The sequence below is a fragment of the Micromonospora sp. NPDC048868 genome, from assembly GCF_043198195.1.
Classification (GTDB): Bacteria; Actinomycetota; Actinomycetes; order Mycobacteriales; family Micromonosporaceae; genus Micromonospora; species Micromonospora reichwaldensis.
In genome coordinates this window covers 1-55749 of record NZ_JBICUN010000028.1, presented here as the reverse complement: position 1 = coordinate 55749, position 55749 = coordinate 1, and the positions used below count along the sequence as shown (strand labels likewise).

The 55749-nt window shown below is 71.9% G+C and carries 50 protein-coding genes and 3 tRNA genes (1 of these 53 only partly in view); 24 read left to right on the top strand and 29 right to left on the bottom strand.

The window, feature by feature from the left end:
* On the bottom strand, positions 1-152 hold the 5' end (the start) of the coding sequence (locus tag ACGFNF_RS28915; RefSeq protein WP_357578452.1) for an alpha/beta fold hydrolase. 799 nt of this gene lie to the left of the window's left edge; the window shows 152 of its 951 coding nt (coding positions 1-152); the start codon lies at positions 150-152; its stop codon lies off the left edge, out of view.
* A gap of 231 nt (positions 153-383) precedes the next feature.
* Positions 384-1151, bottom strand: a complete 768-nt coding sequence (locus ACGFNF_RS28910) for an RNA pseudouridine synthase (protein WP_357578451.1) — start codon at positions 1149-1151, stop codon at positions 384-386.
* Between the two features lie 558 nt (positions 1152-1709).
* On the opposite strand from ACGFNF_RS28910, the gene ACGFNF_RS28905 reads away from it, so the two are divergent.
* Complete coding sequence (locus ACGFNF_RS28905; RefSeq protein ID WP_393171988.1) at positions 1710-2360, top strand: DUF2306 domain-containing protein; 651 nt, start codon at positions 1710-1712, stop codon at positions 2358-2360.
* Here ACGFNF_RS28905 and ACGFNF_RS28900 read toward each other — a convergent pair.
* Positions 2332-2829 (bottom strand): pyridoxamine 5'-phosphate oxidase family protein, encoded by a 498-nt coding sequence (locus ACGFNF_RS28900; RefSeq protein ID WP_393171986.1) that lies wholly within the window; start codon positions 2827-2829, stop codon positions 2332-2334. The genes ACGFNF_RS28905 and ACGFNF_RS28900 overlap by 29 nt on opposite strands.
* 198 nt (positions 2830-3027) lie before the next feature.
* On the opposite strand from ACGFNF_RS28900, the gene ACGFNF_RS28895 reads away from it, so the two are divergent.
* Positions 3028-4896: an ABC transporter ATP-binding protein gene (locus ACGFNF_RS28895; RefSeq protein ID WP_393171984.1), complete on the top strand. Its 1869-nt coding sequence runs from the start codon at positions 3028-3030 to the stop codon at positions 4894-4896.
* 397 nt (positions 4897-5293) lie between these two features.
* Here the strand turns inward: ACGFNF_RS28895 and ACGFNF_RS28890 are convergent, their stop codons facing one another.
* From ACGFNF_RS28890 to ACGFNF_RS28875, 4 genes are all read right to left on the bottom strand, one after another.
* Positions 5294-6526 carry a trypsin-like serine peptidase gene (locus ACGFNF_RS28890; protein ID WP_393171982.1) on the bottom strand — a complete coding sequence of 411 codons (1233 nt, stop codon included), beginning with the start codon at positions 6524-6526 and terminating at the stop codon, positions 5294-5296.
* Positions 6527-6766: 240 nt separating this feature from the next.
* Positions 6767-8446: a cellulose-binding protein gene (locus ACGFNF_RS28885; protein WP_393171980.1), complete on the bottom strand. Its 1680-nt coding sequence runs from the start codon at positions 8444-8446 to the stop codon at positions 6767-6769.
* A 120-nt stretch (positions 8447-8566) separates the two neighbouring features.
* A complete protein-coding gene (locus ACGFNF_RS28880) occupies positions 8567-9157 on the bottom strand; it encodes an HAD-IA family hydrolase (RefSeq protein WP_393171978.1) in 591 nt (196 codons plus the stop codon).
* Positions 9158-9468: 311 nt separating this feature from the next.
* On the bottom strand, positions 9469-10044 hold the full coding sequence (locus tag ACGFNF_RS28875; protein WP_393171976.1) for an NADPH-dependent F420 reductase: 576 nt from the start codon (positions 10042-10044) through the stop codon (positions 9469-9471).
* Positions 10045-10224: 180 nt separating this feature from the next.
* Here ACGFNF_RS28875 and ACGFNF_RS28870 point away from each other — a divergent pair, with 180 nt between their 5' ends.
* Positions 10225-10572 (top strand): hypothetical protein, encoded by a 348-nt coding sequence (locus ACGFNF_RS28870; protein ID WP_393171974.1) that lies wholly within the window; start codon positions 10225-10227, stop codon positions 10570-10572.
* A gap of 126 nt (positions 10573-10698) precedes the next feature.
* Here the strand turns inward: ACGFNF_RS28870 and ACGFNF_RS28865 are convergent, their stop codons facing one another.
* Positions 10699-10872, bottom strand: a complete 174-nt coding sequence (locus ACGFNF_RS28865) for a hypothetical protein (protein WP_357578443.1) — start codon at positions 10870-10872, stop codon at positions 10699-10701.
* A gap of 352 nt (positions 10873-11224) precedes the next feature.
* Here ACGFNF_RS28865 and ACGFNF_RS28860 point away from each other — a divergent pair, with 352 nt between their 5' ends.
* Both ACGFNF_RS28860 and ACGFNF_RS28855 read left to right on the top strand, forming a co-directional pair.
* Entirely contained in the window at positions 11225-12379 is a 1155-nt protein-coding gene (locus ACGFNF_RS28860; RefSeq protein WP_393172013.1) for an MFS transporter, read from the top strand.
* A 288-nt stretch (positions 12380-12667) separates the two neighbouring features.
* Positions 12668-13918 carry a S8 family serine peptidase gene (locus ACGFNF_RS28855; protein ID WP_393172011.1) on the top strand — a complete coding sequence of 417 codons (1251 nt, stop codon included), beginning with the start codon at positions 12668-12670 and terminating at the stop codon, positions 13916-13918.
* Between the two features lie 148 nt (positions 13919-14066).
* Here ACGFNF_RS28855 and ACGFNF_RS28850 read toward each other — a convergent pair.
* The 3 genes from ACGFNF_RS28850 to ACGFNF_RS28840 all read right to left on the bottom strand — a co-directional run bounded on the left by ACGFNF_RS28850 (position 14067) and on the right by ACGFNF_RS28840 (position 15363).
* A tRNA-Arg gene (locus ACGFNF_RS28850) sits at positions 14067-14139 on the bottom strand.
* A 36-nt stretch (positions 14140-14175) separates the two neighbouring features.
* Positions 14176-14266, bottom strand: a tRNA-Ser gene (locus ACGFNF_RS28845).
* A 635-nt stretch (positions 14267-14901) separates the two neighbouring features.
* Positions 14902-15363 carry a hypothetical protein gene (locus ACGFNF_RS28840; RefSeq protein WP_393171972.1) on the bottom strand — a complete coding sequence of 154 codons (462 nt, stop codon included), beginning with the start codon at positions 15361-15363 and terminating at the stop codon, positions 14902-14904.
* 10 nt (positions 15364-15373) lie between these two features.
* On the opposite strand from ACGFNF_RS28840, the gene ACGFNF_RS28835 reads away from it, so the two are divergent.
* Positions 15374-16192, top strand: a complete 819-nt coding sequence (locus tag ACGFNF_RS28835; protein WP_393171970.1) for a hypothetical protein — start codon at positions 15374-15376, stop codon at positions 16190-16192.
* 195 nt (positions 16193-16387) lie between these two features.
* Here the strand turns inward: ACGFNF_RS28835 and ACGFNF_RS28830 are convergent, their stop codons facing one another.
* A complete protein-coding gene (locus ACGFNF_RS28830) occupies positions 16388-17158 on the bottom strand; it encodes a CPBP family intramembrane glutamic endopeptidase (RefSeq protein WP_393171968.1) in 771 nt (256 codons plus the stop codon).
* A 190-nt stretch (positions 17159-17348) separates the two neighbouring features.
* Between ACGFNF_RS28830 and ACGFNF_RS28825 the strand changes: the two genes are divergently transcribed.
* Positions 17349-18467, top strand: a complete 1119-nt coding sequence (locus ACGFNF_RS28825; protein WP_393171966.1) for a globin domain-containing protein — start codon at positions 17349-17351, stop codon at positions 18465-18467.
* Positions 18468-18631: 164 nt separating this feature from the next.
* On the opposite strand, the gene ACGFNF_RS28820 is transcribed toward ACGFNF_RS28825, so the two are convergent.
* Entirely contained in the window at positions 18632-20149 is a 1518-nt protein-coding gene (locus tag ACGFNF_RS28820) for a peptide deformylase (RefSeq protein ID WP_393172009.1), read from the bottom strand.
* A gap of 292 nt (positions 20150-20441) precedes the next feature.
* On the opposite strand from ACGFNF_RS28820, the gene ACGFNF_RS28815 reads away from it, so the two are divergent.
* Positions 20442-21224, top strand: a complete 783-nt coding sequence (locus ACGFNF_RS28815; protein WP_393172007.1) for an IucA/IucC family C-terminal-domain containing protein — start codon at positions 20442-20444, stop codon at positions 21222-21224.
* Between the two features lie 25 nt (positions 21225-21249).
* Here the strand turns inward: ACGFNF_RS28815 and ACGFNF_RS28810 are convergent, their stop codons facing one another.
* On the bottom strand, positions 21250-23070 hold the full coding sequence (locus ACGFNF_RS28810; RefSeq protein WP_393171964.1) for a hypothetical protein: 1821 nt from the start codon (positions 23068-23070) through the stop codon (positions 21250-21252).
* A 212-nt stretch (positions 23071-23282) separates the two neighbouring features.
* Between ACGFNF_RS28810 and ACGFNF_RS28805 the strand changes: the two genes are divergently transcribed.
* On the top strand, positions 23283-23993 hold the full coding sequence (locus ACGFNF_RS28805) for a class I SAM-dependent methyltransferase (protein ID WP_393171962.1): 711 nt from the start codon (positions 23283-23285) through the stop codon (positions 23991-23993).
* A gap of 18 nt (positions 23994-24011) precedes the next feature.
* Here the strand turns inward: ACGFNF_RS28805 and ACGFNF_RS28800 are convergent, their stop codons facing one another.
* From ACGFNF_RS28800 to ACGFNF_RS28790, 3 genes are all read right to left on the bottom strand, one after another.
* Positions 24012-24545, bottom strand: coding sequence for a YbhB/YbcL family Raf kinase inhibitor-like protein (locus tag ACGFNF_RS28800; RefSeq protein WP_327029958.1), 534 nt, complete (start codon positions 24543-24545; stop codon positions 24012-24014).
* Between the two features lie 90 nt (positions 24546-24635).
* Positions 24636-25874: an ATP-grasp domain-containing protein gene (locus tag ACGFNF_RS28795; protein ID WP_393171960.1), complete on the bottom strand. Its 1239-nt coding sequence runs from the start codon at positions 25872-25874 to the stop codon at positions 24636-24638.
* A gap of 42 nt (positions 25875-25916) precedes the next feature.
* Positions 25917-27314, bottom strand: a complete 1398-nt coding sequence (locus ACGFNF_RS28790; RefSeq protein WP_393171958.1) for an FAD-binding oxidoreductase — start codon at positions 27312-27314, stop codon at positions 25917-25919.
* Positions 27315-27655: 341 nt separating this feature from the next.
* Here ACGFNF_RS28790 and ACGFNF_RS28785 point away from each other — a divergent pair, with 341 nt between their 5' ends.
* From ACGFNF_RS28785 to ACGFNF_RS28755, 7 genes are all read left to right on the top strand, one after another.
* Complete coding sequence (locus tag ACGFNF_RS28785) at positions 27656-29086, top strand: FAD-dependent oxidoreductase (RefSeq protein ID WP_357578433.1); 1431 nt, start codon at positions 27656-27658, stop codon at positions 29084-29086.
* A 230-nt stretch (positions 29087-29316) separates the two neighbouring features.
* Positions 29317-30117, top strand: a complete 801-nt coding sequence (locus ACGFNF_RS28780) for a DUF6202 family protein (RefSeq protein WP_393171956.1) — start codon at positions 29317-29319, stop codon at positions 30115-30117.
* A gap of 101 nt (positions 30118-30218) precedes the next feature.
* Positions 30219-31346: a DUF6421 family protein gene (locus ACGFNF_RS28775; RefSeq protein ID WP_393171954.1), complete on the top strand. Its 1128-nt coding sequence runs from the start codon at positions 30219-30221 to the stop codon at positions 31344-31346.
* A 65-nt stretch (positions 31347-31411) separates the two neighbouring features.
* Positions 31412-32257 (top strand): aspartyl/asparaginyl beta-hydroxylase domain-containing protein, encoded by an 846-nt coding sequence (locus ACGFNF_RS28770; protein WP_357578430.1) that lies wholly within the window; start codon positions 31412-31414, stop codon positions 32255-32257.
* 8 nt (positions 32258-32265) lie between these two features.
* Complete coding sequence (locus ACGFNF_RS28765) at positions 32266-33531, top strand: hypothetical protein (protein WP_393171952.1); 1266 nt, start codon at positions 32266-32268, stop codon at positions 33529-33531.
* A 78-nt stretch (positions 33532-33609) separates the two neighbouring features.
* Entirely contained in the window at positions 33610-34971 is a 1362-nt protein-coding gene (locus ACGFNF_RS28760; protein ID WP_393171950.1) for a hypothetical protein, read from the top strand.
* Between the two features lie 26 nt (positions 34972-34997).
* The gene (locus tag ACGFNF_RS28755) at positions 34998-36305 is read left to right on the top strand and encodes an MFS transporter (protein WP_393172005.1); all 1308 of its coding nucleotides are present in this window, start codon (positions 34998-35000) and stop codon (positions 36303-36305) included.
* On the opposite strand, the gene ACGFNF_RS28750 is transcribed toward ACGFNF_RS28755, so the two are convergent.
* On the bottom strand, positions 36295-37122 hold the full coding sequence (locus ACGFNF_RS28750; RefSeq protein WP_357578427.1) for a PhzF family phenazine biosynthesis protein: 828 nt from the start codon (positions 37120-37122) through the stop codon (positions 36295-36297). The genes ACGFNF_RS28755 and ACGFNF_RS28750 overlap by 11 nt on opposite strands.
* 17 nt (positions 37123-37139) lie before the next feature.
* Positions 37140-38609, bottom strand: a complete 1470-nt coding sequence (locus ACGFNF_RS28745) for a hypothetical protein (protein ID WP_393171948.1) — start codon at positions 38607-38609, stop codon at positions 37140-37142.
* Between the two features lie 239 nt (positions 38610-38848).
* On the opposite strand from ACGFNF_RS28745, the gene ACGFNF_RS28740 reads away from it, so the two are divergent.
* Positions 38849-39652: a cyclase family protein gene (locus ACGFNF_RS28740; RefSeq protein WP_393171946.1), complete on the top strand. Its 804-nt coding sequence runs from the start codon at positions 38849-38851 to the stop codon at positions 39650-39652.
* Positions 39653-39707: 55 nt separating this feature from the next.
* Positions 39708-40226 carry a hypothetical protein gene (locus tag ACGFNF_RS28735; RefSeq protein WP_393171944.1) on the top strand — a complete coding sequence of 173 codons (519 nt, stop codon included), beginning with the start codon at positions 39708-39710 and terminating at the stop codon, positions 40224-40226.
* A 257-nt stretch (positions 40227-40483) separates the two neighbouring features.
* Here ACGFNF_RS28735 and ACGFNF_RS28730 read toward each other — a convergent pair whose 3' ends face one another.
* The 3 genes from ACGFNF_RS28730 to ACGFNF_RS28720 form a co-directional block, all read right to left on the bottom strand.
* Positions 40484-41014 (bottom strand): DUF6036 family nucleotidyltransferase, encoded by a 531-nt coding sequence (locus tag ACGFNF_RS28730; protein ID WP_393171942.1) that lies wholly within the window; start codon positions 41012-41014, stop codon positions 40484-40486.
* Positions 41011-41403, bottom strand: coding sequence for a hypothetical protein (locus ACGFNF_RS28725; RefSeq protein WP_393171940.1), 393 nt, complete (start codon positions 41401-41403; stop codon positions 41011-41013). Before ACGFNF_RS28725 ends, ACGFNF_RS28730 begins: the two co-directional genes overlap by 4 nt.
* Positions 41404-41684: 281 nt before the next feature.
* Positions 41685-41771, bottom strand: a tRNA-Ser gene (locus tag ACGFNF_RS28720).
* Positions 41772-41854: 83 nt separating this feature from the next.
* On the opposite strand from ACGFNF_RS28720, the gene ACGFNF_RS28715 reads away from it, so the two are divergent.
* Both ACGFNF_RS28715 and ACGFNF_RS28710 read left to right on the top strand, forming a co-directional pair.
* Positions 41855-42406 (top strand): AAA family ATPase, encoded by a 552-nt coding sequence (locus tag ACGFNF_RS28715; protein WP_393171938.1) that lies wholly within the window; start codon positions 41855-41857, stop codon positions 42404-42406.
* 9 nt (positions 42407-42415) lie between these two features.
* Positions 42416-43393: an NAD(P)H-quinone oxidoreductase gene (locus ACGFNF_RS28710; RefSeq protein ID WP_393171936.1), complete on the top strand. Its 978-nt coding sequence runs from the start codon at positions 42416-42418 to the stop codon at positions 43391-43393.
* A gap of 21 nt (positions 43394-43414) precedes the next feature.
* Here the strand turns inward: ACGFNF_RS28710 and soxR are convergent, their stop codons facing one another.
* On the bottom strand, positions 43415-43879 hold the full coding sequence (gene soxR, locus ACGFNF_RS28705) for a redox-sensitive transcriptional activator SoxR (protein ID WP_393171934.1): 465 nt from the start codon (positions 43877-43879) through the stop codon (positions 43415-43417).
* Positions 43880-43925: 46 nt separating this feature from the next.
* Between soxR and ACGFNF_RS28700 the strand changes: the two genes are divergently transcribed.
* Positions 43926-44693, top strand: a complete 768-nt coding sequence (locus tag ACGFNF_RS28700) for a transketolase (RefSeq protein ID WP_393171932.1) — start codon at positions 43926-43928, stop codon at positions 44691-44693.
* 2 nt (positions 44694-44695) lie between these two features.
* Positions 44696-45598 (top strand): transketolase family protein, encoded by a 903-nt coding sequence (locus ACGFNF_RS28695; RefSeq protein WP_393171930.1) that lies wholly within the window; start codon positions 44696-44698, stop codon positions 45596-45598.
* Between the two features lie 83 nt (positions 45599-45681).
* Here the strand turns inward: ACGFNF_RS28695 and ACGFNF_RS28690 are convergent, their stop codons facing one another.
* On the bottom strand, positions 45682-46389 hold the full coding sequence (locus tag ACGFNF_RS28690; protein ID WP_311410093.1) for a glycosyltransferase family 2 protein: 708 nt from the start codon (positions 46387-46389) through the stop codon (positions 45682-45684).
* Positions 46390-46510: 121 nt separating this feature from the next.
* Between ACGFNF_RS28690 and ACGFNF_RS28685 the strand changes: the two genes are divergently transcribed.
* Both ACGFNF_RS28685 and ACGFNF_RS28680 read left to right on the top strand, forming a co-directional pair.
* A complete protein-coding gene (locus ACGFNF_RS28685; RefSeq protein ID WP_393171928.1) occupies positions 46511-48730 on the top strand; it encodes a hypothetical protein in 2220 nt (739 codons plus the stop codon).
* Positions 48731-48887: 157 nt separating this feature from the next.
* Positions 48888-50486, top strand: a complete 1599-nt coding sequence (locus tag ACGFNF_RS28680) for a ricin-type beta-trefoil lectin domain protein (protein ID WP_393171926.1) — start codon at positions 48888-48890, stop codon at positions 50484-50486.
* 94 nt (positions 50487-50580) lie between these two features.
* On the opposite strand, the gene ACGFNF_RS28675 is transcribed toward ACGFNF_RS28680, so the two are convergent.
* The 5 genes from ACGFNF_RS28675 to ACGFNF_RS28655 all read right to left on the bottom strand — a co-directional run bounded on the left by ACGFNF_RS28675 (position 50581) and on the right by ACGFNF_RS28655 (position 54866).
* Positions 50581-51171 (bottom strand): hypothetical protein, encoded by a 591-nt coding sequence (locus ACGFNF_RS28675; RefSeq protein WP_393171924.1) that lies wholly within the window; start codon positions 51169-51171, stop codon positions 50581-50583.
* Between the two features lie 55 nt (positions 51172-51226).
* Positions 51227-52642, bottom strand: coding sequence for a HAMP domain-containing sensor histidine kinase (locus ACGFNF_RS28670; protein ID WP_357578415.1), 1416 nt, complete (start codon positions 52640-52642; stop codon positions 51227-51229).
* Positions 52635-53327: a response regulator gene (locus tag ACGFNF_RS28665; RefSeq protein WP_393171922.1), complete on the bottom strand. Its 693-nt coding sequence runs from the start codon at positions 53325-53327 to the stop codon at positions 52635-52637. Before ACGFNF_RS28665 ends, ACGFNF_RS28670 begins: the two co-directional genes overlap by 8 nt.
* A gap of 68 nt (positions 53328-53395) precedes the next feature.
* A complete protein-coding gene (locus tag ACGFNF_RS28660; RefSeq protein ID WP_393171920.1) occupies positions 53396-53908 on the bottom strand; it encodes a hypothetical protein in 513 nt (170 codons plus the stop codon).
* 364 nt (positions 53909-54272) lie between these two features.
* Entirely contained in the window at positions 54273-54866 is a 594-nt protein-coding gene (locus ACGFNF_RS28655) for a hypothetical protein (protein ID WP_393171918.1), read from the bottom strand.
* Positions 54867-55749 lie beyond the last annotated feature (883 nt).

Sequence of the window (55749 nt, the reverse complement as noted above, 5' to 3'; positions counted from 1 at the left end):
ATGCCGCGAGGCTTCGGGCCACGGCGGCTGCCGGGCGTGCCGTGGAGCAGGAAGACGGGGAAGCCGTCGGGCGCGCCGGTCACCTCGTACGCCACGCGTCTGCTGTCCTCGCGTTCGGCGAAGTCGGCCCCTGGCTCGCCGTCTCGGGTCACTCCGTCCTGCCCTTCGGTGCCGCAACCAGCCAATACTCGCAACCCGGCATCGAGTAGAGACGATGTCGGACGGCTCCACTCAACAATCGAGCCTAATGGTCGGGCCCGCTGCGCCGCTATGCCGAGCGGGAACAAGGGGCCGGATCTGTCGGAAACGACACCTACGGTCTGCCGCCGCTGGAACTTCCGGCGGCCGCTTCCACCGGGCACGCGGTGGCGGGGGTCGGACGGTCAGGCGGTCAGCGCGTCGAGGGCGTCGTCGAGCCGGGGCTTCCGGCCGTCGGCGAAGACGTCGAGGAACTCCTCGCCGGGCGCGGCCCAGAACCGGGTGCGCGGCTCGTCGCGCCAGTCGCAGGTGATCTCGCAGCCCCACGAGTGCAGGTACGTCCGTTGGTCCGCCAGCCCGCGGTGGAACAGCGGGTCGCCGACGATCGGGAAGCCGAGCCACGCCAGGTGGACGCGGATCTGGTGACGCCGGCCGGTGACCGGCTTGAGCACCAGCAGCGTACGGTCGCCGCTGACCAACGCGGTGGCGAAGTCGGTACGGGACTCGTAGGAGGGCTTGGACCGGTCGACGGCCGACTCCGGCAGCGCGAAGCGGCGGCGGTCGGCGTCGTAGCGGATGGCGTCGCGCTCGCCCGCGATCCGGATGGTGCCCTTGCGGCCCGGCCGCAGCGGCAGGTCGATGGTGCCGGTCTCGGGCAGCCGCGCCCCCTCGACCCAGGCCAGATAGCGCTTGTCGGCGCCCCGGTTGGCGAACTGCCGGGTCAGCGAGGCGTGCGCCGACGGCGTCCTGGCGAGCAGCAGCAGCCCCGAGGTGACCTTGTCGATGCGGTGCACCCAGTGCACCGGCTCCCCGGCGGCGGCGGCCAGGTCGGTCAGGGACTCGGCGTGCCGCTCGCCCATCACGGAGATGCCCGGCGGCTTGTCGAGCACGAGCAGGTGGTCGTCCTCGTGGATGGGATCGCGCCGAAGTTCCGACCAACTGAAGGTGGTCATCATCGCCTCGGCTCTCGACTGTGCTGAGCTGCTCGGTGTCGCCGACGGCCGGCCCCGGGACATCGGTGACGCGCGGAGCGGGGTCGAGCCGGGCCAGGTGGGCCGGCACGGCGAAGGATACCAACCCGGCGACCGCCCGCCCCGACGTCGAGCGACGTCGCCCCCGGGGGCGTCGCGCCCGCGCCCCGGGACCGTCGCGCCGGCACCTCGGCCCGTGCGGACGACCGACCACGAGCCGCGTGCCGGCGCACCGTGGGATCACCACATCCGGGTCGACCACACCATCTCCGTACGTCGCCGCACGGAGCGGGCCAATGGCGAGGCCAGCATTCTGAAAGAAATATGACGGGTTGTCGGACTCTACCGTGAAAACGGCACATGGGGGGTCGAGGCAGACCTGCGCGGAGAGCGCGGTCCGGACCTGGGAGGAATCCAACCGTGACCCAGTACGTGGAGGAGGCCGGCAGCCCGACGCAGCAGGCCGAACAGTCCCGACCGCCGGCGCGCAGGGCAGGTGCCCGGCGATCGTCCGTGTCATGGTGGAGACGACCGTGGATCGTGCCACTGGTCGCGCTGAACGGGGCCTTCCTGCTGTTCGTCCTGCCGCCGTACCTCGGTCTCGACCCGAGCCAGTCACGGGTGGTGCTGAACGACGGCTTCGCGTCGCACTACGCCGTCCTGGTGGTGCACATCCTCTTCGGCACCATCGCGCTTGTGACGTTGTCCCTCCAGGCCTGGCCGTGGCTGCGCCTGCGGTACCCGAGGGTGCACCGGCTCAGCGGGCGGCTGTACGTCTTCGCCGGCGCCATCCCGTCCGCGCTGCTCGCGCTCGTCCTCATGCCGTTCGCCGCGGCGCCGAACGGGCTGCTCGGCAGCGCGCTGGCCTCCGTGGGATGGATCGCCACGACCGTGCTCGGGTTCCGCGCGGCCCGTCAGCGCCGCTACGCCGAGCACCGGAAGTGGATGGTCTACAGCTTCGCCTTCGCCCTGCAGACCATGTGGGGACGGGTGATCTTCCTGTTCAGCGCGCTGACCGGGCTGTCCATGAACCCGATCGTCGCCGCCGAGGCGGGCGGGTGGCTCAGCGTGCTGGTGAACCTCGCCATCGCCTACTGGTGGCTGCGCCGCACCCCCCGCCCGGCCCGCCTCGGCGCTCAGCTGACACCCCCGGCCGGCGCGCTCAGTCGAACCGCCACCGGGTCGCGCTGAAGCCGGAACCCTTGTCCATGCCGATGACCTTGGCCGGGGTCACCTCGTAGACGAGGTACGGCGACGGACCGATCCCGTCGCCGTCGATCCCACCGTCGACCGGGGTCACCTCCCAGCCGTACTTCTCCCCGTACGCCTCGGCGACGCGCTTGAGCGTCGCCGAGTCGCTGACCCGGGATGCCGTGCCCTCGATCGAGAGGTCCAGCTCCGAACCGGCGACGGTGAGGACGCAGTGCGGGTTGGTGGCCAGGTTGTCGACCTTGTGGGCGGCCTCGCTGGAGCAGAAGTACATGTTCTGGTCGAGCCACATGGCCAGCAGCGGCACGGCGTGCGGCCGGCCGTCCGGCCGGACCGTGCACAGGAAGAACTCTCCCGCCTCCGTCAGCCGCTCACGCGCCTGCGACCAGGGCATCGGCTTGGAGTCTTCGCTGGCAAAGGACGGTTCCGCGACCGGCTCACGGTTCACCATGGGTTCCCCTTCGAACGACGACATCGTGACTGAAGCAGCACGGAGAGTATCTCAGTGTGGCGGCGTCCGCGAGCGGACGGATACCGCCGCCACGGAGTGTCGGAGGGACGCGCCCCTCCGACCGCCCCCGCGCTCCCGCATTCCACCGGGGACGAATTCGCTTGACCTCAACCGCGCTGCAGGTCCTAGGTTCGCGGCATGAGCATGGAAGTCACCGCGTGGATGTCCCTGCACCACGCGATGCATCAGCGTGACCAGCGGCCCTTCTCGAAGGCGACCCTGAGGCGGATCGGCGGCTTCGCCCGCCCGCACCGCCGCCTGCTCGCGTGGTTCCTGGCGGGCAGCGTCGTGGCCGCGGTGCTGACCGTCGCCGCACCGGTGCTGGCCGGGCGGGTGGTCGACGCGATCGTCTCCGGCACCGACACGGCGACGGTGGTGCGGCTGGCCGTGGCGATCGCCCTGATCGCGCTCGCCGAGGCCGGGCTGGGGCTGCTCACCCGCTACCAGTCGGCACGGATCGGCGAGGGCCTGATCCTCGACCTGCGGACCGCCGTCTTCGACCACGTGCAGCGGATGCCCGTCGCGTTCTTCACCCGGACCCGCACCGGCGCCCTGGTCTCGCGCCTCAACAACGACGTGATCGGGGCGCAGCAGGCGTTCAGCGACACGCTCTCGGGCGTGGTCGGCAACGCCGTGACGCTGCTGCTGACGCTCGCGGTGATGCTGACCTTCTCCTGGCAGATCACCCTGCTGGCGCTGGTGCTGCTGCCGATCTTCGTGCTGCCCGCGCGGCGGATGGGCCGGAAGCTCGCCCGGCTCGAACGGGAGGCGGCCGACCTGAACGCGGCGATGAGCACCCGGATGACCGAGAAGTTCTCGGCGCCCGGCGCCACCCTGGTGAAGCTCTACGGGCGGCCGGCGGAGGAGTCCGCCGAGTTCGCCGCCCGCGCGCGGCGCGTGCGCGACATCGGCGTGCGTACCGCCATGTTGCAGACCGTCTTCATCACGGCCCTCACGGTGGTCGGTTCCCTCGCGCTGGCCCTGGTGTACGGCCTGGGCGGCGTGTACGCCATCGGCGGGCAGCTCGACGCCGGCGCGGTCGTCGCGCTCGCCCTGCTGCTGTCGCGCCTGTACGCGCCACTGACCTCGCTCGCCAGCGCGCGGGTGGAGATCATGAGCGCGCTGGTCAGCTTCGAGCGGGTCTTCGAGATCCTGGACCTCAAGCCGATGATCGAGGACAAGCCGGACGCCCGGCCGTTGCCCGACGGGCCGGTGGCGGTGGAGTTCGACGACGTCCGCTTCGGGTACCCGTCGGCGGAGAAGGTCTCCCTGGCCTCGCTGGAGGACGTGGCGAAGCTCGACACCCGCGGCGGCGAGGAGGTGCTGCACGGGATCTCGTTCCGCGCCGAGCCCGGACAGATGGTCGCCCTGGTCGGCTCGTCGGGCGCGGGCAAGTCCACAATCGCGCAACTGCTGCCGCGCCTGTACGACGTGGAGGACGGCGCCGTCCGGCTCGCCGGGCGCGACGTCCGCGACCTGACCGGCGACTCGGTCCGGGACGCCCTCGGGGTGGTCACCCAGGACGGTCACCTGCTGCACGACACGATCCGCGCCAACCTGCTCTACGCCCGACCGGACGCCAACGAGGACGACCTGTGGGACGTGCTGCGTCGCGCGCGGCTGGCCGACCTGATCCGCTCGTTGCCGGACGGCCTGGAGACGGTCGTGGGCGAGCGGGGGTACCGCCTCTCCGGCGGCGAACGTCAACGGCTCACCATCGCCCGGCTGCTGCTCTCCCGCCCGCGCGTGGTGATCCTCGACGAGGCCACCGCACACCTCGACTCGACGTCCGAGGCAGCGGTGCAGGCGGCGCTGGGTGAGGCGTTGACCGGGCGGACCAGCGTGGTCATCGCGCACCGGCTCTCCACGATCCGCTCCGCCGACCAGATCCTGGTGCTCGAACAGGGCCGGATCGTGGAACGCGGCCGGCACCCCGACCTGCTGGCCCGGGGCGGCCGGTACGCCGAGCTGTACCGCACCCAGTTCGATCAACCGGTGCCGGCCTGACGTGTCCACCCTGGTCGCACGACCCCCTGGTCGCGCGACCGGCACGCGCCCGGGTCTGGGTGTGCCGTCACCGGGCGGGGGGTGAGGCCGCCGCACCTTCCGCGTCGGGCCGCTCAGCGCCGGTCGCGCGACCGGCGGGTCGCCAGGATCCCGCCGACGATCGCCGCCACCGCCGGCAGGAGGCAGCAGATCGTCAGGACGAACACGTGCCACGGCTTGACAGCTCCCATGACCGCCAGGATAGGTAGCGCGCACCAGTGTCGTCACCAGCGGTCACGCACCCTGGCGCCCCTGGGTCCGGGCACGAGCGCGGCGCGTGCCGGGGCGATGAGCGAGCGAGCGGACGGGCCGCCGGGGTGCGTGTCGCGCCCCGACGGCCCGTCGTCGTCAGTCGTCGTCAGCCGTTGTTGTCGATCAGGCTGGCGATCTGGTTGTAGATCAGGTGCGCCTTCGCGCCCTGGTTCGACGGGCAGCCGCCGAGGTGGTGCAGGGCGATCACCCGGTGGCTGGAGTTCAGCACCGGCGAGCCCGAGTTGCCGCCGGAGGTGTCGCAGCTGTAGCTGATGTTCGAGGCGTTGTAGTTCGCGTTCTTCACGGTGCAGTTCGCACCGTTCTGGGTGTCCTCGAAGATCGACAGTCGCTTCGGGCTGCCGTCACCGTGCCCCGGGATGTACATCCGCGTGCCGGTGGTGGTGGCGGTCGTCGCCAGGTACAGCGTGCCGAAGCTCTGGATGCTGGTGAAGTTGTTCACCGAGTACAGGGCGTAGTCCAGCTCGCTGGAGCCGCCGCTGCTCACCTTGTAGAGGGTCGCCCCGCTCACCTTGGTGCCGGCGCCGGGGTTCGAGCCGCCGCAGGTGGCGCACTGGTAGTTGAACTGCATCTCGCTGCCGGTGACGGCGGCCTGCGTGGAGAAGCAGTGCTTGTTGGTCAGCATGCGGTTGGTGTTGCCGACCCGCCAGGTGGTGCACATCCCGCCGCCGCTGATCAGCAGCCGCGCCACGGCCCTGCCGCGGGCGTACTCGGTGGGGTGGCTGTTCTGGTAGCAGACCACGTCGCGGCGGGCGTCGGTGCTGCAGACGGACTGCGTGGAGAAGTTGTGCTGCGCGATCTCCGCGCGGTCGTAGCCGCGCCAGAACCGGTCGATGGTCGCGACGTTGCCACGGGAGGCGCGGCTGCTGTGCATCGTCACCACCGCGGTGTCGCCCTCCACCGACATCGCCCAGAAGCCCGGCTGTCCGTCGGTGGTGTAGTCCGCGCCGGTCGCCCGGTTCAGGTAGCGGTCGTACCGGTAGCTCTCCCGGCCGTCGGGGCTCGCCACGGTGACGTAGTCGCCGTGGGCCAGTCGCAGCGCGCTGAAGTGCACCTTGACGTACGACGCGCCGGGGTGCCGGATGACCTGCGTCCGGGCGTCGCCGGCGGAGGAGAGCGTGCCGGTGACGGTACGGAGTTCACCGACCGTGGTGACGCCCTCCGCCGAGAACTGCTCCGATTCGGGTGCCCGTTCGGATTGCGGCGCGAGAGGTTGCACCGAGTACGCCTCGGCGGCGGGTGCCGACAGCAGACTCAGCCCGAGTGTGCAGGCGCCCAGCGCGACCGCCGCCGTTCGTAGGCGGCGCATGGCATGTTTCATCGTCGCTCCTCCCGAGGAACCAGCACCCAGACGTGCTTGCAGCCTTCATACACGAACCGATGGAGGCATGTAAACATATCGATGTCTACCTACCGGCACGGTGGCGTCGGTCGCGCCGGCGGGTTCCTGGCGGGGACCACCCGCACGACACACTCCTCCGGTCGAGCCCGGCCACGGCCGGGCCGCACCGGACGGAACGCCGGCGCCACCGCTGCGGTGACGCCGGCGTCGTACCGTTCGTCAGGGCGTGACGACCCTGCCGCCGAAGGTCACCACGAGGCGACCGTCGGACGCGAAGGACCAGCCCAGGGCGCCGGAGTACTGGGCGCACCGGGATCCGTTGGTGCCGGACCAGAACTGGTTCGAGCTGTCGGAGTTGCCGACGATCTTGTCGTTCGAGCCACCGTCGCACGAGGTGTTGTTCCGGAACACCGAGGAGCCGCCGTCGAAGGTGAAGTTGCGCTCGGCGTTGCCGATGCTGGCGTTGTTCGACACCTGCATGCTGCCCAGATTGCGGTTGTAGGTGAAGCCGTGCTTGCCGTTGTCGTAGGCGATGTTGCCCCGGACGATGTGGTTCACCCCGATGTCCTCGCCGCCGAGCTTGTAGCCGTTGCGGTCGCCGGCCCCGGCCTGGCCGCCATTGCTGAGGGTGCCGTTGTCGTAGGCGAGGGAGGACTCGATGGTCACCGCGCCGATGGCCCCGGTGTCGCTCTTCGTGTAGAGGTCGTAGCCGTCGTCGATGTTGTTGTGGGCCACGGTGTAGCGGAAGACGTTGCCGGGTCCGACGGTGAGCTTCGGCGCGAAACCGTCGGCGTCCTCACCGTCGGAGTCGACGTTGTCGTGCGACACGGTGCTGACCACGAGGTTGTTGGACGGCCACTGGTCGCGGGGCGCGTTGGCCACCAGCCGCGAGAGCTGGAGCCCCGAGTCCCGGTTGTGGCGGGTCACCGTACGCTCGATGATGTTGTTGTTTCCGGCGAGCAGGATGCCGTTGTCCCCGGCCCGCTCGACGACGATGCCGCGGATGTGCCAGTACGACCCGCCCACCGCGAGGCCACGGTTCGCCGGGTCCTCGCTCTGGGCCGAGAAGTTCAGGATCGGGGTCTCGCCCGGGTAGGCGAAGATGTTCTTGCGCGCGCTCGACGTGCCGTTGTTGCCCTGGCCGATGGTGATGGTCTGCGAGTAGCGGTAGGTGCCGCCGCGCAGGTAGATCGTGCCGCCGGCAGCGATCCGGGTGATCGCGGAGGTGAGCGTCGTCGGGTTCGCCTGCGTGCCGGACGCGCTGTCGGTGCCGGTCGGCGCCACGTACAGCGTGCCGCTCGACGGCGGGGGCGTGGTCGGCGGGGGCGTGGTCGGCGGCGGGGTGGTGGGCGGCGGCGTGGTCGGCGGCGGAGTCGTCGGCGGCGGGGTGGTCCCGCCCGAGGCGTACGTCTCGAACTCGGCGACCCTCGGCGTACCGGTCGAGCCGGTGATCTCGAAGTTGATCTTGCGCAGCGACGTGGCGGCGAAGTTGATGACCCCGGCCCCGTTGCCACTGGCCAGGGTGGCGCCGGTGTCGTTGTTGACGACCCGCCAGGAGCCGATGACCCCGACGGCGCCGGCCGCCTCCCGGATGTTGATCGAGGCCACCGTGGTGGCGGTGTCCCACTTGATCGAGATGCGGCCGGTCGAGCCGGTCGGCGACCAGTAGGTGCTCATGTTGCCGTCGAGCACATTGCCGTAGCTGGTGCCGCTGGCCTTGCTGGAGCCGTCGGAGCCGGCTCCGAGGCTGAGGTTTGTCGCGTTGACGCCGACCGATGCGGGACTGGGGCCGCCAGCCGCCCCCGACGCCCGGGTCATCGGCAGCGCCGCGGCGAGCGCGGCTGCGGCAGCCACGGCGGTGCCGCCGGCAAGAAGCTTGTGTCGCACTGTGGTTCGCACTGTTGGACTCCTCAGGAGTGAGCACGGTGCGGGGCACTACCTGCACAGCCCGACACCGCATGCGGCTTCGTGTCCGTACCCTCAGCCCGATCAGGGATCGAAACATCGATGAAACACAGGCTAGGAAAGCGCTTGCCCGCGAGGCAAGTGCGGAGACGTGCAGGTTTGTTGCATACGGCAACGCCTGCGCCGGCCGGGCAGTGGCCCGCGCTCGCCGATGGGACCTGGCCGAGCCCCACCTGCTGAAGGGTCACCTACCCGCCATCGCCGCCACCGGCCGAGGCGACGCGGCAGCCGGCGCCCACAGTCGGTTCGAACCGCACGCCAGCCCAGCATCGTCCGGCCTGCTAGAGCCTGGCGTCGGACCTCGGCCACCCTGTTTGCACCCGGCTGATCGCCCTGGGCCGTCCCGGCAGGCTCGGTGAACTGGTGGGTGTGCATGCCGAGGCGTTCGGCGGCGTGGATGTTCACGGTGGTGTCGTCGATGAAGAGCACGCTGCCGGGTGGCACACCGAGCCTGTCGCAGCACCAGAGGAAGGCCGCGGGCTCCGGTTTGGCGTGACCGATGCGGGAGGAGAACGCGACGAGTTCGAAGTGCCGCAGCCACTGGGCGTGGTGATGTTCGTAGTGGCTGGCGAGTTCCTCGGGGATGTTGGACAGCAGGGCCAGGCGTACGCCTGCGGCGGCGGCCCGCTCGATCAGCCGGATCATGTCGGTGTCGACGCTGGCCCAGCTGGCGACGTCCGCGGCGATCAGCGCGGTGGTTCGGTCATCGTCGAAGGTGGTGCCGAGTTCGGCGTGCCGACATGCCCGGGCGGCCCGTGCTCAGCGGCTCCCTCACGCGGCCGATCACCGCCAGGACGATGACCTCGGATGGGAACCGGAAGACGACCGACCGCGCCGCGCGGGGCAACGCCGATCACGACCGACGGACGCGACGGGGTAGGAAATCGCTCGTCGGAGCAGCCAAATGATGTCCGCGAAGCACAGACTAACGGTTGGCGTCGGTGGTGAATTGTGGGTCAGTCGACGATACCGAAGCCGCCGGACCAGGAAACCTTCTCATTTGACGCCAGGCTTATCTGCAGGAAGCCGAGAGCCTCCATCTCGCGAGCACGCTTGAGCGAGCCGGCGTCGATCGCCTTCAGGCCGCTGGCGTTGACCACGCCGACGAGGGTCGCCTTGGCGTCCGCGTCGTCACCGGCGACCAGAACCGTGGTGGTCAGCGGGCCGACGGTTCCCTCGGCGAGGGTGCCGGCGAACGTGGTGTTGAATGCCTTGAGCAGTCGGGAGTTCGGCAACTTGGCGGCGATCTCCTCGGCCGCCGAGGAGTCGGCGGGGACGGCCAGGGAGTCGAAGGTTTCGAAGTTCAGCGGGTTGGTGATGTCGACGACGATCTTGTTGTCGAATTGGCCGGGACGCTGGGCCAGCACCTGATCCACGGCTGGGTAGGGCACGGCGAGCACGACGATGTCGCCGTCGACCGGCTTGTCGGCATCCTCCTTGCCGAGCAGGTCGACCACGTTGTCGTCCCTGGTGAGAGCAGCGGTGATGGCCTGTCCCATGTTGCCGGCACCGATGATCGAGATGTGCGCCATGAAGCTTCCTCAACAAATTGTCGGTGATTCAGCAAGAAGCTGTGCCCGCAGTGCACCGCGTCGCCATTTTCCCACGGCCCCCGCACGTGACGGGGCGAATTGGCGATCGGACGACGCTTTCCGTGGGCCGCTGTAGCCTCGCCTGGAGACGTCATCGCCACTCGCCGAGGGGATCGTGTCATGACCGACGAGCAAGTCACCCGCAACCTGAAGGGCATGGACGATCTCGACTTCAAGGGTTGGAATTCGGCGGACTGGAACGGCGTTTTCGCCCACCATCACACTGACGACGTGCTGGTGGACATGAAAGGACAGCCGCAGACCCGGGGCGTCCAGGAGCACATCGATGCGATGGTGGCGTTCACCGAGCAGAACGGTGGCAAGCCGCCGCAGATCAAGTCGCACCCCATCGGTTTCGGATCGGGGGAGTGGACCTGCGTGGTGGGCGAGTTCGAGGACGGCAGCCGGATGGTGACGGTGGCGAAGTGGCGGGACGGGGCCATCGCTGAGGAGTACATCTGGATGTAGTGCCGGACGCGGCTCGCCACGGCCACCGGCGTCACCGTCACCGATCCGTGGCGTTCGTCCGAGCGGTATCGGGTCCGGGGCGGTGGAGTGTTCCCCGGCCCGGTGGCCTCCGGCCCGCGCGGCCGATCAGGCCGGTTCGCGGACCCCGCCGGCCTGGTCACCGTCGTCCGGCAGCGGCTCGACGGGTGCTTCCGGCAGCTCGTCGGGCGTGTCGGGAAGTAGTTGCGCCGCGTCGTCGGGCACGGGCTCCCGAGGATCGAGCGGCGGATACAGCTCCGGGTCGAGATCAGGGTTGGTCATCGACCAAGTATCAGTCCCGACGGCACTCACCGCCCGTCGGCCGCCCACCGGGCGTACGCGGCACGGGCCAACCGCTGAAGAACGACGGCCTACGACGAGGGCCGCCGGGTAGGCCGCCCGAGACCCGCCGGGGCTGCCCTGCTTCCTGCCGCCACCCGCTGCGGATAATGCCGACGTGCGTTCGGACGTGGATCGTGGGGATGACGCCGCTGGAGTGGATGCCGCTGGTGGCACCGCAGGCAAGCGCGCGGTGACCCGCAGCCCGCTGCTGTCCCGGACAGGTGTGGCCGCAGGCGACGGCTCGGCGTGGCGGGTCGTCGTCGGGTTCGGCGTGGTGAGCCTGGCGGCCGACATGGTGTACGAAGGTGCCCGCTCGGTGTACGGGCCGCTGCTGGCCTCACTGGGTGCGTCCGCTGTCGTCGTCGGGCTGGTCACCGGCGCCGGTGAGGCGGCGGCACTGCTGCTGCGGCTCGTGTCCGGGCCGCTTGCGGACCGGACCCGCCGGTACTGGTCGTTGACCCTCCTCGGGTACGGCCTGACCGCGGTCTGCGTACCGCTGCTCGCCTTCACGCCGCTGTTGGGCGGCGCTGGTCTGGCCGTCGCCGCCGCGTTGCTCCTCGCCGAACGGCTGGGCAAGGCGGTGCGCAGTCCGGCAAAGTCAGCGCTGTTGGCCGACGCCGCCAGCCGCGTCGGGTTGGGTCGAGGGCTGGGCGTACACAAGGCACTCGACCAGGTCGGCGCTTTCGCCGGTCCGCTGCTCGTCGCCGCGGTCGTCGCGATGGCAGCGGGGACCCTCTGGCCCGCGCTGGCCGTCCTTGCCCTGCCAGGCGTCGTCGCGATGCTGTTGCTGCTCGCCGTTCGGGCGCGTACCGACATGCCGGCCGCGAGCAACGCACCGGCCGGCGGCACCCCCTCGGCGTCATCCGATCCGTCCGCCACCCGGGCGGCCCGGCGGACGCCGTTGCCGGCGGTGTTCCACTGGTTCGCGGCGGCGATGGCGCTGTGCACAGCCGGCCTGGTGACATTCGGGCTGATCGGCTTCCACCTCGTCCGCGCGGGCGTCGTCGCGACCGCGACGGTGCCGCTGATGTACGCGGCCGCGATGGCCGCCGGTGCTCTCGCCGCCCTCCTCACCGGCGCTCTCTACGACCGGACCGGCCCACGGGTGCTGATCGCGCTTCCGGCGCTGATCGCCACCGTGCCCGGCCTGCTGTTCGCCGGTGGCCTGCCGCTGGCAGCGGCGGGAGTCCTGCTGTGGGGTGCCGCCGTGGGTGTGCAGGACTCCACAGTCAAGGCGCTGGTCGCCGATCTCGTGCCACGGGAACGCAGAGCGACCGCGTACGGGGTGTTCGCCGCGGTGCAGGGCGCAGGGGCGCTGGCCGGCGGTGCCGCAGCCGGATTCCTGTACGAGCTTTCGCCAGCAAGTCTGACGACTGCGGTGGCCGTCACGCAGGTCATCGCCCTGGTCACGCTCGTGGGCGTCCTGACGAGGCTGACCAGGCGGTGACCCGGTTGACGCGCGGGGTGCTGGGCTGATCGTGGCCGCGCCCAGGACGAGGTTACCCGCGGCCCGCAGACAGCAGCAGCCGCAGTCGAGGCCCCGGAAGCAGCCCTGATACATCGAGTCAGAACTCTTCTCACTCCACGCCGAAAAAGACTGCCGTCGATTGGATTCATGAATTCCGCGATGGAATGCAGCCAGCTATCGACTGTACGATCCGGCAAAACCGTTCGGACGATTCAATCGGCGCGTCGTACGCCCGCCGGAATGGCCGGAACAGAGGGAGGCTGGGAGATGAGACTCCACCGCCACACGATCTTCGCCCGCGAACGTCGAGCCGGAACGGCCGCCATGGCCACGCTCGCCACCACGGTCATGCTCCTCACCGTGGCTGCCGGACCGGCCACTGCGACACCCGCCACCGAGGCGCGTTCCGGGGCGACCGGCGAGATCCTCGGCGCCGGCAACGCCACCCCCGTGCCCGGCAGCTACGTGGTCACCCTCAAGGACAGCGGCGGTACGGTCACCGATCGGCAGGCTGGCGTGTCCCGCCTCGCCGACCGGTACGGCTTCCGCCCGGACCAGGTCTGGCGCGACGCGCTGAACGGCTTCTCCGTACGGACCTCCGAGTTGGTGGCCCGCCGGCTGGCCGCCGACCCGGCGGTGGCGGTCGTGGAGCAGGACCGTCTGACCAGCTTGGCCACCACCCAGACGAACGCGCCGTGGAACCTCGACCGGATCGACGCACCGCTGGGACTCAGTGGTACCTACAACTTCACAAGTGTCGGAACCGGCGTCCGGGCGTACATCGTGGACAGCGGGATCCAGATCGGCCATGCCGACTTCGGCGGCCAGGCGGTGTACGGCTACGACGCCGTCGACGGCATGCTCCCGGCCAACGACTGCAGCGGGCACGGCACCCACGTCGCCGGCACCGTCGGCGGGACGACCTACGGGGCGGCCAAGAACGTCGTGCCGGTCGCGGTCAAGGTGTTCGACTGCGCCCTGCCGAGCACGCTGTCGATGTTGATCAACGGAATCAACTGGATGATCGCCAACCACCTCGCCGGGCAACCGGCCGTGGCGAACATCGGCGTGCTGACCAGCCCCACCGTCGCGCTCAACACCGCAGTGACGAACGCGGTCGCCGACGGCATCACGGTAACGGTCCCGGCCGGCAACTCGAACGTGAGCGCCTGCACCGTCTCACCCGCGTCGGTGCCGGCCGCGCTGACCGTGGGCGCGACGTTGACGAACGACAGCCGGGCAAGCTGGTCGAACTTCGGCCCTTGCCTGGACATCTTCGCTCCAGGCGATCGCATCACGTCTGCCTGGTGGAACTCGACCACCGCGACCCAGACGATCAGCGGCACCTCGCACGCCGCACCGCTCGTCGCCGGCGTCGCCGCTCGGGTGCTCAGCAACAACCCGACCTGGACACCGGCCCAGGTGGCCAGCTACCTGTTCAGCGTCGCCAACCCGGTCGTGATCAACCCGGGGGTCGGCTCGCCCAACCGTCTCCTGCACCTGTCCCCGGCGCTCTGACCTGGCCCTGTCGTCCCGACCCCCGCTCGCCCCCCTGCGCCAGCCCAGGTCAACCGCGACATCCAACTCCTGGGAGGCTCCGCCCAACCCGCAGAAGCAATCAAGGCCGTGACCGGCGTTTCCGCTGGTCACGGCCTTGATCGTGAAGTGCGCCCGAAGGGACTCGAACCCCTAACCTTCTGATCCGTAGTCAGATGCTCTATCCGTTGAGCTACGGGCGCTCGGTGCTTGGCCAGTCTACACACCCGGCTTTCGCGCGGAGACTCCGGGATTCGAACCCGGGAGGGGCTTTAAGACCCCAACCGCATTAGCAGTGCGGCGCCATAGACCAGACTAGGCGAAGTCTCCCTGGTGGCCCTGCAGACCACCGCGCCCGAGGATACAGGGCCTCACCCATCAGGAGCAAAGCGACTTCCCCGGTCCGCCCCTCCGCCGGCGCAACGGGCTGTCCCGAACCAGGCCGGGACTCCCCCCGGCCTCGGCTTTCCCTGCTGTGCACGGGCGTGATCAGGACTACGCTCCATCGATATGCAGGAGCAGCCGCCGCGCGAGCCGACCCGCCGAGAGCCTGCTGAGGGAGCGCGCCGACGTTCCCCGAAGGCGACCTTCAGTCCGCCCCCCGCGCCGCCGGAGCCGGCCGGGCCGGAGGATTCCGGGAAGCGCCCCCGGCGGGCGAAGCCGGCGCCTGCGGTGCTCTTCCAACCGCCCTCGGCCGATCCGCCGCTGCCCCGTCAGTCGGGACGCGCGGCCGAACAAGCGCCACGGGAGCGGCCCGACCAAGCCGACCGCACGGCCGAGCAGGCGCCACAAGAGCAGCCTGACCAGGCCGACCGCACGGCCGAGCAGGCGCCACAAGAGCCGCCCGGCCAGGCCGACCGCACGGCCGAACGGGTGCCACGGGAGCGGCCCGGCCAGGCGGACGAGACCGGCGGGAGTGACGCCGCGCACATCGGCGGCGGCGGCGCGTCCGCCGCTACCGGCGATCAGCCGGGATCCCCCACCGCTGCCGGCCCGCCCGCCTCCGGCACGCAGACCTCTGGTGGTGACGCCGCCCCCACCCGCAAGGCGCCCGGGAAGAGGGCGGTCGCGAAGAAGGCCGCGCCAACGCGACCGCCTACAGCAAAGAAGGCGGCAGACCAGGCCGACGTGACGACGCCGGCGGAGGCCGCCGGGCCGGGAGCGGCGAAGAAGGCCGCAGTACCGGGGACGGCGGCGAAGGAGGCCGCAGAGCCGGGGACGGCGGCGAAGGAGGCCGCAGAGCCGGCCACGACGGCGGCGGAGGCCACAGAGCCGTGGACGGCGGAAGGCGCGGCGCCCCCGGCGACGACGAAGGGCGCGCCCCCTCGGAAGACCACAGCGGCCCGGAAGGCCGCGCCCGTGAAGAAGGCCGCGCCCGTGAAGAAGGCCGCGCCCGTGAGGAAGGCGACGGCCACGAAGAAGGCCACACCGGCCGCGATGGCCGAGCCTGCCCGGAAGGCGACGCCCGCGAAGAAGGCCGCCCCGGCGACGCTCACCCCGGCGACGGTCGCTGCCGAGGCCCCGGTCCAGGACCCCGTCCAGGACCCGACCGCCGCGCCCCCGCAGGTGGTCGGGCGGCACGTCGGCGACGGGGCGGCGGGGACCCCGCCGGGGCGTACGCCGGAAACGGTCCTTCGGCTGGCCGCCGCGCGGGTGGTGGAGCATCCCGCGTTCGCGCCGGAGTTGCTGGCCCTGGCCGCCGTCGAGGCGTTCGGGCCGCGGGCCCGCGACTGGGCGCAGCGGCTGCGCGACGCGTACCCCGATGCGGGAGCGGACGGCTTGGCGCGGCTGGCGACCCGGCGGTTCGTCCGGCAGGCCGGGGTGGGCGGGGCGACCGCCGCGCTGGCGGGGCTCTTCGCGCCGGTGGCCGAGCTGGCGGCCGTGCTGTGGGCACAGGCCAACCTGGTGCTGCACCTGGCGGCGGCGTACGGCCGGGACCCGGCGCATCCGGACCGGGCGGTGGAGCTGCTGGTGCTGACCCGCGTGCACCCGGACGCGGAGAGCGCGCGGGCCGCGTTGGCGGCGGCCGGGGCGGCGGACGCGCCCGACGAGGCGGGCTGGCCCCGGGCGGCGGAGGCGGCGTGGCGGCTGGCGGCGCCGCTGGCCGCCCAGGCGGGCGGCTGGCTGGCGCTGCGGGTGGCGTCCCGGCTGCTGCCCGGCGCGGCGGTGCTCGTGGCCGCGGCCGGGGACGCGGCGGCGGCCGAGCGGCTCGCCGCCCGCGCGATCACCGCCTACCGGCGACCCACGCCCCGCTGATCGCCGGCAACCTGCGCTCGGCTGAGCGGAACGCGGCGGGGAAGGACGCGGGCCGCTGGTAGATCTTGGTGAGAAATGGCCCCCAGAGGGGCACTTTCCCACCAAGATCTACCGGGCGGCACCCCGACGGGGGCCGCGGAGGGGACGAGGCCACGGAGGGGACGAGGCCGCGGAGGGGGGAGGGGCTGGCGGGCATCAGAGCCAGTCGAACCATTCCTTCGGCAGCAGGGCGTAGCCGAGGAAGGCGACGATGTCGAGCAGCGTGTGCGCGACGACCAGCGGCATGACCCGGCGGGTGCGCAGGTAGAAGAGGCTGAACACGACGCCCATCACGACGTTGCCGAGGAAGGCGCCGAAGCCCTGGTAGAGGTGGTACGAGCCGCGCAGCAGGGCGCTCGTCGCCACGATCGCGCCGACCCGCCACTGGAGCTGGCGCAGCCGGGTCGTCAGGTAGCCGACGACGATCACCTCCTCCAGCACCGAGTTCTGCACGGCGGCGAGGATCAGCACCGGGACCGTCCACCAGAGGTCGGGCAGCGCGGCCGGCACCAGTGTGGCGTTGACGCCGAGCCGGGCCGCCGCCCAGAACAGCGCCAGGCCGGGCAGGCCGATCAGCGCGGCCAGGCCGGCGCCGCGGGCCAGGTCCTGACCGGGCCGCCGGGCGTCCAGGCCGAGCGTCCGTGCCGGATCGCCGGGGTCCCGCGCCAGCAGGTGTACGGCGAGCAGCACCGGCAGCAGCGCGAAGACGATCCCGAGCAGCTGGTACGTCAGGTCCAGCCACGGCCGGGGTGACACCGACGTGTTGAGCGCGGCGGTCTGCTTCGACAGCGGCCCGTCGGCGGTCAGCTTCGCCACGATCGACACCGTCGCGTAGACGGCGGACTGGCCGAGCGAGAGGCCGAGCACGAGCAGCGTCTCGGTGCCGAGCATCCGACGGGTCGCCGGGCGTTGCAGCTCAACGGTCACCGCACCACTCTGCCCGACGCCGAGGGCCGACGTCACCGGCCGACGTCAGCGTCACCGCCCGACGTCACCGGCCGACGTCACCGCCCGAACGAGCCTCACGAGCCGATCGCACATTCTGTGCGACCGGTAGGCACGCTCCGTGGACATTCTATGGGTGCCCGATCCGCCGTCAGGAGAAGGAGCGCGCCTCGTGGACGACTTCGCAAGGCTGCTGAAGGAGAGCTGGACCCTGGTCGAGGAGCACCGGGAGCGGCTGAGCGGTCACTTCTACGCCCGGCTCTTCCTGCTCGACCCCGAGCTGCGCAAGCTCTTCCCGGTGGAGATGACCGGGCAGGGCGACCGGATCCTGGAGGCGATCGTCACCGCCGCCCAGACGGTCGGCGACCCGGAGAGCTTCGACGAGTACCTGCGCTCGCTGGGCCGGGACCACCGCAAGTACCACGTCGAGGCGGCGCACTACGAGACCATGGGCGTCGCGCTGCTGGACGCGCTGCGCAGTGTCGCCGGCGACGGCTGGAACCTGGAGTACGACCAAGCGTGGCGGGACGCGTACGCGGCGATCACGGAGAAGATGCTGGCCGGGGCGGCGGCCGACGACAACCCGCCGTTCTGGCACGCGGAGGTGCTGACCCACGAGCGGTACGGCAGGGACACGGCGGTGCTGACCTGCCGGGCGTTGCAGCATCCGCTGTCGTGGCGGGCCGGCCAGTACGTGAGCGTGGAGGTGCCCCGCCACCTCCCCCGGGTGTGGCGCACCTACTCGGTGGCGAACGCCCCGAACGACGACAACCTGCTGGAGTTCCACGTCCGTACGCCGGAGGGCGCCGGCTGGGTGTCCGGGGCACTGGTCCGCCGGGTCAAGCCCGGCGACCTGCTCCGGGTGGCGGCGCCGATGGGGTCGATGACGCTGGACCGCGCCTCGGAGCGGGACATCCTCTGCGTGGCGGGCGGCGTCGGCCTGGCTCCGATCAAGGCGCTGGTGGAGGAGTTGGCCAGCTACAACCGGACCCGCTGGGTGCACGTCTTCTACGGCGCCCGTACGGCGGCGGACCTGTACGGCCTGGCCGGGCTCCAGGAGTTGGTGGCCGCGCACCCGTGGCTGTCGGTCACTCCGGCGTGCAGCGAGGATCCCGACTTCGACGGCGAACTGGGTGACGTCCCCGACGTGGTCGGCCGGTACGGCCCGTGGACGGCGCACGACTGTTACGTCTCCGGTTCCGCCCGCATGGTCCGGGCCACCCTCCGGGTGCTCGCCGAGGACGGCGTCCCGCCGGAGAACACCCGCTACGACACCTTCGGCAACCTCTAGAAGCGTTCCTCCCCCCATACCGGGGCGCGTGCTCCTGCCCCCTGGGGCACGCGCCCCGGTCCCCCAAGCGGGCGGACCGGCACCGCCCCGCACGACCACGTCCGCCCGGCCGTCCTTCCCACCCGGGCGGACGTGGTCGTACCGCCGGGGCGGATGCGCGCAGGTCAGTAGCGCCAGGGCCGGCCGGTCTCGCGGTACTCCTCGACCGGCACCAGCGGCACCCCCGGCGCCATCCGGTCGACGTAGAGCCGCCCCTCCAGGTGGTCGATCTCGTGGGCGACGAGCCGGGCCATGCCGAACTCGAACGAGGTGATGATCCGGCTGCCGTCGTACTGGGCGTGCTCCACGTCGAGCCGGAGCGGCCGGGGCACCAGGCCACGGTGGTCGAAGAAGGAGAGGCAGCCCTCGTACTGCTCGTCGCTGTCGGGGGAGGCGTCGACGACGCGGGGGTTGAGCAGCACGACGGGGTCGGCCGACCGGTCGGGGGGCCGGACCACCGCCACCGCCCGGCCGAGGCCGAGCTGCGGGGCGGCGATGCCCACCCCCTTGCGGAACGGGTGCAGCTCGTCGAGGCGGACCAGGGTCGCCGCGAGGCGGTCGGCGACGTCCCGGGCCTCCCGTTCCTCGCGGGGCAGGTCGAACGGGCGGGCCGGTTGGCGGAGCAGGTCGGCGCCGCGCTGCACGATGCCGATGCCGCGCATCCGGTCGCTGGGTCGGATCCGCCCGGCCTCCTCGGGCTCGGCGTCGGGCCGGCCGCGGAACCGCCACTGCAACCGGTACCGCGCGTTGAGCGGCGGGTCCTCGGTCGCCCAGTCGAAAATCACCCGGTCGGCGTCCTCGCGCCTGGTCACGGGCGTGCGCAGCGGGCCCTCCTCCGCCGAGAGCGAGGTCTCCGCGCCCCACACCTGCGGGTCGACGGCGGCCGGAAGGTCCAGGCGTACGGCCATCTGCCGGGTGGGCAGCCGGACCGCCCGCTGGAACCAGGGACCCCACTTGTCGTGCCCGACGCAGTACGCGTACTCGATGGTGGCCCGGTCCCCGGGATAGAGGGGGAAGCGCCGGTCGGCGTTCTCGAAGAGCAGCCACAGCTCCTTGAAGGCGTCGCGGTCGTGCTTGGCCCGCCAGTGCATCGCCTCCCGCTCGTCCCCGTCCTCCCGGTACGCCCGCAGCCGCAGCTCGGCGAAGGTCAGCGGGTGTTCGCGGTGGTGCAGGTTGGAGCGCCCCGGGTCGTTGGGGTAGCGGTCGACGGCGATCCGCACCAGGTAGCGGGTGACCGGCTCGGTACCGGCGTTGTACAGCTCGCGCCGGATGACGCAGCGGTAGGCGTCGCCGAGGTGGGTGAGGGTGGCGAGTTCCCGCTCGACGATCAGTCCGGTGCCGGGCGGCATCCACTGCCCGGGTACGGGTGGGTCCCGGTGTGCCCGCTCGGCCCGGGCGTGCCGCAGTTCGTCGTACTCCTTGAAGCGCTGCCAGATCGCGCCGCCGGCCTCCAGCACGGCTTCGGCGCGGCGCGCGAAGTCCTCGGTGGGGCGGTGCCGGCGCCCCTCGACGTGGCTGACGTACGACGGGTCGAAGCCCATCAGCGTGGCGAGCTGCTTCTTGGACAGCCCCCGCCCCGTGCGGTGCCGGGCGATCTCGGCGGCGAAGGAGTCGGCAGCCCGATCGAGCGGTGAGGTCATCAGCTTCCTCGTGGCCGGGAGTATCAGTTTCACGTTCTGTGGCGACGCGCACACGGAACTGACACCTTGCCGACGCGAGCCTTGACAGGCAGCGATGACTGTCGATACTGATGCGACGTTTTCCGCCCCGATGACCGGGTAGTACGCCGCACGGGTGGAGTGACCGGCCCCTCCGGATCCGACGCAGGCGAGCCTTCCCTTATCTCGTCAGATGTGGTTAGGCTAGCCTTAGCTCAGCGACGGGCGGATGCCCGCCGACGCGACGACGGGGTGGGTGAGTCCAGTGACAGCGGTGATGCCGGAGCGCCACACCGCCGCCGCGCCGCTGGCCCCGGTCACCGCCGCCATGCGCGCGATGTTCGGCACCGACGACGTGCCCGGCCTAGCGCCCGGCCTGCTGGTCCACGACGAGTTCGGCTGGCGCCCGGCGACCACCCTTGTCGACGGCACCCTCCTGCCGGAGTTCCTGCGCTCGGCCAGCTCGCGCTGGGGCGGCACCCCGCACGCCTGCGCGGCGCTGGCCTGGAAGTCGTACAGCTACTGGACAGCGCTGCCCGTGGCGCTCGGCTGGGCCTCGGCCCGACGGGTGCCGCTGCTCGACCCGGCCGACGTGCTGATCCACTTCGAGGACCACCGACCGCTGCTCACCATGGGCCTGCGCCGCTCGACCACGGTCGCGGTGCTGCCGAGCGACCCGCTGGCGCTCGCCGGGCTGCCCGAGGTGCGGGTCGTCGCGGACGAGGCGGAACTGCTCCAGGTGCTCCGGGCCTCGCTGCTCGACGCCCACCTGGCCCCGATGGTCGCCGCGATCCAGGCCGAGGTCCGGATCGGCGCGCGCACCCTGCTCGGGTCGGTGGCCTCGGGCATCGCCCACGGCGTCCTCCGGGCCGCCGACGGCCTGCCCGGCTCGTCGGTCGAGACGATCGAGACGCTGCTCGGCGCGCTCGACCTCGCCGACCTGGTGGAGCTGGTCCCGGGCCCGAACGGCGAGCCGACCGTACAGCGGCGCACCTGCTGCCTGGCCTTCACCCTCCCCAAGCCCAAGATCTGCCAGGGCTGCTGCGTCCGCCAGGCCTGACCGGCCGCCTCCGGGCCGCCCGGCGTCAGTCGGTGAGCGGGCGGACGTCCCAGAGCCAGACCCCACCGGTGTACGTGGGGCGGACGCCGGTCAGCTCGGTCATGCCCCGGCGCAGCGCGTCGGCCTGCCGGTGCGGCCCGAGGACGACCGCGCCCGCCCGCCAGTACCGCAGGTCCCCGACCGCGTCGACCCGCGCCTGCGGGGTGATCGGCGGCACCGCGCCGGTCCGCCGGATCTCGGCGAAGAACTCGCTGGTGGGGCGGGGCGGCGCGGAGAACAGGGCGATCCGGTCCCGACCGGGGCGGGTGTCCGGGCCGAGGAAGTAGCCGCGGGCGATGGGCATGTCCAGGCCGGTCCGCGCCGACCAGCGCAGCGGATCGGCGTAGTGGGTGTCGGGCAGCGGGAGGGTCACGATGCTCCGCCCGCCGTCCGCGTACGGCCGCCAGGCGCCCGAGGTGACGAAGGCGGGTACGGGGTCGAGCCGGGTGGTGGGCAGCGGGGTCGGCAGGATCGGCAGCAGGGCCATGACCAGCACCGTGGCGGTGGCGAAGCGGATCTGCGGGCGTGCCCGGGGGTGCCGGGCGGCCAGGGCGCGGGCGTGGTCCGCCCCGTAGGCGAGCAGCACCCCGACGATCGGGGTGATCGCCAGCGCCCACCGGGTCGGCACCACCGAGTGCAGGACGGGCAGGTTCTCCAACGCCGCCCACGGGCCGGGTATCCCGGTCCCCCTGCCGTTGAGCTGCACCTCCCGCCCGAGGGAGAGCAGGCCGAAGAGGAGCGCGAGGACGGCGAGGCCGCGTACCACGACGTGCCGGCGCAGCCACCAGACCAGGGCGACGACGAGCACCACCAGCGGCCAGCCGAAGAAGGCGTTCTCCTCGGTGGGGTTCTTCGCCAGCCCCTGCGCGCTGCGGGCGTCACCGGCCAGGGACTCCCGCGAGTACGCCACGAACGACGCGAGGTCCGTCGAGTAGCCCCGGATCAGCCAGGACAGCCCGTTGTACGCCCCCGGGCCGAAGAACTGGACGTGGAGCGGGTACGCGAGCACCACAAGCGCCACGGCGGCGGCCACCGCCAGGCCCGCTAGGAACGGCCGGACCCGCCGGCGCAGCTCGGGCCGGCCGAGGGCGAGCGCCCCGACCACCACGCCCAGCCCGATGGCGGTCATCAGCAGCACCTCGAGGTTGAGGAAGGCCTGCCACACGATGACCGCCGCGAGCAGCAGCCCGTTGCGCAGCCAGCGCCCCGGCTCGGCGAGTCGCAGGGTGCGCCAGACGATCAGGGGCACCACGTACTGCGAGACGATGTTGGGGTGCGCGTTGGCGTGCGAGACCATCGCCGGGGCGTACGCGCAGAACGCGGCGCCGAGCCAGGCCGGCCCGCGGGCGCCGACGACCACCCGGGACAGCAGGAAGTACCAGGCCGTCGCCGTGGCGATCATGCCGAGGGTGAGAAAGAGCAGAAACGACGCGCGGGTGCCGAGCAGGAGTGTGACGGGCGTCATTGGCAGAGATACGGATAATACGGACGTATTTGCTATCAGATTTACGGTCTCCGGCACGTTCATCCGGTCCGAGGTGAATGGATCAACAAAATCGGTCACCACGCGCGCGCCGTGCGCCATCATCCACTCGAACTGCGACTGGTCGGTGCGGTTGTCCCGGATGCCGTGCGACGGGCGCAGCCAGAGCCGCGCGGTCACCCAGAAGCCCAGCGCGACGAAACTCGCCACCGCGGCGACGTCCGTCCACCACCCCTTCCAGGGCCGTACGCCCCGGTCGGGCCCGCCCACCGACGCCCCGGGCCCTGACTCGCCAGCGGGGAGGCCCGGTTCAGGAGTAGTCATGACGATTCGTAGAGTAGTCAGGCTATGACGCCAAGGTGACATGTTTCGGGGTACTGGCGTACCATGTGCCGGGTTCGCCGACCGCCGATCACGTGCCCACCCCCGACCGCATTTCGGCCACCACGGGTGCCCCGATTTTTCTGTTGCCAGTGCGGATGATTCACTCTGTCGGTCCAGGCGCGGGTCGAGTTCATATCGTGAGGAATCGACGCATGGCAGAAATCACTGGGGATCAGCGCGTGCAGTCCGAGGTCCTGGAGGGTCTCGCGACGGCGGTCAACCACCGTCGCTGGTTCGTCGAGCTGGCCCTGCCGTACCTCGGTGACAACCCGATCGAGATCGGCAGCGGGCTCGGCGACTACGCGCTGGAGTGGGCGGAGCACCTGCCGCGCTTCACCGCCACCGAGGCCGACCCGGACCGGCTGATCCTGCTGAAGGAGCGGCTGGCCGACCAGCCCCACATCGAGGTCCGGCAGATGCTGCTGCCGCACCCCGACCGGGGCGACTACAGCGCCGCCGTGTCGTACAACGTGCTGGAGCACATCGAGGACCACGTGGGCGCGCTGCGCAGCATGCGCGACCTGGTCCGGCCGGGCGGCAACGTCATCATCATCGTGCCCGCCTTCCAGTTCGCGATGAGCCCGGCGGACATCGCCACCGGCCACGTGCGGCGCTACACGAAGAAGACCCTGGCCGCCGCGATGACCGACGCCGGCCTGACGGTGGAGAAGATCCACTACGCGAACGCGCTCGGCCTGATCGGCTACTTCATGGCGACCAAGGTCTTCCGGCTGATGCCGAAGGAGGGCCCGATGGTCAAGGTCTACGACACCCTCGTGCTCCCCGCCACCAAGGCGGCGGAACAGCGCGTCCTCCCCCCGTTCGGCCAGTCGGTCTTCGCGGTGGCCCGGGTCCCCTCCTGAGGCCGGGCCCGGTCCGGGTTACTCCTTGACCTGGTAGGTGGGACGGATCACGGCGCGGGCCAGGGTGTGGAAGGCCAGGTTGAAGCCGACCACGGCGGGGGTCGCGGCGGGGGTGACGTCGAGGCGCTCCACGTCCAGGGCGTGCACCGCGAACACGTAGCGGTGCGGCCGGTCGCCGGCCGGTGGGGCGGCGCCGCCGTAGCCCCGGTCGCCGTAGTCGTTGCGGACCGTGAAGGCGCCGCCGAGGTCGTCGCCGGCCGCGCCGCGCGGCAGCCGCGTCACGTCGGCCGGCAAATTGACCAGCACCCAGTGCCAGAAGCCGCTGCCCGTCGGCGCGTCCGGGTCGAGGCAGGTCACCACGAAGCCCTTGGTCTCGGCCGGGAAGCCGGACCAGGCGAGCTGCGGCGAGATGTTGTCGCCCCCGACGCTGCCGTGGGCGTACGCGGCGTCCATCGGCTCGCCGTTCTGCACGTCGTCACTGGTCAGCGTGAACGACGCAACGGTCGGCAGCAGCTCGTACGGGTCCGGGGCGATCGGTCGTTCCAGGGTCATCGGGGGGTCCTTCCGGTGAGCGGTTGTTCCTCCGCACCTTCTTACCCCGTCGGCACCCGCGATCGAACCGGCAGCGCCGGGCGGGCGGGGTCAGCTCCCGTACAGGCCGTGCCGTTCCCAGCGGCGCAACAGCTCGTAGCTCCGCTCGACCTCGGCCGGGTCCTCCGCGGCGAGATAGAGGTAGCCGGGCGAGCTGAACAGGTCGACGGTCTGCGGCAGTCCGGCCCCGGGGGAGCAGCGCGCGGCGATCGCCACGGCCGCCGGCAGCTCCGACAGCCGGGCGTGCCAGTCCCCCGCCTGCGCGGCGACGGGGACCGGGTTGATCAGCGACACGTTCCGGACGGCGGCGGCCCAGCCCGGCGTACGGTCGTCGAACTGGTCGAGCGACGCCGGATCGACGAGGTGCTGGGCCTGTAGGAAGGTCTGCGACACACCGCAGAACTTCGCCACGACGTCGGGCAGGGTCGCTCCCCCGAGGCGGGCCCCGGCCTCGATCAGCACCGGCCCCCGGTCGGTGAGCATGAGCTCGGTGTGTGCCGCCGAGGACCGGACACCGAGCGCGTCGAGCACCCCGAAGACGAACTCACGGAGCTGCCGGGCCAGGGCCGAGCCCCGGTCGACCGGCTCCTCGTAGTCGTAGATGGGCCCACCGCCAGGACCCGGCCGTTTCGTGTACCGCCAGATCTCGGCGACCCGGTGCGCGCCCGCGTACGAGACCGTGTTGACGTAGAACTCGGTCCCGACGAGCCGCTCCTGGACCAGCACGCGTCGATTGGGTACGCCGTACAGGTTGACCGAGGCCAGGACCGTCTCGCAGGCGAGGCGCACCTCGTCGAGACCCTCGCAGAACCGCACGTTGTCGGTGCCCGCGCCGTCCACGGGCTTGACGACGGCCGGGCCGGACAGGCTGGCCGCGTACCAGTCGACCGCCTCGTCCACGGACTCGAAGCAGCGGCCGGCGGGCACGGCGAGACCGGCGACGGCCACGGTTTCCGCCATCGCCGACTTGTCGCGCCGCGCGGTGACCGTGGCGATGTCGTTGCCGGGCGTGCCGAGCAGGTGGTTGAGCGTGTCGGCGAGGACCACCCCCGGCTCGGTGCCCGCGACGACCCGGTCGACGCCGAGCGCCCGCAGCCGGTCGACGAGGTGGTCCTCGTCGGCGACGAAGCCGAGGTCGACCGCGTAGTCGCCGGGGCGGAACGTCTTCAGGTAGTAGTCGTACAGGGACTCGCCGCTACGTACGTGGACGCAGGTCACCCCCCGCTCGGCCAGCGCCCGGCTCAGCGCGCTGCCTGTGGAGTATCCGTCGACGATGGCTATGGTCGGCACGCTCTCCTCATCTCCGTACGGCCCGCCGGAGGGTGGCTGGCATCAGAAGACCTTGCCGGGGTTGAGCAGGCCGGCCGGGTCCAGGGCGGCCTTGATCGCCTGGTGCACCCGCAGGCTCACCGGGCCGATCTCGCGGGCGAGCCAGTCGCGCTTGAGCAGGCCCACGCCGTGCTCGCCGGTGCAGGTGCCGCCCAGTTCGAGGCCGAGGCGCATGATCTCGTCGAACGCGCGCCGGCCGCGTTCGAGGCTCGCCGGGTCGGCCCGGTCCACCACGATGTTCGGGTGCATGTTGCCGTCGCCGGCGTGGCCGACCACGCCGATGGTCACGTCGCACTCCGCCGCGATCCGGGCCACCCCGTCGAGCAGCGCCGCCAACGCCGCCCGGGGAACCGCCACGTCGTCGATCACCATCCCGCCGTTGCCGGTGGGGAACGACTCCCTGGCGAACTTCTCCATCGCCGCGTGACCCAGCCGGCGGGCCTGCAAGAGGGCCGCCGCCTCCACGGCGTCGGTGGCCGTGTGGATCTCGTCGGCGCCGGCCGCCTCGCACAGCTCGGCGAGCCGCGCCAGGTCCCCGGCGGCCTGGGGCCCGGTGTCCGCCGACGCCAGCAGCAGCGCCTCGACGTCGGTACGCAGGCCCATCGGCCGGTACGCCTCGATCGCCCGCAGGTACGTGCGGTCGATCAGTTCCAGCAGGCTGGGGGTGAGTCCGTGTTCAGCGATCCGGGCGACCGCCCGACCGGCGGCGGCGGTGGTCGGGAAGACCGCCACCATGGTCAGCGACTCCGCCGGGGCGGGCCGCAGCGCCACCGTCACCTCCGTGATCACGCCGAGGGTGCCCTCGGAACCCACGAAGAGCCGGGTGAGGTCGTAACCGGCCACCCCCTTGGCGGTACGCCGACCAGTACGCAGCACCTCCCCGGAAGCCAACACGACCTCCAGCCCCAACACGTACTCGGTGGTCACGCCGTACTTGACGCAGCACATGCCACCCGCGTTGGTGGAGACGTTCCCACCGATCGTCGACATCTCCCACGATCCCGGATCCGGCGGATACCACAACCCCTGTTTCGCCACCTCCGCCGACAGCGCCGCGTTGACCACGCCGGGCTGCACCACGGCGATCCGGCTGACCGGGTCGATCTCCAGCACCGCGTCCATCGCGACCATGCTGATCACCACCGCGCCGTCGACCGCGTTCGCCGCGCCCGCCAGCCCCGTACGCGCCCCCTGCGGCACCACCGGCACGCCGTACCGCCCGGCGATCGTCACCGCCTCGACCACATCGGCCGTGCCACGTGGACGGACGACGACCAGCGGGGTGCCGGCCTCGCAGAGATCGGCCTCGTCCTTGCGGTGCATCCGGAGCAGGTCGGGGTCGGTCAGGACGGCGTCGCCGAGCGCCGCACGCAGGTCGTCGACGAGGGGGGAACCAGACATGGCAGAGAGGGTACAGATCCGCGTCATCCGCTCCGGAGCGCGAACGTGGGCGCCCCCGATCCGGCATCGGTGCTGGTGAGAGCGGTGTGAGCGGGCCCGGTCGCTCGAACCCCTGTCCTATCGGAAGATCCTTCCGGGGTTGATCGAAGTTTGTTACCGTCTACCGCCAACGAGGGCACCCCTCCTCCAGCCAACGTCCCCCGGCCTGCCACCTCACCGCTCTTCCACCCCAAGATCCGCAGCAGGACGCGCTGTCCGGCCGGGCACGGTGCCGAAACCGGGACCTGGTTCAGCTCGTGTTGCGGCAAAGGATCGTTGCCCATGACAGAGGGATTGACAGAGTGAAGCGAACCGAGCTGCACATCGTGATCGGCGGAGGTATCGCGGGCTGCCTGACCGCGATCATGCGTAGCCGCGCGGGATACCGGGTCCTTCTGCTGGAGCGGGCCGAGGCCCGTTCGTCCGAGGCCCACCCGATCTGCACGGGGGCCAGCAACATCGTCAGCGAGAACCACAGCGGTGCCGAGTATCCGTTCGATCCGCAGAGCGCCCGGGACTGCTTCGACGGGCGCCTGGTCAACGAACGCTTCTTCCCCGACCTCGTCTTCGGAGGCAAGGACCACAGCAGGGTCATCGCCTCCCAGGCCATGCAGGACAGCGGCACCGACATCATCGGCCAGTGCCGGGAGAACATGCGGGTCATCCAGGACCGTTACGCGCAGCTCTGCGCCGAGGACCCGGCCAACGCGTTGTTCGGCGCGCCGGAGCAGGTCTGCCGCGAGATCCCCGCGCCGGACTGGGTCGCCGACGTCGGCGCCGCCTTCGTCACTCCACAACGGGGCATCAACCCGGTCGTCGTCACCGCGCTGCTCGACCAGGAGCTGCGCCGCAGCGGCGTCGAGGTACGCGGTGGCGCCGACGTGGCCGGGGTGAGCCGCCGTGCCGACGGCACCTACGAGGTGGAGTACGTCGAGGACGGCGCGCGGAAGACGGTCGTCGGCGACCAGGTCGCCCTCTGTGCCGCCACCGAGACCCCGGCGATCGCCCGCCGTCTCAACCCGTCGCTCGCGCTGCCCCCCATCTACATGGCGCTGCGCCAGATCCTCTTCGTCGAGCTGCCCGAGCGCACCACGAAGAACTACACGTGCCTGAAGCTCGAGGACGAGTACGGCGGCATGCTGAGTCCCTTCAGCCAGGACACCGCGCTCGTCTACTACCCGCCGGCGGCGCACATCGCGGTGCACCGCGTCGACCCGACGACCTACGCGCTGCCCGACGACTTCCGTCACTTCCTGCGCAACGGTCACCCCGAGGCGGCTGAGCGTGCCCAACTGGCGCTCCGTCAGCTCAGCCAGTGGTATCCGGAGGTGCGCGGCGCGGAGGTGGTGTCCGCCCACCTCAAGGTGGCGATCAACACCACCGACTCGTCGCGACTGCGGCGCAACGCCGGGGTGCTCGACGTCGCACCCGGTTGCACCGCGACCGTCCTGCTCAAGTGGACGATGTGCGTCGTCAACGCCCAGCGCGACCTGGAGGCGGCCCTCCGGCACTCGATCGCCACCGGCAACGCGGATCGCGACGAGTACGCCGAGCTGGTCGCCCGCGGCACCGTGCCGATCGCGCCGCCATCGGATGTGTCCGCCTGGCAGCGCCGGCTCGGGATCTTCGCGCGCAACATGGGGGTGCCGGAGCGACTGGCGGCGCCGTTCGTGGACGCCGGCGAGCCGGACAGCGGTCTGGCCCGCGCCGTACCGTCGCTCGCGTCGAGTTGACGCTGGTCACGCTGAACTGGCGGGGACTACTACCCGCTCTTGAGGCAACGCACGAGGGGTCGCCACCCGCTTAGGGGGCAGCACAGGGGTTCGGCCGTCTTCCCGTTGCGCGATACACCATATTCGATGATCATAGGCCCGCGTCGACTCGATGACCTTCGTCGACATTGGCCTGTCCTGGCGGGCTTCGGGGAGCACTCCGCCCGGTCCCTATAAGCGAGGAGGGCACGATGACCACCGCACTCGACCTGACCGACCTCCGTGTGCAGGCCGACGCCACCATCGATCGGCTGATCGACGAGGCAGGCCTCACCCGACGCAACAACCGGTTCTTCGCGGGCGCGAAGGAGGCCACCTCGGTGAGCCCCGCCGGTGCGCTGCGGATCGCGGAGAAGTGGCAGCGGACCACTCAGGCGTTCATGTTCACCACCATCTCCAGCCTCGGTGCCCACGGGCGACGTCTGGCTCGCGACTACACAGTGAGTCGAGAGGTACTCGGAGCGTATCAGATGGCCTACCGAGTCATCGGGGACGATCTGGACAATCGGGCGGCGGCGTTCGCGGAGGTCGCGCCGGAGGGTGTGGACGGTATCCACTACCTGTGGTGGGCGGACACGATCTGCGCGCCGCTGCGCTCGGCCCTGGGCAGCGCGGACGCGCCCGCCGAATCCCCCGCGCTGACCCGCATCCTCGACGTCATGGACGCCATGGCGGCCGAGGAACTGGGTGGCGCGGTCCAGCTCCGTGTCGTGGAGACCATCGCCCTCGACATCGCGGTCGCGTTCCGGCGCCTGTACGGCAAGGTCACCGTGGACGGCCGCCAGGTCCTTCCCGAGCAGCGCGACTACGCCTGGATCGACTCGCACATCCGGGCGGAGACGGGCCACGCCGCGTCCGTCAGCGACGACGAGGCCGGCATGAGTCACCTGGTCTCCACCCCGGCCGAGGCGCAGCACTTCGTCGCGCTCGCGGAGTCCTACATCCCGGCGTGGGCGGACCTGCTGGACGACTTCGCCCGGGACCTGTCGTAGCGCGACCAACCGAGAACGGCACTGACGGCCGCCACCGACGACGCCCCGGGGCCCGTGGTGGCGACCGCCGGAGTCATCCGGCTTCGAGGATAGGAGCTGCCATGCGATCGTCCCTCCCCACAGTGGAAACAGACGCCGTCGTCAACGAAGTGAACGAGCTGCGTGCCCGCTACCAGCGCGAGACCGAGCCCGGGTCGCCGGAGGCACTGCGCCGGCTGGCCGGTTGGATCGCCGACTCGGCGTCGCTCGGTGCCCATCCCGCGGCCAGGGCACTCGTCGAGGACCTGTCCGGCGCACACGACACGCCGCAGCTCACGGCCACGAAGCGGCACATCAACTCGCGGGCCGACAACACGCTCCTGTCCGTGTTCTCGGCCGCGTACTTTCCGTCCCTCGGTCTGGACTACCTGGAGTACGAGCCCATCCCGTCCGACCCCGTGCTGGTGGAGCGCTACCCGAGCCCGACGATGCCGGTCAACCTGCTCCGGCACAGCGCCGGCTTCGACAGTCGGGTCGTCGTGGCGCTCTTCCCGGAGAACCACATCGACGGTCGCCAGGAGCCGGACGACCTGATCTTCTACTTCATCGACAAGTTCGTCACCCGGCACGGCCTCACCCGCCGGCTCATCGACGCCGCCATGGTCCCGGGCTCGTTCCCGCTGCTCACCGGCGTCGACGACCGCGGCGTCGAGCGGGCCGCCGGCTCCTGGGTACGGCTGCACGAGTTCCACCACCGCACGGGCAGCATGCCGATCCCGCAGTTCCTGTCCGCGAAGAGCTACAAGCCGCTCGCCGGCCTGGAGGAGATGCGGGTCGACGTCAAGTCGATGCTGGTCTGCCTCGACGACGCGGACATCGATCGTGAGCTCGCCGCGCTGACCTTCGAGTTCGTCCTGGCCGAGCGGCTGCTGCGCTACTCGGTCGAGGGGATCCCCAAGCCGAACTACGACGCGATCGCGTCGCAACTGCTCTTCAACTACCTGCGCGAACAGGGCGCCCTGACGATCGACGAGGGGCGGATCCGGCTCCTGCCGAGCCTGCCCGAGGCGCTGAGCACGCTCGTCACCGAGATCACCGAGCTGGAGGACGTCGTCCTGACCGAGGGGGTCGAGGCCGCCCGCGCGGGCCTGATCGACTTCACCCGCCGGTACACCCGGTACGACGAGGAGAAGCGGGAGTTCCTCCACGTGCCCTTCTTCGCCGAGCTCAAGGAGCGACTCGGCGTGTGAGTCACGCCGGCCGCCCTCCCGACGACGTGCGGCTCCGCCCCTCACCCCGCTGGAAGGTACCGACCATGACCACCGTTATGAACTCGACCGAAACCGGCATCCTCGGCACGTGCGACATCGACGCCGACAGCCTCGCCACGGACCTCGACACCATGGCGTCGTTTCCCTACACGGACAAGTACAGCGACTTCGTCTGCGGCGCCTGGAAGAGTTGCGCGGTGTGGAACGGCACGGGCCTCGGCCTCGACGCGGGACTCGACCCGTTCGAGGGCCCGGCCGTCGTCACCGACCTGGGCCAGCGCCTGCCGTACGTGCGGCACCTGGTGGGTGAGCTGTTCGACATGTCCCGCCTCAAGTACGGCCGGCTCGCCCGGCTGACCCCCGGCAGCGCGCTCGTGCCGCACCGGGACTACCTCGAACTCGACAGCAACCTGATCCGGATCCACCTTCCGCTGGAGACCCACGAGTCCTGCGTCAGCTCGCACAACACGACGCTCTACCACATGAACGTCGGTGAGATCTGGTTCCTCGACGCCACCCAGGCCCACAGCGCGGTCTCCGGGTGGACGAAGGACCGCACCCACCTCGTGCTCGACTTCCAGGCCGACTCGCTCGCCGCCTGCTTCACCGGCGAGGTCCAGCCGCCCAGCATCCCGAGCACGCACCAGGTCGCGCGGCAGCCGATCGACCAGGAGGAACTCGCCGCGTTCGAGCGCGCCGGGGTGCTGATGGACACCACCAACTACCGGGACTTCCTGAAGATCGCCATCAAGACGATGTTCACCCGGGACATCACCCCGGACAACGTGTTCGACCTGCTGGAGGGGGCGGCCCGGCACTCGCCCGTCGCCGCGCGGCTCGACATGATCCCCCCGATGCGGACGTACTTCCTGCTGGCCCGAGAGTCCTGAGGCGGATCATGCGACACGCCAGCCAAGTCTGTGTCGTCGTGGACGGGTACTCGACGGCCAACGCGCTCGCGCCGGCCCTCGCCGGTTACGGCTTCGGCGCGGTGCACGTGCAGAGCGACCCGGACCTGCCGCAGTTCCTCCTGCGCACCGGCGTCGACCACGCCTATCTCGACACCTACCTTCACGACGGCGACGTCGGCACCATCGTCGACCGGCTGGACCGGGCGGGCCTGCGCGCGCGCAGCGTGGTGGCCGGCGCCGAGACCGGGGTCGAGCTGGCTGACCAGTTGGCCAGGGCCCTCGGCGTGCCCGGCAACGATCCGGCGACCACCCGGTGCCGCCGCGACAAGCACCACATGGCACGCGCCGCGGCGGCCGGGGGCGTCGCCGTCATCCCGCACCTGAGCACCGCCTCCCGCGACGAGGCGGCGGAGTGGCTGCGCGCGGGAGGTTGGCTCGGCGACGCCGTCGTCAAGCCCCGAGCCAGTTCCGGCAGCTTCGGCTTCCTGCGGTGCCGCTCCGAGGCGGACCTCGACACCGCGTTCAAGAGCTGGCTGGGCGCACCCGACGTGTTCGGCGACCCCATCGGGGAACTCCTCGTCCAGCCGTTCATGACCGGCGACGAGTACGCCGTCAACACCGTGTCGGCGGGGGGCGGGTACGTCGTCTCGGACATCTGGCACACCAGGAAGCGCCACGAGGGCGGTACGGCGCTCTACGACCTGGAACGGCTCGTCGATCCCCGCGATGCCGTCTTCGAGCAACTGCACGGCTTCGTCGGGACCGTGCTCGACGCCCTGGACATCCGCGAGGGGACGGCGCACACGGAGGTCATGATGATCGCCGGTGAGCCGGTGCTCGTCGAGACCGGCGCCCGGTTCATGGGCTCGATCGACATCTCGCAACTGACCGAGGCGACGGGCACCAACGCGGTGCAGTTGGTGGCCGAGACGATCGTGGCCCCGGACCGCTTCGCCGCCCGGGTCCGCGAGGGCTGGCGTCCCGTGCTCCGCCGGCACGCCGCCATGGTGCAGTTGCTGTCCCGCCACTCGGGGACCCTCGCCGGCTACGACCTGCCCCTGCTGCGCGGGCTGCCGTCCTTCCACACCGTCGACACCTACCTGGAGACCGGCGACCCGTTGCAGGTCACCGTCAACTCGTACACGACCCCGGGCCTGGTCTTCCTGGTCCACGAGAGCCCGGAGACGATCTCGGATGACTACCGCCAGATTCGCGAACTGGAGGCAGCGGGTGCCCTGTTCTTGTCGGCCTGACCAGCGCACGCCACGGCTGACCGTCGGCGGCACCGCACGCGCCCGCCGGCGGGCCGCCGCCACGCGGGAGGCAGCCGCATGAGCGCGCCGCACCGGTCGGCGTCCCAGGACCCGGCGACGGACTACCTGCGGGCGGTACGCGACGGTGAGCTGCCACCGGACCTGCCGGCGCGCACCGCCGGACGGGTGCTGGGGCCCGACATCGAGGCACAGAGCTTCCACCGGGTGATGTTCGTCGACGAGCGGGAGCTCACGTCGTTCTACGCCGACTTCACGGTGCTGCTCGACGTCGTGGGGCGGCTGCCGCACCTGCTCGCGGGTGGCAGCACGGCCGCGTTCGGCGCACTGACCGACGTGCCGGAGGTGCTGCGCCCGCTGTTGGCCGGCACCGACCTGCCCGCCCTGGTGCCGTACGGCCGCGCCGACCTGATCCACGACGGGACCGGGTTCAAGGTCCTGGAGCTGGGCCTGAGCCCCGCCGTCGGCGGTGCCGAACGCACCGCCTGGCTCCCCGCCGTCATGGCGGAGCCGGCCTTCCGGCCCTTCGCCGAGCGGCACGGACTGCGCCACCTCGACCCCATCACCGCCCTGCTCGACCTGCTGCGCACCGTGGAGACCCCGCGCACGGGGCACGACGCCGAGGCGCCCGGGCAGGCGGAGGTGCTGATGGTCGAGGCGACCGGCGCGCTCGCGGAGTGGGCCGGCGACTGGCGTCCCCTGGGCGAGTGCCTGGAGGCGTACTCCGATCGTCCCCTGCGGACCCGCCTGGCGGAGGTCGCGGACCTGCACGAGCCGGACGGCAGCGTCGCCGGCCACGTCGCCGGGGTGACCCACCTGCTGCGGTTGTTCAACCTGACGGAACTCGCGGAGGAGCCGGACCCCGTGGCGGCCTGGCAGCGGCTGCATCCGGAGCCGGGCTCCGCCCTGCCGCCGATGGCCACCTCGCCGGTGCACGACATGTACAACAGCAAGGCGTGCCTCGCCCTGGTGTGGCTCCCCGAGGTGCAGGACACGCTGACCGACGGCGAACGCGCCGCGTTGCGGCGCATCCTGCCCGAGACGACCCACGTCGACGCGGCCACCGACCTGACCGGCTTCGTCGGTGGCCGGGCGGACACCATCCTGAAGCCCACCACCCTGGCCCGCGGCGAGGGCACGGTGGCCGGCTGGACGGTCGACGACGAGACGTGGCGGGCGGCGCTCGCCTCGGCGGCCGGGAGCGGTCGCCACATCCTGCAGCGGAGGGTCGTCCAGCGGGCGGAGCCGGGCTTCGACACCGACGGCGTCACGGAACGGGACTGGTACGCGGTGTGGGGGATGCACTACGGGCCCGGTGGGCACACCGGCTTCACCTGCCGCCTGACCACGGTGCCGGGGACCGTGGTCCGAGGCATCTCGAACGTCCTGCTGGCACCGGTGCTGCTGCACCCGGGGGCCTGAACATCGCCGCCGGTCACGGGTAGGAGATCACCCTGAAGAAGAACTTCCGCCTGCTGTGGAGCGCCGAGACCGTCAGCCAGTTCGGCTTCGAGGTGGCGACGGTCGTCATTCCGCTGTTCGCCGTGAAGACCCTGAACGCCACACCGGCGCAGGTCGGTTTCCTGGTGACCTGCGAGTTCCTGGGCTTCCTGCTCCTCGGGCTACCGGCCGGCGCGTGGATCGACCGCCGGCGCGGGGAACGGGTCCTGGTGTTCTCCAGCCTGGGCCGTACGGCCGTGTTCGGGGTCGTCGCGGCGCTGGCGCTGGCCGGCAACCTCACCATGCCCGCGCTGTACGCGTTGATGTTCGCGGGGAGCCTGTGCACGGTCTTCCTGGGGATCTCCTACCAGAGCGTCCTGCCGCGGATCGTCGACCGGCAGCTGCTGCCCGGCGCCAACTCGCGGGTGGAGTTCACCCTCTCGCTGGCGGAGATCACCGGCCCGGCCATCGCCGGCTTCCTGATGGCGCTGGCCACGTCGTCGTACGTCCTCGGCGCCACGGCCGTCTGCTTCGGCATCGCCACCGTGCTGCTCAGCCGGATCCGGGTGACCGGGGCGGCGGCGGTCCCGACGGCACGCAACACCACGCTTGTCCGGGACGTGCGCGACGGCATCGCCTACGTGCTGCGGGTGCCGATGTTCCGGGTCATGGCGATCCGCAGCTCGACGTACAACTTCTGCAACATCGCGACCACCACCATGTTCCTGCTGCTGCTGGCGTCGGTGCTGCGGCTGCCGTCGGCGTACATCGGGATCATCTTCTCCGGCGCCGGTGCCGGCGCGACCCTCGGTGCCCTCCTGGCGGTGCGGCTGTCCCGGCGCTTCGGCGTCGGGACGACCGTCCTCGCCGCGTGCGTGCTGGCGGGGATCGCCTCGATTCCGCTGCCGTTCGCGCGCAGCGGCACCTGGCTGATCGTCGCCGCCGTGGGCTACGGCATCGCCTCGGGATGCATCGTCGTCTCCAACATCCTGCAACTGTCGGTCCGGCAGGCGCTGTGCGCGCCGGGCATGCAGGCCCGGTTGAGCGCGACGATGCGGTTCCTGGTCTGGGGCGTGATCCCGCTGGGCGCGTCGGTCGCGGGGCTCGTCGCGAACGTCATCGGCGTCCGCCAGACCCTCGCGCTCGCGGTCGCCGGCGAACTCGTCTCCATCGTCCCGCTGTACTTCTCGCCGCTGCGGCGGGTGGTGGAGATGCCCACCGAGCCCGAGTCCGGGCCCGAGCCGGCCCCGGAGTCGCAGCCCGAAGGGGCGGCGGGCGACGGGGCACGGCCGGAGGCACGGCAGCTCAGCGACTGAGTCGAGCGACCTCGTCGTCGTCCAGCGTGATGACGCCGGCGAGATACTGGCGCGTCGACCCGCCCAGGACGACCCGGTCGCCGCGCAGCTCGCAGTTGGCGTGGATGGTCAGCGTCTTGCCGAGCCGGGGAGAGAACTGACGGGACGTCAGGCTGGTCCTGCCCAGCACCTCCGCCCAGTAGGGGACCAGCATGCAGTGGGACGACCCGGTGAACTGGTCCTCCGGGATCGACAGCTTGGGGCCGAAGAAGCGGGCGACGAAGTCGGAGGAGACGCCGGGGGCCGTCACGACCACCCCGCGCCGGTCGAGGGTCCCGAGCATCCGCTGGTCGGGTTCGATCGCGCGCAGGTCCTCCTCGTTGTCGTAGACCGCCATGTAGTCCATGCCCCCGTAGACCGCGGTGGGCGCGATCGACAGCCCTGCGAGCAGGGCCTCCGGCGGGTCGACCCGCTCGCGCGGCAACGCGGGGAAGGACATCGAGAACTGCCCCTCAGGCGTACGGCTGACCACGAGGGGACCCGTGTTGGAGTGGAAGGTGACCTCGTCCCACTCGGGCCGCAGGTGGTGCAGCACCACGTGGGCGGCGGCGAGCGTGGCGTGCCCGCACAGGTCGACCTCCATCGACGGCGTGAACCAGCGCAGCGCGAAGCTGTCGCCCCGGTCGATGATGAACGCGGTCTCCGCGAGGTTGTTCTCCAGGCCGATCGCCTGCATCACCTCGTCGCTGAGCCACTCGTCCAGGGGGCAGACCGCGGCCGGATTGCCGAAGAACACCCGGTCGGTGAACGCGTCGACCTGGTACAGGGGAATTTCCATCGTGCCTCCAACTGGTGTCAGTGTCGTTCGCGGGCCGCCGGCCCGATCGCCTGCACGCGCTCGATGAGCTGTCGCCGTTCGTCGGCGTCCATGGGGATGGCCCAGCCACTGGCCGCCGACTGGTGGATGTTGACCACGGCCGAGCCCCGGTCGGCGCGGATGTTCATGCCGGAGCACTCGCCGCCGAGCACGTAGAGCCCGAGCACCACGTGGTGGGGCACCGGCTCGGCATCGGCCTCGGGGGCGAACCGGCACTCGGCGAGCTGCACGCGGCGCTGGGCGAGCCAGCCGTCGGGGCCGCGTTCGGCCAGCCGGGCGGCGATCGTGTCCGCGTCGTGGTCGGCCCCGAGCATGACGTCGTGCCCGCCGGACGAGTGCCCGAACTTGAACACGTACTTGGCGCGGTCCGCCAGCAGGCGGTCACGGTTCTCCGGAGTCACCGAGACGGTGTGGGGCACGTAGCGGGCGACCATGTCGCGCACGCCTTCGGGCAGCAGGCTGGCGAAGCGCTCCTCCCAGAACATCGCCATCCAGCGCTTGTGCGTGCGGATCTCGGCCTCGAAGAGGTTGATCACGGAGGCGCCGCTGCCGACCAGCCGGGTGATGAAGTCGTAGTCGTCGTCCATGTCCTCGTGCATGAAGCCGCGATAGACCAGGGTGCGCTTTCCGGCCGCCGGATCGAGCCACCGCTCCGGATAGTCGGCGTGGAAGACCAGCTCGACCGGCACGTCGGGCAGGCGCCGGCGCAGCGTCTCGGTCAGCAACTCGAAGCCGAAGTAGCCGACCCCGATGCGGCTCGACCAGTCACACACCACCACCCGGTCGAAACTGCCCTGGTGGAAAGCCCTGATGACGACGTCCGCGATCTGTTCCTCGGGCCGCGGCGTGCCGGCGAGCCACGGAATGTCGACCGCCTCACCCATCACCTGATAGCAGTCGTGGAACTCGAATCCGGAAATCGACGAGTCGATGTTGAATTCACAGAACTGGTATCCGGACGGGGTCGGCAGCACGTCGACGCGGGCGAAGACCTGCTCGACGGAATCAAGTTGTTCCCAATTGACGAAGGGCGCGATCTCGGCGGGCAGGCCGAATTCCGTCAACAGTTTCTCGGGAGGCCCCGACCGGAGGAACTCGCGGATCACCGTCGTCTGCGCCTCGATCATGGCGCAGGCCGCCGCCGCCATCCGGTCGAACTCGTCCCGGTCGATGACCAGCGGATAGGGGATGAACCGCATCCGGGTGGCACCGAGATCGTCCATGAAGCGCCGTACCGACGGCGCTGCCGCGACGAGCGCGGACCGCGCCGGCTCGGCCTGAAGCGCGGCCACCAGCGGCGCGTTCAATTCCGCGAAATTGCAGTCCGAGTTGTCGTGTCGCACCGTGAACCGCACCCCTTCGCCCGACTCGTTATTGAATCGGCTGCGAGTGTACGGCACGAGCGGCTTGGCGGGCAGGGGCGAACTCGCGGTATTGATTGCGGACACGTTAAGTGTCGAACATTTCAGGGGTCGACCGGTCCGGGGTCGCCGAGTACAGTGACCGGCCGTCGGCTGGTCCCGCTTCACACGCGACGGCGACGACATCGGCCGTGGCAATCCCGATTTCGTCGCGTGACCCGTGCCGGACACGTGGCGGAGCCATTACGGGGAATCATCACCCGAGACCCGTCCCCGGATTCGGCCCGGTACGCATCCGTCATCCCCGCAGAGACAGGATCACCGCCATGACCGCACTCCTGGACGCCATCGCCGCGGGCGTCACCATCCACGACCTCAGCCAGCCGTTCGAGGAGGGGATGCCCTGCGCGCCGAACCATCCCGGGTTCCGCCTGGCCCTGCTCCGTCGGCACGGCGACGTGGTGCGTGCCGACGGCGGCTCGTCGGCCGGCGAGCTCATCGTCACCGGCGGGCACGTCGGGACCCACGTCGACGCGCTGTCGCACATCTCGCAGGACGGGCTGCTGCACGGCGGCCACGACGCCGCCGAGGCGCAGTCGGGTGGCCGGTTCCGCGTACACGGCGCCGAGACCATTCCGCCGCTCGTCCGGCGGGGGGTGCTGCTGGACGTCGCCTCGGCCCACGGAGTCGACGTCCTTCCCGGCGGGTACGGCGTGACCGCCGACGACCTCGAACGGTGCCTGCGGCGTACGGGTGTGCGGCTGGCCGAGGGCGACGTGGCGCTGGTGCGTACCGGCTGGTCCCGGCACTGGTCGGATCCGGCGGCCTACCTCGGTCTCGACACGGGCGTGCCCGGCGTCGACCCCTCCGGCGCGGCCTGGCTCGCGGAGCACGGGGTCGCCCTGACGGGCGCGGACACCACCGCCTACGAGCAGATCCCGCCCGGCGCCGGGTTCCGGGCGCTGCCGGTCCACCGGCTGCTGCTGGTGGAGGCCGGCATCTACATCGTCGAGCACCTGCGGCTGGACTCGCTGGCGGAGGCCGGCGTGAGCGAGTTCCTGTTCGTCCTCGCCCCGCTGCCGATCGTCGGCGGCACGGGCTCGCCCGTACGCCCGTTGGCCGTCGTGTGACAGGTGCCCGGCTCGTGACCCCGCCCGTCGTCGCTCGGGCACGTAGTCTCGCCCGGTGATCGAGATGCCCATCACCGCTCGGCAGTGGCGTCGCCGGGCGACGATCGCCGCCGCCGTCGCCTTCGCGATTGCCTGCATCGGTGCGCCCGTCAGGCAGGCGGTGACGAGGGCGATCGAGGCAGGGCGGGGCGAGAAGACGCCCGCTGCGGCGGCCGAGGCGTACCTCCTGGCGGTCTTTCAGCCGGACGAGAACCCCGACATCAACCGGTGCCTGTGCGGCGACAATCGGGACGAGCTGTTCCGCCAGGCCCGCGACCTGCGCAAGCAGGTCGAATCGCAGGTCACGTTCGGCGTACGGGTCGAGGCGACCAACTGGCAGACCGACCCGGACGGCACGGTCTCGGCGATGGTGGACCTCCGGTTCACGGAGGTCGACTCCACGGGGAGCGTCACCTTCACCGGCGCCACCCACCGGTGGCGCTTCCACACCACGGAGGAGGGCGGCTTCGGCGGCGGCTGGAAGGTCTGCCGCGTCGACGCGCCGCCGCTGTGCGGCACCTACCTCCGCTGCTGACCCTGGTAACGAAGCGCCATGTCACTGATCGTGTGGTTTGCGTGTCATGGAGCCCTCGCCATTGCTGTTTACAGACACGCACCCCCAACCCATGTCACAGATCACGGACTTGTATGCAACGAAGTCCGATACACCGGCGGATCAGCGGCGGGCCGGGGGCACCGCCATGCGAACCACACCGCCACGATCGCCCGGTGAGCCATTGCCGTTGCGTTTCGCACAGTTCCCATTACGACCCTGCAAGCCCGGTGACGAAGTTACGAGTCGTCGAAGACGTCGTCGAGCACGAGTCTTGCCCGGCCGGGGACTTCCTCCTCCGGGAAGATTTCCGCGCACAGAGCGAGGACCTGCTCCGTGTCGGTCAGCCTAAGGTGGTCGACCAGGAAGCGGATGTCCTCAGCGTCCCGCCTTCGAGCGGCGAGCACCTTCATGGCCAGCAGATGTTCCGGAGACGCCGCCGCCACCCGCAGGCCGGGGTGGTCGAAGACGCGCGGAGCCGTCGCGTCGCCTCCCGGAGCGACATAGGCACTCGCCTGTTCGTTGAGCCACCAGCGCGGCAGGCCGAGTTCATCGGCTACCGCACGAGCCTCGTCGAGCACGATGCCATGGGGTTGGAACACCGCGTCGATGTCACGGGTAGCCCGTCGGGCGTCGTAGGCCAAAGCCATGGCCGCCCCGCCGAAGATGTAGAGGTCCGCAACCACTCCTCGCCTCGATAGCCGGTCCCCGAGCCGGCGGAAGGCATCCTCGATCGCCGCGCGGTCCAATAGTGGATCATCGAGGCTCACGCGACGTTCAACTCCTGCGCCGACACGTACACGCCCCGACGACGGAATGCTGCCGGCGCGTGTACCACCGCGTCGACCCGGGCGGCCCGGGTGTTGAAGGGGAACCAGAACCGCCGCAGCGACCGCGTCTCGACCCACGACGGCGCACCCCGCCCGTCCTTGGCGGCCAAGTGCTCCGTCAAAGCGGCGAGAAACACGTCCCAGTGCTCATCGCCGGTAGGAGCTGGTTCCTGGTCCAGCAGACCGGCGCGCGTCTCGGTCGGCTCCCAGCGGTACTCCTCAAGGAACTCCGCCACCAACCGCCACCGCCGTGTCTCTTCGGATCCGACGAGCAGGGCACCCAGGCGTGCCACCGTCAGTGGCTCGTACCTCGCAGCGCGGTTCTTCATTCCTTCGACGCTAGTACATTCGGCGACGGATCCGTGGCCGGCCGCAACCCGCTACGAGCAGCCACGCAGAGCGCCGCGCCGCGACAACTGGTTCGAACGAGAGATCAATAAGGTGGGCCCGAGGTACCACCCTGCGAACCAGACGGCGACCGCTACCACCCAGCTCCAGGTCTCGGGTGGGAGGTTGCCGGTGATGCGCCCAAGAGCGGTGACCTGCTCCACGTGACCCGGGATGCCAGCGTCCAGTTCGTCGACCCGATCATGTTCCGAGTCAAAGGAAGCGGAGGGTGTGGGATTCGAACCCACGAAGACATCGCTGCCTTACCGGTTTTCAAGACCAGCGCCATCGGCCACTAGGCGAACCCTCCCGGGCCGCGCGCCCGAGGGTGCGCGACGTGCCTAGTCTGCCACGGACCCGCTGCGGGCGAGCGGGCACCGCACCCGCGCTGGCATGATCGACGGCGTGTGGGAGAGCCCCTCGGTGGTGCTGATCAGCGGAATCATGGCGGCCGGAAAGTCCACTGTGGCCGAGGCGTTGGCCCGGCGGCTGCCCCGCGCGGTGCACCTGCGCGGCGACGTCTTCCGGCGGATGGTGGTCAGCGGCCGGGAGGAGATGACCGCCGAGCCGTCGCCGGAGGCGTGGCGGCAGCTGCGGCTGCGCTACGACCTCGCCGCGTCGGCGGCGGACCGGTACGCCGCCGCCGGCTTCACCGTGCTGCTCCAGGACGTGGTCCTCGGGGCGGAGCTGCCGGCGATGGTCGACCGGATCCGGCACCGGCCGTTGGCGGTCGTGGTGCTCGCGCCGAGCCCCGAGGCCGTCGCCGCCCGCGAGGAGGCGCGCGACAAGAAGGGGTACGGGGACTGGCCGGTCGCCGACCTGGACGCGGACTTCCGGGCACAGACGCCCCGGATCGGGCTCTGGCTGGACACTTCGGCGCTGACCCCGGCGCGGACGGTGGACGAGATCCTGGCCCGGGCGTGGACCGACGGGCGGGTGGGGTAGACACGGAACATGCGCGCGATGACTGTCCCGGAGCCCGGCGGACCCGACGCACTGCTCTGGAGCGAGGTGCCCGATCCCGAGCCCGGCCCGGGCGAGGTGGTCATCGACGTGCGGGCCAGCGCGGTCAACCGGGCCGACCTGCTGCAACGGCAGGGGCACTACCCGCCGCCGCCGGGCGCGCCCGCGTACCCCGGGTTGGAGTGCTCCGGGGTGATCAGCGCGATCGGGCCCGACGTGGCCGGCTGGGAGGTGGGCCGGGAGGTCTGCGCGCTGCTGGCCGGCGGCGGCTACGCGGAGCGGGTCGCGGTGCCGGCCGGGCAACTCCTGCCGGTGCCGGCCGGCGTCGACCTGGTCGACGCGGCGGCGCTGCCCGAGGTCGCCTGCACGGTCTGGTCGAACGTGGTGCAGGTGGCCCGGCTCGGCAGGGGCGAGACGCTGCTGCTGCACGGCGGCGGCAGCGGCATCGGCACCTTCGCGATCCAGCTCGCGGTGGCGCTGGGCGCGACCGTGGCGGTCACCGCCCGCGCAGCGAAGCACGAGCGGCTGCGTGAGCTGGGGGCGGCGCACATGATCGACTACCGGGAGCAGGACTTCGTCGAGGAGGTCCGGCGGGTCACCGACGGCCGGGGCGCCGACGTCATCCTCGACATCATGGGCGCCGCCTACCTGCCCCGGAACGTGGCGGCGCTGGCCACGGGCGGCCGGCTGGTGGTGATCGGCATGCAGGGTGGCCGCAAGGGCGAGCTGGATCTCGGGGCGCTGCTCGCCAAGCGGGGCACGATCGCGGCCACCGCGCTGCGGTCCCGGCCGCTGGAGGAGAAGGCGGAGATCGTGCGCGGCGTACGCGAGCAGGTGTGGCCGCTGGTCGAGTCGGGGGCGGTCCGGCCGGTCGTGGACCGGCGGGTGCCGATGACGGAGGCGGCGCAGGCGCACCGGCTGGTCGAGACCAACGACCACGTCGGCAAGGTGCTGCTGACGACCGGCTGACGCGCGGTCCGCCCCGGCGGGTCAGGACGCCGGCGTCGGGTCCGCGACCTCGCGGGGGAGCACCAGGCGGGCGCCGGGGCCCTCGCCGGCGAGCGAGTCGCCGGGGTTGTAGAGCGTGCAGCGTTGCAGGGACAGGCAGCCGCAGCCGATGCAGCCGTCGAGGTCGTCGCGGAGCTTGGTCATCAGCCGGATCTTCTCGTTGAGCCGCTCCCGCCAGGTCGCGGAGAGCCGCGCCCAGTCCTCCGCGCTCGGCGTGCGGGACGCGGGCAGGGAGTCCAGCGCTTCCCGGATCTCCTCCAGCGAGATGCCGACCTGCTGGGATATCCGGACGAACGCCACCCGGCGCAGCTCGGTGCGGGCGTAGCGGCGCTGGTTGCCGCCCGTCCGCTCCGCCCGGATCAGCCCGAGCCGCTCGTAGTAGCGCAGCGCCGAGGGCGCCACGCCGCTGCGGACGGAGAGCTGGCCGATGGTCAGAGACTCGTGCATCACGTCGCCTTGAGTTGAAGTGGACTTCAACTTGCAGGCTAGCGGCATGACCACGACCACCGCCAGCGCGGGTCCGGCCCCGACCGCCGCGCCACCCCGTGACCCCACCGCCGCGCCACCCCGCCGCCCGGGCGCCCCGCCGCTGCCGGGACCCGTCGCGCCGCTGTACGAGCGGGTGCGCGCGGACCGGGAGTTCGGCGCGAACGTCCGCTCCACCGTCGACGTGCTCTGGGTGCTCTACGACCGGGTCCTCCGGGTCACCCCGGCGACCGTGGACGACCCCGGGCGGGACCGGTTCCTGCTCTCCAAGGGCCACGCCGTGGCCGGCTACTACGCCGTACTCGCCGCGAAGGGGTTCGTTCCCGCCGACTGGCTCGACGACCAGGGCGGGCCCGCCAGCCGGCTCGGCGACCACCCCGACCGGGTGCTGGTGCCCGGGGTGGAGATCGGCTCCGGCTCGCTGGGCCACGGGCTCGGGCTCGGCGTGGGCACCGCGCTCGGGCTGCGCGCCCAGGGCCTGCTGACGCCCCGGGTGCACGTGCTGCTCGGCGACGCGGAGTTGGACGAGGGCTCCAACCACGAGGCGATCGCGTACGCGGGGGCGACCGGGCTGGGCAGCCTGACCGCGATCGTGGTCGACAACGGCTCCGCCACGCACGGCTGGGCGGGCGGCGCCGCGGCCCGGTTCACCGTCAACGGCTGGACCGCCACCACCGTCGACGGGCACGACCACGACGCCCTGCACACCGCCCTGACCGGGCACGACAACCACCGGCCGCACGTCGTCGTCGCGGTCGTCGACCAGGGGGAGTGACAGTGCGGGACCGCTTCATCGAGACCACCACCGCGCTGCTGGCGGAGGATCCGCGTACGGCCCTGGTGCTGGCCGACATCTCCGCCGCCGCGTTCGAGCCGGCCGCGTACCGGCACCCGGACCGGGTGCTCAACGTCGGGATCCGGGAACAACTGCTGGTGGGCGTGGCCGGCGGGCTCGCCCTGACCGGGCTGCGGCCGATCGCGCACAGCTACGCCCCGTTCCTCGTCGAGCGGGCGTACGAGCAGCTCAAGCTCGACCTGGACCACCAGGGCGTGGGGGCGGTGCTGGTCAGCATCGGCGCGTCGTACGACCGGGCGGCCGCCGGCCGGACCCACCTGTCGCCGGCCGACGTCTCGCTGATCGACACCCTGCACGGCTGGACCGTGCACGTTCCCGGTCACCCCGACGAGGTGCCGGCGCTGCTGCGGGACGCGGTGGCCGCCGACGGCTCGGCGTACCTGCGACTGTCGACGCTGCACAACGCCCGTCCGTACGGCGGCGACGGCGCGCTGCGGGTGATCCGGGACGCGGGGCCGGGCGCACCGCTGCTGGTCGCGGTGGGGCCGGTGCTGGACGCGGCGGTGGCGGCGGTGGCCGACCTGGGCGTGACGGTGGCCTACACCCACCGGCCGCGGCCGTTCGACACGGCGGGGCTGCGGGCGCTGGCCGGCGACGCGGTGATCCTGGTGGAGCCCTACCTGGCCGGTACGTCGGCCCGGGTGGTGTCGGCGGCCCTGGCCGACCGGCCGCACCGGCTGCTGGCGCTCGGCGTGGGACGGGAGGAGCTGCGCCGCTACGGCTCGGCCGAGGACCACACCCGCTGGCACGGGCTGGACGCCACCGGGCTGCGCCGTTCGGTCGCCAACTTCCTGGACGCGGCGCCGGTACCGGCCGGCCGCTGAGTCACGCCGCCCGCTGAGTCACGCCGGCCGCGGCGGCGTGGAGGCCGGCGGCGGCGGGGGGCGGCGCGGGAGGGCGGGAGGGGTCAGCGGGTCGGGGCGCCGAGGGGGCGGCGGCGGGTGCGCTCGCGGCCCAGGATCCAGATCGCCTCGACGCCGTCCTTCCAGGTGATCTTCTTGCCCTCTTCGCGGCCCCGCGCGCGGTAGCTGATCGGGACCTCGTAGGGGCGGATGCGCTGGCGCAGCAGCTTGCCGGTGACCTCGGCCTCCATGCCGAATCCACGCGAGCGGATGTCGAGCGAGCGGTAGAGCGCGACCGGCATCAGCTTGAAGCAGGTCTCCAGGTCGCCGATGTAGGAGTTGAACAGGACGTTCGCCGCCATCGTGACGCCCTTGTTGCCCATCACGTACCAGAAGCTGTAGGCGCTGTGGCTGCCGAAGGTGCGGTTGCCGTAGACCACCGTGGCCCGCCCGTCGAGCACCGGGTCGAGCAGCTTCGGGATGTCCAGCGGGTCGTATTCCAGGTCGGCGTCGAGAATGACCATGTAGTCGCCCTCGGCGTTGTCGACAGCCGTCTTGATGGCGGCGCCCTTGCCGGCGTTACGCTGGTGGGTGATGACCCGCAGGCGCGCGTCGTCGGCCCGACCGAGGATCTCACCGGTGCCGTCCCGGCTGCCGTCGTCGACCACGACCAGCTCGATCTCACACGGGTAGTCGACCGCCAATGCCTGCTTGAGGGCATCCGCGATGCGTTCTTCCTCGTTGTAGACCGGCATGAGGATCGAGAGCTTCACGGGAATCTCCACGGTGGCGACGATATGTCGGCCCTAGCCTAGCCTGGCGGTTGACGACGCGGTGCTCAGCACTGCGGGCATTGGGCGCGGCGACCTCAGGTTCATGGTGTTTACTGCCGCCATGTCGGCAGTCGGCTACCCGCTCGCTCTGGCGCCGGTCGCCGCGATCGGACTGCTCGCCGTCGCGCTCCGTCCGGTCGCGGCCGGGACCGTGGCGGGGCGGCGCCTCGCGCTGGTCCGGGCGGCTCTGGTGACCGGGGCGTTCGCGGTGCTCACGGTGGAACTGCTGGGCGCGCTGCGGCTGCTCACCCTGCCGGCGTTCGCCGTGGCCTGGCTGACGTTCCTCGCCGGCGCGCTCGCCGCCGTCGGCTGGCGACGCCGCCGGGACGAAGCGCGCGGCACGGCCGTGGTCGCCGCCGCGCACCGCGCGATCGAGGTCGTCGCCGCGCCCGAACCCGCGCTGGTCGGCGCGACGGCCGGCCCGGCCGTCGGCGCCCCGCCCCCTCCGCCGCCGCCGGCCGCCGCACGCCGCGTCGCACCCCGCCCCGCCGGCTGGTGGACCCGGCTGGCTGACGCCTGGCGTACGGCGGGTCGGGGCGAGCGGCTGCTCGCCGGCACGGTCGGCGGGCTGCTGCTGGTCGAGTTGCTGATCGCCCTGCTGGCCGAGCCGAACAACTTCGACTCGCAGACCTACCACCTGCCGAAGGTCGAGCACTGGGTGGCGCAGGGCGGCCTGGACTTCTGGCCCACCGCCATCCACCGGCAGGTGACCATCCCGCCCGGGGCCGAGTACCTGCTGCTGCACCTGCGCCTGTTCACCGGCGGGGACGCGCTGCACCACCTGGTGCAGTGGGCGGCCGGTGTCGGCGTACTGCTGGCGGCCACCCGGATCACCGCGCAGCTCGGCGGGGGACGGCGGGCCCAACTGCTGACCGCGTTCGTGCTCGCCACCACCCCGATGGTGGCGCTCCAGGCGACCAGCACCCAGACGGACCTGGTCTGCGCCGCCTGGGTGGCCTGCGCGGCCACGGTGGCGCTGGACGGGCTGCGCCGGCGCGCCGGGGCCGGGGCGGTGCTGGCGCTGGGGGCGGCCACCGGGCTGACCGCGCTGACCAAGACCAGCGGCCTGGTCGCGGTCGGGCCGCTGCTGCTGCTCTGGGGGCTGGCCCAGCTCCGGCTGGCCCGGACCGGTGGCGCGCCGGACCGCGCCGGGCGGCCCGACCGGGGCACCGACGCGTCCCGGACCGGTCGCGTCCGGTCGCGGCGGCAGGTGCGTCGGACGGTCGCCGGGTCGGCGCTGATCCTGCTGGTGGCGGTGGTGGTGGTCGGGCCGTTCCTGGCCCGGGTGACCGCCGAGTTCGGGCATCCGCTCGGGCCGCCCCGGCTGCGCGAGTCCATTCCGATGGAGCGGCACGACCCGCCGTCGCTGCTGGTCAACGCGCTGCGGATCGCGCACACCGCGTTCGACACGCCGCTCGCGCCGCTGCGCCGGGCGGGTGCCGAGGCGATCGTCGGCGCCGCCAGGATCATCGGGGTGGACCCGCAGGACCGGGCCACCACCTTCGGGCGGGAACGGTTCCCGGTGCCGTCGTGGTACCCGGACGAGGACCGGGTGGCCTTCCCGCCGGCCGGGGCGCTGGCGGCGATCGGGGCGGCGTACGCGCTGGCCCGGCCCGGTCGGGTCGCCCCGGCGCAGGCGGGTCCGCTGCGCGCGTACGCGGTGGTCGTGGTGGCGGCCGTGCTGCTGCACACCGCCATGATCAAGTGGCAGCCGTGGGGCAACCGCCTGCTGCTCTACGCGCTGGCGCTGGCCGTACCGCTGGCGGGGCTCTGGCTGGACGCGCTGTTCCGGCGCCGGGCCGGCGGCGCGGGTGGCCGGCGGGCGGTGGCGGCCGGGCTCGCGGTGAGCGTGCTGGCCGGGTGCGCGCTGGCCGGGGTGCTGGCGGTGTCGTACGGCTTCCCGCGCCGGCTGGTCGGGGCGGGCTCGGTCTTCACCACCTCCGAATGGGACACCCGGTTCCTGCGGCGTCCCCAGTGGGCGGAGGAGTTCCGCTGGGCCGCCGGGGCGGTACGCGCGACGGACGCCCGCCGGATCGGCCTGGTGCAGCAGAACGACAACTGGGAGTACCCCTGGTGGCTGCTGCTGCGCGACAGCGACGGGCGCCCGCCGGAGCTGGTGGCGCTCCAGTCGGTGCTGCCGGGGCGCCCGCCGGCCGACCCGGCCTCGGTGGACGCCATCGTCTGCACGGGCAGCCGGCCGGCGTGCACGGCGCTGGTGCCGGCGGGCTGGCACGTGCAGTTCCGGGGCTACGTGGGCTACGCCCTCCCGCCGGGGAGCTGACCCGCCGGGAAGCCGGCCGCCGCGCGATTCGACCGGATCGCCCTGTTCTGCACTCTGCGCGCAACGATTACGAGACGCATTCACATACCTCGAAGCCGACGCTACCTTCTGGTAACTCGATCGACGTCCCGCGATCGAGCCCGAAAGGAGTGCGTCGATGCTTGGTTCCTCCACCAGGCGCGAACGCGCGACCCGACGACGGGCCCTCACCGTCGTCGCCGCCGCCGCTCTCGTCCTGCCGATGCTCGCCGGAACGGCCTCCCCCGCCACCGCGGCCGACCGTCCGGCCGTCCAGCCGCTCCCCGCCAACCTGGAGACGATCCGCGCCGCCGAGGCCACCGCGCTCTACGGCACGCCCGCCGTCCGCCCCATCGAGCAGCGCCGCACCGCGCTGATCACCATGGGCGACAGCCAGATCTCCGGTGAGGGAGTCGGCAACTACGTCCCCGGCACCCACCAGCCCGGCAACTGGTGCGACCGCTCGTACGACCAGGCGGTGTTCCGCACCGGGATCACCGCCAACGAGAAGTACAACATCGCCTGCTCCGGGGCGACCCCGTGGAACCTCATCCGGGGCGGGCCGACCCAGCACAACGAGCTGAACCAGGGCGACCACCTCGCCATCAAGGCGCGTAACACGCACATCAAGCTGATCTGGGTGGTGGTCGGCGCCAACGGCGAGGGCACGATCCAGTTCGGTCCGGTCGCCACCGACTGCGCCGTCAGCCGGGTCCTCCTCCAGGGCGCGTGCTACCCCACCTACACCGACCAGTGGACCGTCCGCACCGACGGCAGCCGGCGGGCGGTCCAGGACGCGCTCACCGACATCCGGCGGACCATGACCGGGGCCGGCTACCTGCAGACCGACTACGAGCTGGTGCTCATGTCGTACCCGAGCCCCTTCGGCCCCGACGTGGAGGACAACCCGAACTTCCCCGGCTGGTACGCCGGCGGTTGCTTGACCTACCTGGCCGACTCCGCGTTCGGGCGGAACAAGGCGGTGCCGCTGTTCGAGAAGTCGCTGCGCGCGGCGGCGGCCAACACCGGCACCCGCTACCTGGACGCCAGCCGGCTCTTCCACGGCCACGAGGTGTGCACCGACAGCACCTCGGTACGCGGGCTGCACATCGAGATCGGCGTCTGGGACGAGAACGCGGCACGGCAGTCGTTCCACCCGAACTACCGGGGACACGGCATGTTCGCCCAGTGCGTCACCCAGTTCTTCAACTCCGGGCAGCAGCGCGCCACCTGTGTCGACCCGGCCAGCACCGGCAACGGCGTGCTCTTCAACGGGCTGTTCGAGTTCAAGCAGCTCCGCAACGCCGCCACCGACACCTGCGTCGACGGCAAGGGCTACGACTCGCGCAACGGCACCCCCCAGCAGTCGTACGGCTGTCACGGCGGGCGCAACCAGGGCTTCTGGTACGACCCGACCCGCCAGTCGCTGCACTCGGAGCTCTCCCACGACCGCTGCCTGGACGTCTCGGGCGGGTCGCTGAGCGCCGGCACGGCGGTGAACATCCACGACTGCCACGGCGGCACCAACCAGAAGTTCGTGCTGGCCGGCAACCAGATCAAGGCGGCCGGCAACGCCAACCTCTGCCTGGCGTTCGACAACCCGCTGCTGGGCACCCCCCGGCTGCGCCTGACCGCCTGCTCCACCAGCAGCCGCCAGCAGTGGTCCTTCGAGTCCCGCAACTTCGCCAACCCGGTCGGCTACGGGCACGACGACTTCATCGGCTCCCGCGTCTACTGAGTCCGACCGCGTGAGCGGTGCCGCCCTCCCGGGTGGCACCGCCCGCGCCGGCCGGCGTGGGGTGGCCCGCCGTCACCGACGGGCCAATGCACACCTACTTCTGCCGGGCCGGCACGACGACCAGGCGGGCGACCCCGCCGTCACCCTCCTTGGCACCGGCCACGCCAACCGTCGTGCCGACCTTCACGTCGGCGGAGCGGATCGTCGTGCGACGCTCCACGACGCGCAGCTTGTCGCCGAAGGTCCAGGTCATGGTGAAGCCGTCGGCGGACTTCACGGTCATCGAGTCGCCGTCGACGGCGGTCACCTCGCCCCGCTGCACGGCGACGGTCCGCGTACCGCCGTCCTTCGTCCGCACCACGGCCTCGCCGTGCAGGGCGTCCCGCCGCAGCAGCACCCGGGCCTGCCGGCGCTCGCGGCGCTCCTCGGCGCGTTCCCGCCGCTTCTCCCCGGCCGCGCCCGGCGACGCCTGCGGCGAGGCGGGTGCGGCCAGCGGCTCGACGTCCAGGTCACCGGCGTCGAAGCCCAGCGCGGCCAGCGCCTGGCCCTCCGCGCCCAGCGCCGCGGCGACCTCGACGGCGGTCTCCCGGGCCGGCTCACCGGCCGGTCCGGCAGCGCCGCATCCGCCGACGCCGAGCGCGACGGCCGCGAGCAGCGTGGTGGTGGCGATTCCCCAACGTGCCATGGGTCTCCCTCTCGTCCGTGGAACCCCAGCCTCCCGCCCACCGGCGAGCGGAGGGTCAGAGCGATGTTCGGGTCCGGTAAGGATCCGGGGGCAGCCGGACGGTGAACGCGGCGCCGCCCTCCGGCGCGTGCCCGGCCGCGACGTCTCCGCCGAGCCGGCGGACCAGGCCGGCGGCGAGCGCCAGCCCCAACCCGCTGCCGACCTTGCGCACCCCCCGGTAGCGCTGGTGCAGGGCGCCGCGCTCGAAGGCGACCGCCAGGTCGTCGTCGGTGAGGCCCGGTCCGCCGTCGCGGACCTCGACGACGCCGCCCGCCAGCGGGTCCGCGCCGGCCGCCCGGACCGCGAGCACGATCGGCGCCCCCGGCGGTACGACCCGCAGCGCGTTCTCCAGCAGCCCGTCCACCACCTGCCGGATCCGGCCCGGATCGGTGTGGACCGGCACCGGCGCGTCCGGGATCTCCGCGCGGAACGGCACCCCCACCGCCGCGCACCGGTCGGCCCAGGTCCGGCCCGCGTCGGCGGCCAGCCGGGCGAGGTCCACCGGCACCGGTTCGAGCGGGAAGTCGGCGGCCTCCAGCCGGGCCAGCGCCAGCAGGTCGCTGACCAGACGGTCCAGGTGCCGCGCCTCCGCGAGCACGGTACGACCGGCGCCGGCCGCGTCCGCCGGCCCGATCACCCCGTCGGCCAGTGCCTCGGCGTAGCCCCGGATCGCGGTCAACGGCGTGCGCAGCTCGTGCGAGACGGAGAGCAGGAACTCCCGTTGCCGGCCCTCGCTCGTGGCCAGCGCGGCGGCCAGCCCGTTCAGCGCGTACGCCAGGTCGGCCACCTCGTCGGGCGGCTCCACCGGCACGCGTACCGCCCGGTCCCCGGCGCGCAGCCGGGCGGCGGCGTCGGCGGCGCGCCGGATCGGTCGGGCCAGCCGGCGGGCGAGCAGCAGTCCGGCGGCCACCCCGGCGGCGAGCCCGGCCAGCAGCGGCAGCCAGAGGCTGGGCACCACCTGCCGCCACGGCGCGGCGGGCCGGGCCCGGGTCAGCACCACCCCGTTGCCGCCGGGCAGGGCCCGCCCCTCGATCAGCGTGCGCCGCCCGTCGATCACGCGGCGGGTCGACACGTTGCGCCCCTCGGCGACGCGCCGCACCACCCGTGGCGGCAGGCCGGGGCGCTCGGCCGCCCCGCCCCGGACGAGGTACGCGTCGACGCCCTGGGCGTTCAGCTGCCGGACGATGCGCTCCTCGTCGGTGGTCCGCCCGGTCTCCAGCCTGGGGCGCAGCACCTCGGCCGCGAGCCGGGCCTGGGCGGCCAACGCCTCCCGGTCGTGCCGCTCCACGCCGCGTACCGCCAGGGGCACCGCGACGATCGCGGTGACCAGCACCGAGACCAGGGCGACCGCGCAGGTGACCAGCACCGCGCGGGAGGTCAGCGTCCGGCCGGGACGGTGCCGAGGCGGCGGCGCGACGGTCGGCTCAGCCATCGGCGGAGTACCCGACGCCCCGGTGGGTGCGGATCACGCCGGCCGCGCCCAGCTTCGCCCGGACCTGTGCGACGTGCACGTCGACCGTCCGGGTGCCGGCGTGCGCCGCGTACCCCCAGACCCCGGCGAGCAGCTCCTCCCTGGTGAAGACCCGCCCCGGCCGGGCCATCAGGTGCGCCAGCAGGTCGAACTCGGTGGAGGTGAGCTGGACCGGGGTGCCCGCGACCGTCACCGTCCGGCGGGTCGGGTCGAGGGCCACCGCGCCGACGACCCGGGGCAGGCCCGTGCCCTCGGGCGTCCCGGCGGTGCGCCGCAGCACCGCCCGCACCCGGGCGACCAGTTCGCGGGGGCTGAACGGCTTGGTGACGTAGTCGTCCGCCCCCAGCTCCAGGCCGACGACGCGGTCCACCTCGTCGTCGCGGGCGGTGAGGAAGATGACCGGCGTCCAGTCGCCGGCCTCGCGCAGGCGGCGGCAGACCTCGGTGCCGGTCATGGCGGGCAGCGCGATGTCGAGGACGCAGGCCACCGGGCGCAGGCGGCGGGCGGCGGCCAGCCCGGCCGCCCCGTCCCGTTCCAGGTGTACGCCGAAGCCGTCCCGGGTCAGGTAGAGCCGGACCAGGTCGGCGATGGCCGGCTCGTCCTCCACCACGAGGACGAGCCCGCGAGGCGCGGCGTCGACGGTCACCGGCCCATGATTGCCGACCCGGTGCCGCCGCGCGGGTCAGCGGATGTTCGGATTCGGTAAGAAGACGGTCAGCGCACCACGGCGGGCCGGAAGGCGACGGGCCGCGCGACCGGCGCCGCCTCGCCGATGGTGGCGACGAGCCGCTCCCGGGGCGTCCGCAGCCGGGTCCGGAAGGCGTGGTTGAGCAGCGCGTCGAGCTGCCACACCTGCTTCGGGTGGCGGGTGCGGATGAGGAACCGCTCGCGGATCCCGTCGATCGCGGTGGCGGCCAGCTCGACCGAGTGCAGGCGCGGGTCGGGGCTCCAGGTGACGTTGCTGAGCTCGCGCAGTTCCGTGTTGAGGTGCAGGCGCAGCCGGTGCAGCACGCGGGTCTGCTGGGTGACCACCAGCCGTCGGTGGGTAAGCAGGAGCAGGTACTCGCCGGCCATCGGGCGGTCCGGCCGGGCGCACCGGGTGACGAGGATGGTGGCGTCGCCGGAGCCGACGCAGCGCCGGAAGACCGGCATGTGCCGGCTGGCGGTCTGCACCGCCAGCCCGGCCTCGGAGGCGGCCGGGAGGAACGTTCGGGAGAAGACGTCCATGCCCTGCCCAACGAGGCGCGACCTGGGGTGACGTGGGTCACGCGGGAATTTTGGAACTTCCACGCGCCGGAGCCGGAGGCGGACCTGCTCGCGGTGTCGCTGCGCCCCGGCGACGTCTGGCTGCTCTGCACCGACGGCGTCAGCGACCAGGTCGACCATCACCTGATGCCGGAACTCCTCGCGGCACCGCGACCGCAGGAGGCGGTGCGGGACCTGCTCCATGGCACCCTGGACGCCGGCGGCGACGACAACGCCACCGCCGTGATCGTCCGGGTCTCCCCGCTGAAGGGGCCCACCCGCCGCAGACGCCGCTGGCCGGCACCCCGAGGTGGGGTGCCGGCCATCGGCGATTCGGCTACTGCTGTCAGCTGTTCCAGTGCTCGGCGACCAGGTCGGCGGCCTGCTGCTCCCACTGGGCGTAGTGGTCGGGGTACGCCGACACCTGCACCGTCTGCGCGGCCTTCGTCAGCGGCATGTCCTGCCACCCGTCGACCTGCTTCAGACCCTTCAGAAACGCCATCGTCGAGTACTCGGGGTCGGTGATCTGCTCGACCGTGCCCCACCCGGAGGAGGGGCGCTGCTGGAACAGGCCCTGCGAGTCGTGGTCGTTGCGGTCACCCAGATGACCCAGGTTCTCCAGCTTCGACTCCTGCAGTGCGGTGGCGATCGACACGACGGCGGCGCGCTCGTCCATGCCGGCCTTCTTCGTCGCCGCGATGATCGCCTTCACGTTCGCCACCTGCTCGTCGGACAGGTCGACGTGCGACTGCGTGCCCTGCACACCGTGCGGGATCAGCTTGGCCTTGTCGACCGACGGCTTGTCGGCCTGCACGGCCACCGCCACCGGCGTGGACTCCACCGACGGGGCCGCGTGCGCGGTCGCGGGACCGGCAAACACGCCACCGGCGAACGCGAGACCAGCAATACCGAGAACGCTCTTACGGATGATCGTGTTCATCAGAAACGCTCCATTCGGGGGTTGGCACCCACACGCCGAAGGGGGATCGGCTTCACGCGGGTGCAAGCACCGTCGGCGCTCATGCGAACTCAAGGGGGATCTCCAGCGGAACTGGAGAGGATCTCCGGCGTCGAACCACCGGAGGAAAGACCAGAGGGAAGATCAGATCGGCCGTGCCGGCCGGATGCCCGACCCGTGCGGGCCGAAGATCGGGGCCGGGGCTGTCGTGGCGGGGGGGGTGCCCTCGCGTGCGGGGCGGGGAGGGTGGCCCTCGCGTCGGCCTGACCATGTGTAACGACCGGCGGCCCGCCATCATTCCAGCCCCCGGGCCCGCCATCCCATCAGGGCGACATGACCTCGGCGGCGTGGCCTTACTCGGCCGTACGCAGGGTGTAACGACCCCGCCCCCGCCACGATTCCGCCCCCACGATGCCCCCGGTCACACCCACAAACCGCTCACCCGACACGTCACGCAACCCGCTGACGATCTACCGGCTCAACCCCACCGGACAGCCACCACGAAACCGGACACCGGGTCGCACTCGGGCCGCACGGCTCAGCGGTTCCTAGCTCACCCGCTCACCCGGCTCATCCAAGCTGGCCCAGCTAGCCGGATGAGGCGAGTGGACCCGGGTGAGCCGAATAAGCCTGATCGTTGAGTCACTTGGGTCACTTGAGTCACCGAGGCCGCCTCGGACACCGGTTGACCGAAGGCGCCGGTGCAGATCTTGGTAGGAAATGGCCCCTGGAGGGGCCGTTTCCTACCAAGATCTCCGACAGGAGCCGGACGGACGCGAGAGTACGCACCGACGGGGTGTGGCCCGCCGTGCCCGGCGCAGGGATCAAGCCTGACCGCCCGGAGCCGGGCACGGTGGGCCACACC

Excerpts from the sequence above, each read along its gene's own strand:
- soxR (WP_393171934.1), bottom strand. The coding sequence starts at position 43,879 with ATGCACGAGTCTCTGACCATCGGCCAGCTCTCCGTCCGCAGCGGCGTG.
- ACGFNF_RS28895 (WP_393171984.1), top strand. The coding sequence starts at position 3,028 with ATGAGCATGGAAGTCACCGCGTGGATGTCCCTGCACCACGCGATGCAT.
- ACGFNF_RS28835 (WP_393171970.1), top strand. The coding sequence starts at position 15,374 with ATGGCCGAGCCTGCCCGGAAGGCGACGCCCGCGAAGAAGGCCGCCCCG.
- ACGFNF_RS28870 (WP_393171974.1), top strand. The coding sequence starts at position 10,225 with ATGACCGACGAGCAAGTCACCCGCAACCTGAAGGGCATGGACGATCTC.
- ACGFNF_RS28760 (WP_393171950.1), top strand. The coding sequence starts at position 33,610 with ATGAGCGCGCCGCACCGGTCGGCGTCCCAGGACCCGGCGACGGACTAC.
- ACGFNF_RS28910 (WP_357578451.1), bottom strand. The coding sequence starts at position 1,151 with ATGACCACCTTCAGTTGGTCGGAACTTCGGCGCGATCCCATCCACGAG.
- ACGFNF_RS28855 (WP_393172011.1), top strand. The coding sequence starts at position 12,668 with ATGAGACTCCACCGCCACACGATCTTCGCCCGCGAACGTCGAGCCGGA.
- ACGFNF_RS28725 (WP_393171940.1), bottom strand. The coding sequence starts at position 41,403 with ATGAAGAACCGCGCTGCGAGGTACGAGCCACTGACGGTGGCACGCCTG.
- ACGFNF_RS28790 (WP_393171958.1), bottom strand. The coding sequence starts at position 27,314 with ATGTCTGGTTCCCCCCTCGTCGACGACCTGCGTGCGGCGCTCGGCGAC.
- ACGFNF_RS28815 (WP_393172007.1), top strand. The coding sequence starts at position 20,442 with ATGCCGGAGCGCCACACCGCCGCCGCGCCGCTGGCCCCGGTCACCGCC.
- ACGFNF_RS28775 (WP_393171954.1), top strand. The coding sequence starts at position 30,219 with ATGCGATCGTCCCTCCCCACAGTGGAAACAGACGCCGTCGTCAACGAA.
- ACGFNF_RS28880 (WP_393171978.1), bottom strand. The coding sequence starts at position 9,157 with ATGATCCGGCTGATCGAGCGGGCCGCCGCCGCAGGCGTACGCCTGGCC.
- ACGFNF_RS28710 (WP_393171936.1), top strand. The coding sequence starts at position 42,416 with ATGCGCGCGATGACTGTCCCGGAGCCCGGCGGACCCGACGCACTGCTC.
- ACGFNF_RS28680 (WP_393171926.1), top strand. The coding sequence starts at position 48,888 with ATGCTTGGTTCCTCCACCAGGCGCGAACGCGCGACCCGACGACGGGCC.
- ACGFNF_RS28765 (WP_393171952.1), top strand. The coding sequence starts at position 32,266 with ATGCGACACGCCAGCCAAGTCTGTGTCGTCGTGGACGGGTACTCGACG.
- ACGFNF_RS28740 (WP_393171946.1), top strand. The coding sequence starts at position 38,849 with ATGACCGCACTCCTGGACGCCATCGCCGCGGGCGTCACCATCCACGAC.
- ACGFNF_RS28770 (WP_357578430.1), top strand. The coding sequence starts at position 31,412 with ATGACCACCGTTATGAACTCGACCGAAACCGGCATCCTCGGCACGTGC.
- ACGFNF_RS28700 (WP_393171932.1), top strand. The coding sequence starts at position 43,926 with ATGACCACGACCACCGCCAGCGCGGGTCCGGCCCCGACCGCCGCGCCA.
- ACGFNF_RS28675 (WP_393171924.1), bottom strand. The coding sequence starts at position 51,171 with ATGGCACGTTGGGGAATCGCCACCACCACGCTGCTCGCGGCCGTCGCG.
- ACGFNF_RS28670 (WP_357578415.1), bottom strand. The coding sequence starts at position 52,642 with ATGGCTGAGCCGACCGTCGCGCCGCCGCCTCGGCACCGTCCCGGCCGG.
- ACGFNF_RS28750 (WP_357578427.1), bottom strand. The coding sequence starts at position 37,122 with ATGGAAATTCCCCTGTACCAGGTCGACGCGTTCACCGACCGGGTGTTC.
- ACGFNF_RS28875 (WP_393171976.1), bottom strand. The coding sequence starts at position 10,044 with ATGGCGCACATCTCGATCATCGGTGCCGGCAACATGGGACAGGCCATC.
- ACGFNF_RS28805 (WP_393171962.1), top strand. The coding sequence starts at position 23,283 with ATGGCAGAAATCACTGGGGATCAGCGCGTGCAGTCCGAGGTCCTGGAG.
- ACGFNF_RS28715 (WP_393171938.1), top strand. The coding sequence starts at position 41,855 with ATGATCGACGGCGTGTGGGAGAGCCCCTCGGTGGTGCTGATCAGCGGA.
- ACGFNF_RS28655 (WP_393171918.1), bottom strand. The coding sequence starts at position 54,866 with ATGAACACGATCATCCGTAAGAGCGTTCTCGGTATTGCTGGTCTCGCG.
- ACGFNF_RS28660 (WP_393171920.1), bottom strand. The coding sequence starts at position 53,908 with ATGGACGTCTTCTCCCGAACGTTCCTCCCGGCCGCCTCCGAGGCCGGG.
- ACGFNF_RS28800 (WP_327029958.1), bottom strand. The coding sequence starts at position 24,545 with ATGACCCTGGAACGACCGATCGCCCCGGACCCGTACGAGCTGCTGCCG.
- ACGFNF_RS28780 (WP_393171956.1), top strand. The coding sequence starts at position 29,317 with ATGACCACCGCACTCGACCTGACCGACCTCCGTGTGCAGGCCGACGCC.
- ACGFNF_RS28900 (WP_393171986.1), bottom strand. The coding sequence starts at position 2,829 with ATGGTGAACCGTGAGCCGGTCGCGGAACCGTCCTTTGCCAGCGAAGAC.
- ACGFNF_RS28890 (WP_393171982.1), bottom strand. The coding sequence starts at position 6,526 with ATGAAACATGCCATGCGCCGCCTACGAACGGCGGCGGTCGCGCTGGGC.
- ACGFNF_RS28860 (WP_393172013.1), top strand. The coding sequence starts at position 11,225 with ATGGTGTACGAAGGTGCCCGCTCGGTGTACGGGCCGCTGCTGGCCTCA.
- ACGFNF_RS28685 (WP_393171928.1), top strand. The coding sequence starts at position 46,511 with ATGTCGGCAGTCGGCTACCCGCTCGCTCTGGCGCCGGTCGCCGCGATC.
- ACGFNF_RS28865 (WP_357578443.1), bottom strand. The coding sequence starts at position 10,872 with ATGACCAACCCTGATCTCGACCCGGAGCTGTATCCGCCGCTCGATCCT.
- ACGFNF_RS28810 (WP_393171964.1), bottom strand. The coding sequence starts at position 23,070 with ATGACTACTCCTGAACCGGGCCTCCCCGCTGGCGAGTCAGGGCCCGGG.